We start from the raw sequence: 56,603 nt of genomic DNA, 5'->3' as shown, positions 1-56,603 counted from the left end.
GAACATAGTTATCGATAAAATGGAAAAAGTCGCGCACGTCTTCATAAGGCGCGGGCTCGGCAACAGATGGCGCGCGCCCAAGCTGGTTGTCGAGACTTGCAAGCTGCTCGCTATTGCGCCGATAAGCCTGATGACAGGCAATCAGCGCATGCGCTAAACCGGGCGCATTTTGCGTGATCAGCTTCAATTCCTGCAAATTCGGCTTGTAATTGTCAAACACCGGATCGGCCAACGCCTCGGATACAGCCGATAAAAGCCGATCATCATCGCCAAGCGAAATCGCACCAATATCGATCTGATAATTCTCAGCCAGCGCCAAAAGAACCGCGGCTGAAACCGGCCGCTGATTATTCTCGATCTGGTTGAGATAACTCGTTGAAATACCTAAGCGTTCAGCAAAGCCTGACTGTGTTGCCCGGTGCTGTTCACGTATTTCTCTGATCTTTCTGCCGACATAGAGTTTTCTGGGTGCCATGTTTGCAACTTTGCAATTCGCTATTTGCAAATTTATAAATTACACATCAGCACCTTTTCAAGCTTTCAGAATGCGGCATACTGGCGCTAAGCAGTCAATCAAACTCATAGCTTTCCAAGGTCATAGCGAATGCAGGAACTTCTCGAACAGCTTGAATCTCGTCGCGCAGAGGCTCGCCTTGGCGGCGGACAAAGGCGCATTGATGCGCAACACAGCAAAGGTAAGCTGACTGCCCGTGAAAGAATTGAAGTGCTTCTCGACGAAGGTTCGTTCGAAGAGTTCGACATGTATGTCACGCATCGCTGCACCGACTTCGGCATGGAAAAGCAGAAGATCGCAGGCGATGGCGTGGTGACCGGCTGGGGCACGATCAATGGCCGTCAGGTCTATGTGTTCAGTCAGGATTTTACCGTTCTTGGCGGTTCGCTCTCTGAGACCCATGCGCAGAAAATCTGCAAGATCATGGACATGGCCATGCAGAACGGTGCCCCGGTGATTGGATTGAACGATTCTGGCGGGGCGCGAATTCAGGAGGGCGTGGCCTCGCTTGCTGGTTATGCCGATGTTTTCAAGCGCAATGCCGATGCTTCGGGCGTCATTCCGCAGATTTCTGTCATCATGGGGCCGTGCGCGGGTGGTGCGGTTTACTCCCCGGCGATGACCGATTTTATCTTCATGGTCCGCGATAGTTCCTACATGTTTGTGACAGGCCCCGATGTGGTCAAGACAGTCACCAACGAAATCGTCACGGCGGAAGAACTCGGCGGCGCGTCAACGCACACCAGAAAGTCGTCGGTTGCCGATGGCGCATACGAAAACGACATTGAAACGCTGGAACAGGTCCGCATCCTGTTTGACTTCCTGCCGCTCAACAATCGTGAAAAGCCACCTGTTCGTCCTGTCTTCGATGATCCTGCCCGCCTCGAAATGCGGCTGGACACACTCATCCCTGATAACGCCAACAAGCCTTACGACATGAAGGAGCTGATTCTCGCTCTTGCGGACGAAGGCGATTTCTTTGAAATTCAGGAAGCTTTCGCCAAAAATATCATCACCGGCTTTATTCGCATGGACGGCCAGACTATTGGCGTAGTCGCAAATCAGCCCATGGTGCTGGCTGGCTGCCTTGATATTGATTCCTCACGCAAGGCTGCACGCTTCGTGCGCTTCTGCGATGCTTTTAGCATTCCAATCCTGACACTGGTCGATGTTCCGGGGTTCCTTCCCGGCACAGCGCAGGAATATGGTGGCGTGATCAAGCATGGCGCGAAACTGCTGTTTGCTTATAGCCAGGCAACCGTGCCGATGGTCACACTGATCACCCGCAAAGCCTATGGCGGCGCTTATGACGTGATGGCATCTAAGCACATCGGTGCCGACATTAATTATGCTTGGCCAACCGCCGAGATCGCCGTTATGGGCGCCAAGGGGGCTACCGAAATTCTCTACCGCTCAGAACTGGGCGACCCTGAAAAGATCGCCGCCCGCACGAAAGAGTATGAAGAACGCTTCGCCAATCCTTTCGTTGCTGCCGAACGCGGTTTCATTGATGAAGTGATCATGCCGCATTCATCCCGCCGCCGTATCGCCCGTGCGTTCTCTGCGCTTCGCAACAAGAGCCAGAACACGCCATGGAAGAAACACGACACCATTCCGCTGTAAGATTGCTACGGGTACGATACAGATGATCAAGAAAATCCTCATTGCCAATCGCGGCGAAATTGCCTGCCGGGTTATCAAAACCGCAAAGAAAATGGGCATTGCCACGGTTGCCGTCTATTCCGACGCTGACCGCAATGCGCTGCATGTCAAAATGGCCGACGAGGCCGTGCATATCGGACCAGCGCCCTCAAACCAGTCCTATATCGTGATCGATAAGATTCTGGCAGCAATCAAAGAAACGGGGGCCGACGCCGTCCATCCCGGCTATGGCTTCCTGTCGGAAAACCCGCGCTTTGCAGAGGCACTTAAAGCCGCCAATGTCACCTTCATCGGCCCTCCGGTAAACGCCATTGAGGCCATGGGCGACAAGATCACCTCAAAAAAGCTCGCATCCGAGGCTGGGGTCTCCACCGTTCCCGGCCATATGGGGCTCATCGAAGACGCAGAAGAAGCGGTTCGTATTTCAACATCCATCGGCTATCCGGTGATGATCAAGGCGTCCGCCGGTGGCGGCGGCAAGGGAATGCGCATCGCATGGAATGATGATGAAGCGCGCGAAGGTTTCCAGCTCTCACGCAACGAAGCAAAATCTTCTTTCGGTGATGATCGCATCTTCATTGAGAAATTCGTGACCCAGCCGCGCCATATCGAAATTCAGGTTCTTGGCGATCAACACGGCAATGTCATCTATCTGGGCGAACGCGAATGCTCCATTCAGCGCCGCAATCAGAAAGTGATCGAAGAAGCGCCCTCACCGTTTTTGGATGAAGCCACCCGCAAAGCTATGGGTGAACAGGCCGTAGCCCTCGCCAAGGCTGTTGGCTATTATTCCGCAGGCACGGTTGAATTCATCGTCGATGGCGAGCGCAATTTCTATTTCCTTGAGATGAACACCCGCTTGCAGGTCGAGCACCCGGTGACAGAACTCATCACCGGCATTGATCTGGTTGAGGAAATGATCCGCGTTGCATCCGGCGAGAAGCTTCGCATCACGCAGGCCGATGTCAAGCTCAACGGCTGGGCCATCGAAAGCCGCCTTTATGCAGAAGACCCCTATCGCAACTTCCTGCCTTCGATTGGCAGGCTGACGCGCTATCGTCCACCTGTCGAAGGCAAAACCGCAAGTGGCGCAATCATCCGCAACGATACGGGCGTCTTTGAGGGTGGCGAAATTTCGATGTATTATGACCCCATGATTGCAAAACTTTGCAGCTGGGGCGCTGATCGCACCAGTGCAATTGATGCCATGAGCAATGCGCTGGATGCTTTTGAAGTGGAAGGCATTGGCCACAACCTGCCCTTCTTGTCAGCGGTTATGGAGCATCCGCGGTTTCGCGCTGGCGCGCTGACCACGGCCTTTATTGCTGAGGAATATCCAGACGGCTTTGCTGGCGTTTCCGTATCGGAAGAAGATGCGCATGTACTGGCCGCTGTTGCTGCACAGATCAATATGGCGGTCGAACAACGCAACAGCCAGATTTCAGGCCGTTTATCGTCACAGGCACAATCTGTGGCAACCGAATGGGTCGTAACGCTTGGTGACTTCAGCTTGACCTTGAGGATCGCTGAGGGCGAAGGTGGGACAACAATCTACTTTGCTGACGCTCGCAGCTTACCGGTTGCCAGCGACTGGCATCCGGGCAATCAGCTTGGCTCTTTCACGGTTGACGGCAGATCCGTCGCCGTCAAGGTTCTGCGCTCCGGCACAGGCTGGCGTCTGCGCTGGCGGGGCATTGATGTGATCGCCCATGTGCGCAAGCCGCGGGTTGCAGAATTGGCAAAGCTGATGCCAGTCAAACTGCCGCCGGATACGTCCAAGATGCTGCTCTGCCCGATGCCCGGCGTTATCACCTCGGTTCTTGTCAAAGACGGTGATACCGTCGAGGCAGGCCAGCCATTGGCAACGGTTGAAGCCATGAAGATGGAAAACGTGCTGCGTGCTGAACGTCGCGCCACCGTCAAACGGATTGCGGCAGAAGAAGGCGCAAGCCTTGCCGTTGATGAACTCATTATGGAATTCGAGTGAGCACCAATATGAGCGAGCGCCCCACAAAACAGGATTGGTCGAAGCTGGCCGAAAAGGAACTGAAGCGGCCAGCCGATAGCCTCGTCTGGCATACGCCGGAAGGCATTGATGTGAAGCCGCTTTATACGGCTGACGATCTTAATGGAATCGGCCACCTTGATTCGTTTCCCGGTTTTGAGCCATTCCTGCGCGGTCCGCGTGCGACCATGTATGCGGGGCGTCCCTGGACCATCCGCCAATATGCCGGCTTCTCCACAGCCGAAGAGTCCAACAACTTCTACCGCAAGGCACTGGCCGCTGGCCAGCAAGGCGTATCGGTCGCCTTCGACCTTGCCACCCATCGCGGTTATGATAGCGATCACCCACGCGTAGAAGGCGATGTCGGCAAGGCGGGCGTGGCAATTGACTCCGTCGAGGACATGAAAATCCTTTTCGACGGCATACCACTCGAAAAAGTCTCCGTTTCCATGACCATGAATGGCGCTGTGATCCCGATCCTCGCCAATTTCATTGTGGCTGGCGAGGAGCAAGGCGTGTCGCGCGATCTGCTATCCGGCACCATTCAGAATGATATTCTGAAAGAATTTATGGTCCGCAATACCTATATCTATCCGCCAGAACCATCCATGCGGATTATTGCAGATATTATTGCTTATACCGCAGCGGAAATGCCGAAATTCAATTCGATTTCCATTTCCGGCTACCACATGCAGGAAGCGGGCGCCACGCTGGTGCAGGAACTGGCTTTCACATTGGCCGATGGGCGCGAATATGTCCGTGCGGCACTCAATAAAGGCCTGAATGTCGATGAATTTGCGGGGCGACTGTCATTCTTCTTCGCCATCGGCATGAACTTCTTCATGGAGATTGCCAAGCTCAGAGCAGCCCGGCTGCTCTGGACACGCATCATGAAGGAATTCGATCCGAAAAAGCCCGGCTCGCTGATGCTGCGCACCCATTGCCAGACATCGGGCGTCTCATTGCAGGAGCAAGACCCGTATAACAATATCGTCCGCACAGCTTTTGAAGCCATGTCGGCAGCCCTTGGCGGCACACAATCGCTGCACACCAATTCTTTTGACGAAGCCATCGCTTTGCCAACTGAATTCTCCGCCCGCATCGCGCGAAACACGCAGCTTATTCTGCAAAATGAAACAGGTGTTACTAAAGTCGTCGATCCGCTGGCAGGCTCTTATTACATCGAAAGCCTGACCAATGAACTTGCAGAAAAAGCATGGGCGCTGATCGAAGAAGTCGAAAGCCTTGGCGGCATGACCAAAGCCGTCGAAAGCGGTCTGCCAAAACGTCTGATCGAAGAAGCAGCCACCCGCAGACAGGCAGCGGTCGATAAGGGCGAAGAGGTAATCGTTGGTGTCAACAAGTTCCGTCTGGAGCAGGAAGACAGCATCGACATTCTCGAAATCGATAATACTGCGGTCAGAAAATCGCAGATCGACCGTTTGAACCGCATCAAACAAACGCGCGATAAAGCCAAAGTTGAGGCAGCGCTTGCCGAGTTGGAAAAGGTCGCAACAACCGGTGAAGGCAACATTCTGGCCGCCGCCGTTGAAGCATCGCGCGCGCGCGCAACGGTCGGCGAAATATCCGATGCAATGCGCCATGCCTTTGGCGACCACGCGGCAGTGCCGAAGGTCGTAAAACACGTCTACGGCAAGGCTTATGAGAACGAGCCTGAGTTCCAGACGCTTGTTGAACGCCTTGAAGAGTTCTCAAAGCATACCGGCGAAAAACCTCGCATCATGGTGGCAAAGCTCGGTCAGGATGGACATGACCGCGGCGCAAAAATCATCGCGTCTGCCTTTGGCGATATTGGCTTTGAAGTGCTTGCCGGACCGCTATTCCAGACGCCGGACGAAGCCGCCGATATGGCGATCAAGGCTAAAGTGCATGTGCTCGGCGTATCTTCCCTTGCGGCCGGACACAAAACCCTGCTGCCGCAGCTTGTCGATACACTTCGTAAAAAAGGTGCAGAAAACATTATCGTTGTCTGTGGCGGAGTCGTGCCGCGCCAGGACTACCAATATTTGTTTGACCATGGTGTCTCGGCGGTCTTCGGCCCCGGAACGAATGTTCTTGATTGCGCGCGCGCAGTGCTCGACCTGATGGAAGGAAAACGCAGAAACCTATAAAGATTTCATGCGCTTGAGATAATCATCGGACTCATTTTATGAGACACTTAAAGCACCGGGGCAATGTGCCCCGGACTTATACTATTGCGGCAACGTGCCCCGAGCTTATGATTTGGGGTCCGCCGATGCTGGTATCGCAGAGCTTGTGACTGAAACCGGATCGCTTGCCGGGAAGCTGTCTTCCAAGCCTTCATCCAACTGACGCTCCAGCTCTGCGCGATCACCGGATCTGCGCGCGCTGGGGCGCGTGAGCAGATTTTGCGGCTCAATTCCACATTCAACACATGCAATGTTAAAAGCCTCACCCAGTTTAAGCGCTGCGAGGCGCGTCACCTCATCGCGGCTGAGTTCCGCATCGGTCTCATTTTCAACTTTGACAGAAACGCGCTCCTCACCTTGTGTGACGAACTCAACCAAATAGACCTTGAAACCACCAAGCGAACTAATTCGTGTTTCAACGATATCCATCGCGTGAACCTCTTTACCATCTCCAAAGATAATAAACGACAGCGCAACGCGTTGGTTCCAACGCCATAGGCCGCACCCTTTTCTCATGCGATCACCGACCTATATGCAAACAGGATAAGCACACGGAAGGAGATTTTCATGGCTATCACACGCAAGGAAGAAGCCCGTGCGTTGAACGCGGAAGAACGAGAGCTGGTTGAAAAATCGCATCATCCACTTCTTCAGGATGTCCCCGACTCTGAGCTTACTCAACTGGCAAAACTGTTGCGTGATCGTCGCAGCAAGGCGCGCGATCAGGCACACCAGCGCCGCCGCGAAATGCGCGGAAAAGCAGCAGCACGTGGCGCTTCGACGTCGAAGGCAGATGAAGGCTCGCATCTGAAGGTTTCCGTTCTGGCTATGGCCATGCGCCGCATCAATGCGGAAATTGATCGCCGCCGCAGCATGTCAGCCAGCAACAATCTGGTTGAAAACGCTCAAAAAGCACTGGCAACCAAGAAAGCAAATGAGAAAAACGAGCCAGCCTTCAACACCCGCCACGCACGTCATGGCATGCGCAACATCCCCAATGAGAAAGCCGACAGTCTCGTCCGCCCTATGGAACGTGGGCGCCTGAAAAAGGCCGCCAGTGTGGCGCAAGCAAAGCGCGATTCCAAACAAAAAGCGGCTGGATAAGCCCAACATTATCTGCAATACCCGGAAAAATTTTTCCGGGTATTTTAATAAAATCAATAGGTTGAATTACATTCCTGGATCTTCGAATGAGAACATTCTTGTTGCTCAGGAAAACGGCAACCCGAAGCCCTGCATCAATCGGCGAATGGCATAATCAGGTTTCTGCGATGTAAAGACCGCCAGATCGTCGTGATGATGCAGTTCGTCATCAATATGTCTTGGCGGCAACAGCGATAAAGTACGACGCGCAATGGCTTCGGCAGGATCAAGCCAGTCGACTGGCCATGGCGCCAGCCTGCGAAACACATTGGCGAGAAATGGGTAATGCGTGCAGGCCAGCACAACAATATCCGTGCGGTTTCCATCCTTCTCGACAAAACACGGCGTGATCTGCTCAACCACCAGCGCTTCATCAATCTGCTCACCGCGAATATGCGCCTCGGCAATGCTTGCAAGGCGATCCGCACCAACTAGGCGCACATGGCATTGCGTTGCAAATGACTGGATCAGATCGCGCGTATAGGCACGCTTGACTGTACCCGGCGTTGCAAGAACTGACACAAGCCCCGACGAGGTGCGCTCAGCAGCAGGCTTGATAGCGGGAACGGTGCCAACAAACGGCACCGAAGGATAAGCGCGACGCAGATCGTCAAGCACCAGCGTCGAAGCCGTGTTACAGGCGATCACCGCGATTTCAGGGTCATGCTCAGTGATAAACTGACCGAAGAGTTCGACAATGCGCAAGCGCAACGCTTCTTCTTCCCAATCGCCGTAAGGAAAACCGGCATCGTCTGCGATATAAATAAATCGCCGATCCGGCATCATCACTCGCGCCTCGCGCAAAACTGTCAGCCCGCCGATACCACTGTCAAAGACCAAAATTGGTCTTTCTGTCGCGGTTGAAGACTTGCCGGAAAGCTCTGCTGCAGGCGGGTGTTTCATTCAGCCTTGTCCTCTTTTGCGGGTTTGCGTGCACGACCTTCCGGGGCACCAGAGCCGCGTGGCTTCTTGGGTGTGAAAGCATCAAGCGATGTGATGACGCCGCGCAAAAGCTTAAGTTCTGCCGATGCAAAACCTGCGCGAGTCAAAACAGAACGCAGATTATTGACCATTATTTCTTTCTTCGCCTCGGGACGGAAATAACCCCGAATATCAAGCGCCTCTTCCAGATGGTTGAAAAGACTCTGCAATTCCAGCTTCGGCGCAGCTTCCATTTCTGGCCCACGGAAAACCGTGTCCGTTTCGGTTGCAAGGCCAGATTTCATCCACTCGTAAGACATGAGCAGCACAGCCTGCGCAATATTAAGCGATGCAAAAGCCGGATTAACCGGAAATGTCACCAGCTCATCAGCAAGACCAACTTCCTCATTGCTGAGACCAAAGCGCTCACGCCCGAAAAGAATGCCGATCTTCTCACCACGCACAAAACGACGACGCAACTCATTGTTTGCTTCCACAGGGCTACGCACCTGCTTGAAACCATCACGTTCACGCGCGGTGGTCGCATAGACAAAGTTGAGATCGGCAATCGCCGAAGGCAGATCATCATAAACAACCGCATTGTCGATGATATGATCGGCCTTGCTTGCCGCAGCACGCGCTTTTTCACTTGGAAATTCCTCGCGCGGCTGCACCAATCGCAGTTCCGCGAGGCCAAAATTTGCCATGGCACGCGCCACCATGCCGATATTTTCCGGCAATTGCGGATTAACCAGAATGATGGCTGGTCCTTCCGTGATCATTGGGCGCTGCTTGTCTGTTCCTGCCATGATATTTTCCGCTTATTCCTTAAAATCGTGGCGCTTCCCTGACATAAATGACAGAAAATCGCAAAGATTCCCCTTACATTCGATATCGAAAAACACGTGTAGTAGCGGAATAACACCAGCTCTGCGCCCATCCATGTCAGACTGCCCTGACCGACATCGACGTTACAGGGAGGAAAATCATGTCCGGCAAAAAAATTCTCATGATCTGCGGCGACTTCTGTGAAGACTACGAAACAATGGTTCCGTTTCAGACGCTGCTCGCGGTTGGTCACAAGGTTCATGCCGTATGTCCCGGAAAGAAAGCGGGAGACGCCATAGCGACCGCTATTCACGATTTTGAAGGCCATCAGACATACACCGAAAAACCCGGCCACAATTTCAAGCTCAATGCAACATTTGCCGATGTTAAGGCTGAAAACTATGATGCGCTTGTTATTCCCGGCGGTCGCGGGCCGGAATATCTGCGCCTTGATGACAAGGTCATCGCAATCGTCAGAAAATTCTTTGAAGCAGACAAACCAGTCGCCGCCGTTTGCCATGGCGCGCAGCTTCTCGCCGCAGCGCGCGTTCTTGATGGGCGCACCTGCTCGGCCTATCCGGCCTGCCGCCCGGAAGTTGAGCTGGCCGGCGGCACTTATGCCGATATTCCTGTCGATGAGGCGGTCACGGACGGCAATCTGGTGACAGCACCTGCATGGCCTGCCCATCCGGCGTGGCTTTCGCAATTCCTTGCTGTGCTCGGCACCAAAATCACGCATGGTTAGACGCAAGCATTTGCTTTCATCCTGCACCGCATTTCGATAAAAATGCCAAATCAGAGCCTTTCCGCAAATTCTGTCGGAAAGGCTTTCTTGCAATGACATGGAAGACCAGATGAAAACTGCCAGATCCCTTGCTCTCTCGTTAGCCATCAGCATGAGCGCCATTTTTGCAGGCGCATCAAATATCGCCCATGCGCAGGATGCGGCTGAAGCAGAGGTGGCCGTTACATCAGAGCAATATCCGGCTCCCTCGCCGGAAACATTCGGCCAAACACAATTTGTCTTGTCGGGCAATCCGATTGTTCCTCCGCGCGATTACAGTAAAGGAACCATGCTTCCATCGAAAAACGACTATTCGTCCAATGAAAGCGGACGCATCTATGATATTGTTTTTGTTGGTTTAGAAGCCGATAAAATGCAGTTTGATATCAGAGCCTACTCGATTGACAGTCTGGAATTTCCAGCATCAGGCCAGACGGTAGAATTTCCCGCTGATCAGCAAAAAGTGGAAATCCGCGATCTCACATTGAACATTAATGAGGCAACCGCCGGAAGCATCACTTATAGCGTTCAACCCCTGAACTAAGTTGCAGGCGAAGGCAAACTGCGCGACACTATCCCGGGACATATTTTGGGAGGAAATCATGTGCAGATTGTTCATCGGGGCTGACGCGTTACTCTGGCAAAGTGTAACCCGCTCACTGCGTATTGACGGGGTGGTCACAAGTGTCAGACTGGAGAACTTCTTCTGGTCAGCGCTGGAAGAGATTGCCGGACGTGACGAGATGTCAGTCAGCCGTCTCCTGGGCAAACTCTATGGAGAATCGCGCCCGGAAGGTCACGATCTCGATAATTTCGCATCGTTTCTTCGGGTTTGCTGCGGACGCTATCTGGCACTTCAGGTCAATGGCCTTGTGCCGATAGACAAATCAGCTGCAATCTCGACATTGGACGCAGACGCTATTTTGTTGCGCGAACAGCAAACTTATCGCGATCAGCGCTCAGAATGGCGAAAGTCTGCCCATCACGCCGCCTGAAAATGTGCCTATAGGCCAAAGAATGAGTCTCTGACGCTTTGCCTTCGCGTTTACCGATGTTATACGAGCGCGACGCATTCAATGAGAGGCATTATCAATGGCAAAAATCAAGGTTGCAAACCCGGTCGTTGAACTCGACGGCGATGAGATGACACGCATCATCTGGCAGTTCATCAAGGACAAGCTGATCCATCCATACCTCGACATCGATCTGAAATATTACGATCTGTCGGTAGAGCACCGCGATGCGACCAACGATCAGGTTACCATTGATGCTGCAAACGCCATCAAGGAACACGGCGTTGGCGTAAAATGCGCAACCATCACGCCGGATGAAGCCCGCGTTGAAGAATTCAAGCTCAAGAAGATGTGGAAGTCGCCAAACGGCACCATCCGTAACATCCTCGGCGGCGTTATCTTCCGCGAACCAATCATCTGCAAAAACGTCCCTCGCCTGGTTCCAGGCTGGACACAGCCAATCATCGTTGGCCGTCACGCTTTTGGTGACCAGTACCGCGCGACCGACTTCAAGTTCCCGGGCAAGGGCACGCTGTCGATCAAGTTCGTCGGTGAAGATGGCGAAACCATCGAACACGAAGTCTATCAGGCACCGAGCGCTGGCGTGGCAATGGCCATGTACAACCTCGACCAATCGATTCGTGAATTTGCACGCGCTTCGCTGAACTATGGCCTGCAGCGCAATTATCCGGTCTATCTCTCGACCAAGAACACCATTCTCAAGGCCTATGACGGTCGCTTCAAGGACATCTTCGAAGAAGTCTATCAGACTGAATTCGCTGAAAAGTTCAAGGAAGCAAAGATCTGGTACGAACATCGCCTGATCGACGACATGGTTGCCTCGGCTCTCAAGTGGTCCGGCGGTTATGTCTGGGCTTGCAAGAACTATGACGGCGACGTGCAGTCCGACATCGTGGCACAGGGCTTTGGCTCGCTCGGCCTGATGACCTCGGTTCTGATGACGCCGGATGGCAAGACTGTTGAAGCAGAAGCTGCACACGGCACCGTGACCCGTCACTATCGTCAGCACCAGAAGGGCGAAGAAACTTCGACCAACTCGATCGCTTCGATCTTTGCATGGACCCGCGGCCTCGCACATCGTGCAAAGCTCGACAACAATGCAGAACTGAAGCGCTTTGCTGATACCCTGGAAAAGGTCTGCGTGGACACCGTTGAAAGCGGCTACATGACCAAGGATCTGGCGCTGCTCATCGGCCCAGATCAGCCTTGGCTCTCGACCACCGGCTTCCTCGACAAGATCGACGAAAATCTTCAGAAGGCAATGGCTGCTTAAGCCTAAGCCAATTCAAATTGAGACGGCGGGATTTTCCCGCCGTTTTTTGTTTACCGCTCACTATTCGGCATCGTCCATGGGATCGTTCACCGCTCTACGGCCTTCACAACACAACAAATTGAGTGATGAGAAAAATCAGAGCTGAAAAGCTTTGGTAAACGCTTGCGCGCCAGCGGGGGAAAAGGCAATCACACGCCCCGCTTCGCGGCGTGCCCAGCCTTTATCGATGAAGGTTTTCAGAAGTGCAGCACCCAGTGCGCCACCCAAATGATTGCGTCTTTCACTCCAGTCGAGACAATGACGACAAAGCGGTCGTTTGCCTTTTTGCAGCGCATCGACATCAATCCCCATGCATGAAAAGAATGATTTTCCCTCATCGGTCAGCAGAGGCTCACTGGCATGATCAATCAAACCGAGTTTATAAGACGCATCAAGCATTTCCACGCCGCGCTCACCCGCCAGATGATCATAGCAAATACGCGCTTTTCGCAGTGCGTGGTCTTTAGGACCAGTGCGAACACGCACGGCACCAGTGCGTTGGGCAAGCCCCATCAAACCTTCGAGCACCTGTGCTACGTCCGGGCCTGATAGCCTGAAATAACGGTGCCTGCCCTGCTTCTCAGCCACAAGCAAATTCGCGGCATCAAGCTTGGATAGATGCCCGCTGGCTGTCTGAAGCGTCACGCCCGCCGCAGCAGCAAGTTCGCTTACCGTCAAAGCACGGCCGTCCATCAGCGCGGTGAGCATGTTTGCGCGTGCCGGATCGCCCAACAGGGCTGCAACAGAAGCTATGATAGGCCCGTCTTTCATACTTCGATGCTAACCGAAGCATGGATGAAGTTCAATGCGCTAAAACGTCTCCAGCAAATCAGCCAATTTCAGGAGATAAGAATGATTACCTGCTTTATACGCTATCAAATTGATCCGTTCAAAGCCGAGGCTTTTGCGGAATATGCACGCAATTGGGGACAGGCAAGCCCACGTTGCGGTGCCAATCTGATTGGCTATTTCGGCCCGCATGAAGGCTCCACCACAACAGCTTATGGTGTTTATTCAATCGAAGACCTTGCTGCCTATGAAAAGTTTCGCGCACGTCTGGCTGCTGATCCAATCGGCCGAGCGAATTATGAATTTGCAAAACGCGAACAATTTATCCGGTGTGAAGAGCGCATATTTCTCAAACTGCAATCCGCTCCGCATGCGGAGTTCATCAAGCCATGATCGCTGTTATTTTTGAAGTCTGGCCAGCAAATGATGAGAGGCGTGAGCAGTATCTCGATATTGCCGCAAGCCTGCGCGCTGATCTTGCGCAAATCGACGGTTTTATATCGATTGAACGTTTTCAAAGTCTGGTTGAGCCAGAAAAGCTGCTGTCCCTCTCCTTCTGGCGGGATGAAGAGGCAGTCAAACAATGGCGCAATCTACCCACCCATCGCATCGCACAGGCAAAAGGGCGCGGCGGTGTTTTTGAAAACTATCGCCTGCGCGTTGCGGATGTGGCGCGGGATTATAGCCTTAGTGAGCGCGATGAAGCGCCCGTCGATAGTCGTAGAGCGCATGCAGCATAAAGAAAGGCCGGGAAATCCCGGCCTTTTCATTCTTATACGCAATTTATCAAATAATCAGCGCTTTCACTGCAACGATGGCATCGTTTGCCTTGGCGCCATCGGGGCCACCAGCCTGTGCCATATCCGGGCGACCGCCGCCGCCTGCGCCACCAAGAGCAGCCGATGCAGCACGAACAAGATCAACCGCGCTAAAACGACCAACTAAATCTTCAGTGACAGCAGCAACAGCGCTTGCCTTGCCATCTTCACCAACACCAATAAAAAGAACGACGCCGGAGCCAACCTGTTTCTTGCCTTCATCAGCCAGCGGCTTGAGATCGCGTGGCGAAACGCCGGTCACAACCTTACCAAGGAAGTTGACGCCATTGACGGTTTCAACAGCACTGCCACCATCCGAAGAGCCGCCGCTCAACGCAAGCTGTCGGCGCGCATCTGCAAGTTCACGTTCCAGCTTCTTGCGTTCGTCAACCAGTGCGTTGACACGCTCGAGTGCTTCAGACGGTGTCGTTTTCAGTGCACCAGCAATGGCTTTGACGCGCTCATCCTGTTCTTCAAGGTAAAGGCGAGCCGCCTCACCCGTCAGCGCTTCCATGCGGCGAACACCGGCAGCAACGCCGCTGTCAGAGAGAATGCGCACAAGGCCGATATCGCCGGTTTGGCGCACATGCGTGCCACCGCAAAGCTCAACAGAGTAAGCCTTGCCAGCCTTTTCGCCATGCTTGGCCGTGCCCATCGAAACAACACGCACTTCATCGCCATATTTTTCGCCAAACAGCGCCATCGCACCTTCTGCAATCGCATCGTCTACGGCCATCAAGCGCGTTGAAACCGGCGCATTTTGCAGGATGATCTCATTGGCGAGATTTTCAACAGCGGTCAGTTCTTCTGCCGAAATCGGCTTTGGATGCGAGAAGTCGAAACGCAGGCGATCAGGCGCAACAAGCGACCCCTTTTGCGCAACGTGGGTTCCAAGGGTTTCGCGCAGCGCTTCATGCAACAGATGTGTTGCCGAATGGTTGGAACGGATACGCGTGCGACGCTCGGAATCCACCTTCAGCTCAACGGCTTCACCGACCTTTGCCGAACCGCTGGTCACTTCGCCTGTATGTACGAAGACACCTTCGCCCTTTTTCTGCGTATCCTTGATGGTGATGACAAAGCCTTCACCCGAGATTGTTCCGGTATCACCCTGCTGGCCACCGGATTCGCCGTAGAAAGGCGTCTGGTTGACCACGACGGACACGGTTTCACCCTCAGATGCCGATGCCACTTCTCCACCATCGCGCACAAGTGCCGTGATGACACCTTCCGCACTTTCGGTTTCATAGCCGAGGAATTCGGTCGCGCCGACCTTATCCTTAATGCCGAACCAGATGGTTTCGGTTGCAGCTTCGCCCGAACCCGTCCAATTGGCGCGTGCTTCGGCCTTCTGGCGTTCCATGGCAACATTAAAGCCATCAGTGTCAACCGTCACACCGCGCTGCCGCAAAGCATCCTGCGTCAGATCAAGCGGGAAACCATAGGTGTCGTAAAGCTTGAATGCAGTTTCGCCATCAAGACGATCGCCCTCAACCAGATTTTCCGAAGCATCGGAAAGCAGGCCAAGCCCGCGCTCCAGGGTCTTGCGGAAACGGGTTTCTTCCAGCTTGAGCGTTTCTGAAATCAGCGCTTCTGCACGGATGAGTTCCGGATAAGCCTGCCCCATTTCGCGGATCAGGGCTGGCAGCAAACGCCACATCAATGGCTGGCTCGCCCCAAGAAGCTGCGCATGACGCATCGCGCGACGCATGATGCGACGCAGCACATAACCGCGACCTTCATTCGATGGCAGCACGCCATCGGCAATCAGGAAGCTCGATGCACGCAGATGATCGGCAATGACGCGGTGGCTGGCGCGGAAATCGCCTTCAGCCTTGACGCCTGTTGCTTCTTCCGAAGCGCGGATCAGCGCTTTAAAGAGATCAATATCGTAATTGTCATGCACACCCTGAAGGACAGCAGCAACACGTTCAAGCCCCATGCCAGTATCAATCGATGGGCGAGGCAGATCAATGCGTTGATCAGGCGTAACCTGTTCAAACTGCATGAAAACGAGATTCCAGATTTCGATGAAGCGGTCACCGTCTTCGTCAGCCGATCCGGGAGGTCCGCCCCAGATATGATCGCCGTGGTCGTAGAAAATTTCCGAACACGGACCGCATGGGCCAGTATCCCCCATCGCCCAGAAATTATCACTTGTGGCAATGCGAATAATACGATCGTCGGAAAGGCCTGCGATCTTCTTCCAGAAATTCGCAGCATCATCATCCGTGTGATAAACGGTGACGAGCAGCTTGTCCTTATTGAGGCCGAATTCCTTGGTGATCAGGTTCCAGGCATGGCTGATCGCTTCTTCCTTGAAGTAATCGCCAAAGGAAAAATTGCCGAGCATTTCAAAGAAAGTGTGGTGGCGAGCGGTGTAGCCTACATTATCAAGGTCATTGTGCTTTCCACCTGCGCGCACGCATTTCTGCGACGTTGTCGCGCGGCTGTAAGGACGGTGCTCAAGACCGGTGAAAACATTCTTGAACTGCACCATGCCCGCATTGGTAAACATGAGCGTTGGATCATTGCGCGGCACCAATGGACTTGATGAAACAACCTCGTGTCCGTTCTTACGGAAGTAATCGAGAAACGTAGATCTTATCTCGTTGACGCCAGCCATAATTCACCCTTGGGCTTCTTCCACCCTGCACGGACGCACCCCTCAAAGAAGCACATCGATTATCTTTTCTCCACCCGCAATGCGGCGACAGACTTCGGCACTTAAGCCGCTGCGTTCCGTACTGCCCGACAAGGAACATGGAGTTTCGGTTGACTGCTTTTAACGGCGCACTGCTTTTCTGTCCAGATAAGCAGTGTGCGCTATAAAAGCAATTTCGCGTGGAAGCGAAGAAAACGGCAACTATGCAACAGTATCGAATATAAAAAGCAAACGCCCCACACTCTCGTGCGGGGCGTTTTCTGTTTCATCTCTATAAGACGCCTAAGCTTCGGCTACATCCGGGCCATCGTCAGCTTCCGGACCGCCGTCTTCAAGGAACTTCTCGGCAATCAGACCGGCGTTCTGGCGGAGTGTCGTTTCAATCTCGCGTGCGGTATCGGGATTGTCTTTGAGATACTGCTTGGCGTTTTCACGGCCCTGCCCCAAACGCTGGGAATTATAAGAGAACCAAGCACCAGACTTCTCGACAACACCGGCTTTAACACCAAGATCAACCAATTCGCCCATCTTGGAAACGCCGGCACCATACATAATATCAAACTCAACCTGTTTGAACGGAGGTGCAAGCTTGTTCTTAACCACCTTCACGCGTGTCTGGTTACCAACAACCTCATCGCGTTCCTTGATCGAACCGATACGGCGAATATCAAGGCGAACAGAGGCGTAGAACTTGAGCGCATTACCGCCGGTCGTCGTTTCAGGCGAGCCAAACATAACGCCAATCTTCATGCGAATCTGGTTGATGAAGATGACCATGCAGTTCGACCGCGAGATTGATGCCGTCAGCTTGCGCAGCGCCTGGCTCATCAGACGAGCCTGAAGACCCGGCAGAGAATCACCCATTTCGCCTTCGATTTCAGCGCGCGGTGTCAAAGCTGCAACCGAGTCGACCACCAGAACATCAATCGCACCCGAACGCACCAACGTATCGGTAATTTCAAGCGCCTGTTCGCCGGTGTCGGGCTGTGAGATCAGAAGATTTTCAAGGTCAACGCCAAGCTTGCGGGCATAGACCGGATCAAGTGCATGTTCCGCATCCACGAATGCGCAAATGCCACCCTTCTTCTGCGCTTCCGCAATCGTATGCAGTGCAAGTGTCGTCTTACCAGAACTTTCTGGACCATAAATTTCAACAATACGCCCTTTGGGCAGACCGCCGACGCCCAGGGCTATATCGAGAGAAAGCGAACCGGTTGGCACCGTCTCAATATCGACGACATCGTTCTGACCAAGCCGCATAATGGAGCCCTTGCCGAACGCGCGTTCAATTTGCGACAGTGCCGCATCGAGTGCTTTTGTCTTGTCCACTGATTTTTCCTCAACGAGTCGCAATGATTTCTGAGACATCTTACACTATCCTCTTGCCTCGCTAGAAGCCCATCGGGCTCATCGCCAATATCTATTTGTATCTGTTTTGTTCTCATTATGCAATACCACCAACCTATTGTTTTAATATGATTTTAATTTTTTGTTCTATTCATGTTCTAATTTATTAGAAAACAATAATTTACGTTAGCATCCACGGCTTAATTCCAAAAAATGCGCCTTTCGTGCCGCCGATTCGCGCATCATCTGCAAAAAAGCGCAACTCTCCTCGCGGAGAGCTGCGCCAAAACGGATGAATATCCGATTTTTCGTTTTTACTGACTGACGCCACGCAGTGGCGAAATCTGAATTTCCACACGACGATTCTGTGCTCGTCCTTGCGGCGTTGCATTGGAAGCAACCGGCTGGCTTGCACCATATCCGATAACAGCAAAACGGCGCGGATCAATGCCTTGGGAACCAAGATAACTCGCAACCGAAGCCGCACGACGTTGCGACAGACCCTGATTATAGCTCGCGCTGCCGGTCGAGTCGGTAAAGCCGTAAACATCCACAAGAGTCTGATTGAACTTGCGCAACACGATCGCGACAGAGTTCAGTGTTGGGTAGAACTGGCTCTTCACCTGATCCTGATCGGTATCGAAAGTGATAGCGGACGGCATATTCAGAATGATCTGATCACCATTACGCGTCACGGAAACGCCGGTACCCTGCAACTGATTGCGCAATTCCGATTCCTGGCGATCCATGTAATTGCCGATAGCGCCGCCACCGAGCGCGCCAATACCCGCGCCGATGAGAACCGCATTACGCTGAGCACGGCTTGAGCCACCAACCATAAGACCACCGAGCGCTCCAACCGCCGCACCAATTGCAGCGCCGCCCGCGGTGTTCGACATCTTTTCCTGACCTGTATAGGGGTCGGTCGTGCAGCCTGCTAAAAATGTGGCGCAGATTAGGGCAATCCCAAGTTTCTTCAGCATAAAAAGGTCATCCTCAATGTTCGATTCGCCGCAAATGATAACTTCGATTACGGCTGGACGGTGACTTTAAAGAGTATTTCCAAGGATTCAAACAAAACAAGGAAGGCTCTGCAAAGGCGAGCCCGAAACTCGTATCAATTTGAAACGACGCTCGGAACGAATTTCAGGCACGAAGCCGAACTAACCCATGCGCCCGCAGGAGCGCAATTGCATCGTATAACGATTGGCCATGGTCTGCGCACGCTTTGCCCCATTCAACGCTGTTGAATTATTGCGCCACACACCGCGCGCATAGCCGCTATGACCCGAATGATAGGCCAGATAGAGGCTATAAGCATCATTCCGGCTTATACCGTTTCTTCGGCTGCTTTCATTATGATACCAGCCGACAAAATGAATGGCATCGCCAAAATTGCTGCGTGAAGCCGTCCAGCGGCCCGTTTCGCGCTTATATCGATCCCAGGTTCCATTCAGAGCCTGCGAATAGCCATAGGCACTTGATGCACGCTTCCATGGGATAAAACCAAGCAGCTTGGTGCGTGGTGGGCGCGCATAAGGGCGGAAACCCGATTCAGCATAGATCGTCGCCATGAGAACAGGAACGGGAACGCCATATTCACGCGAAGCACGCGTCGCATCCTTCTGCCAATTGTTTATCCAGCCGTCGCGTTGATCAAAGACTGCGCATACATTGCCGGTCTGCCGGGGAGCGGTCGCGCAGCCACCGAGAATAACGAGCGCAACGAGCAAAAAAACGCGCGTCATAATGAAGCCCCTTGGAAATTAGAAATTTTGATAAATTTTAAACAATAAAGAGCGGCGGAGCTAAGCCATTGATTTAATTATAGTTACCACATCGTTTAGGGCCACATCTCAAAGTTGCTCAGCCATTGAATTTATTATGGAATCAATGGCTCAACCCGCATGTGAATTAAAACTTCAGGTTGTATGTATGCCGGCTTTAGCGGCACCGATGAAGGCCGAATTGTGACACTGAAATTTTCGGGCAAATTCTTTGGCAAAGCCGATCAGTTTCGCCCCCGGCGCTCGCCCCTCAACCGTGACCAATAATCAAGACGCTTGCGAATTTCCCGCTCAAAACCGCGTTCCGGCGGATCATAGAACACCTGACGGCCCATAGCTTCCGGGAAATAATCCTGCCCGGAAAAAGCGTCTGGCTGATCATGGTCATAGGCATAGCCCTCGCCATAACCCTCATTCTTCATCAACTTGGTCGGCGCATTGAGAATATGTTTGGGCGGCAGTAAAGAGCCGTTTTCCTTGGCTGCACGCATCGACGCCTTATAGGCCATATAGACAGCATTGGATTTAGGCGCCGTGGCCAAATAAACGCACGCCTGCGCCAAAGCCAGTTCGCCTTCCGGTGAGCCAAGATAATCATAGGCATCTTTTGCGGCGTTGCAGATAGCCAGTGCTTGCGGGTCGGCAAGCCCAATATCCTCGACCGCCATGCGAACCAGCCGACGCCCCAGGTAAAGCGGGTCTTCGCCTGCATCAAACATGCGGCAAAGATAATAGAGTGCTGCGTCAGGATCAGATCCGCGTACCGACTTATGCAAAGCAGAAATCAGATTGTAATGCCCATCCTGCCCTTTATCATAGACAGGCGCGCGGCGCTGAACCACATCCTGCAGCTTCTCGGCATCAAAAACCTCTTCAGGTCGGGCCGCACGCCACACCTCCTCGGCCAGTGTCAACGCAGCACGACCATCACCATCCGCCATGCGGATAAGACTTGCGCGTGCCTCTTCATCAAGCGGCAGCGGACGCTCTTCCTGTTCTTCAGCGCGCGCCAGAAGTGTTGCAATGCTCAATGCATCATGGGGATGAAACGTCAGCACCCTCGCCCGCGACAGCAAAGCGGCATTCAGTTCAAAAGAAGGATTTTCCGTCGTCGCCCCTATGAGAATGACGGTGCCATCCTCCATCACGGGTAGAAAACTATCCTGCTGCGCACGATTGAACCGATGAATCTCGTCTACAAACAACAAGGTTTGTCGGCCTGACATACGTCGGGCACGCGCTGATTCAAAAACTTTTTTAAGATCAGAAACCCCGGAAAAAATCGCAGAAATCTGCTCAAAAGCCAGTTCCGTTTCCCCGGCAAGCAACCGCGCAACCGTCGTCTTCCCTGTCCCCGGAGGCCCCCAGAAAATCATGGAGCCAAGCGTACCGGACGCAATCATGCGCGTAAGAACGCCTTCAGGCCCGGTAAGATGCTCCTGCCCGGTGACCTCTGCGAGATGGCGCGGCCGCAAACGATCGGCAAGCGGCCTGTTACGGTCAGCATTCGGATCAACCGCAGTGGAAAAAAGGTCGCTCATTTCGCTTTGCTCAATACCAGAAAAACAAATGTCGTTTCAGGCATAGTCCCGCCCGAAACGACATGCAACTTTAAATACTATATCTATCGTTCAGCGAACGAACTGGCGGATAAGCGCGCCATTACGCTCAACTTCAAGCCGCCATGCCAGACCGCGTCCATTGTTGAGGGCTGTGACAAGATCATTGATCGTACGGATCGGATTGCCGTTGATGCCGCGAATAATATCACGTTGGCGCAAACCAAGACGCGCTGCTTGAGAATTGGCAATGACATTCGTCACAATGACGCCGCGCGATCCTTCACGCAGACGCATCTTGGACGCCATCGCTGGCGTCAGTTCTTCAACAACCGCACCTGCGAAGGGATTATCCCCTTTGATGGTCTGTTTCTGCTGCGGCTTTGCTTCCGGCTCTTTGGTGAGCTTCACCGGTATTTTGCGGTCCTGGCCATTGCGCGCAATGTCGAGTGTCACCGTATTTCCAATGCCAGCCGTCGAAAGACGATAACCGAGCACGTCAATATTGTCCGCGCGCACGCCCTGAACCGAGAGCACGACGTCACCCACGGCTAATCCCGCCTGCTCCGCCGGCCCGCCCTTATTAACCGCTGTCACCAACACACCGAACGACTTGTCCATGCCAAGACTTTCAGCAACATCCGGTGTGATATTTTGAAAGGTCGCGCCGATATATGGTCGTTCGAAGCTGGAGCTGCCACTGCGGGCTGCATCCACAACCGCACGCACCATATTCGAAGGGATTGCAAAGCCGATACCGACAGAACCGCCAGAGCGTGAATAAATCGCCGTGTTGATGCCAATCAAACGGCCGCGCATGTCAATCAATCCACCACCCGAATTGCCGGGGTTAATTGCGGCATCGGTCTGAATAAAGAAATCAAAATCCGAAACACCGACCTGCGTGCGGGACTGCGCCGAAACAATACCACTTGTCACCGTCTGTCCAACGCCAAACGGATTGCCGATCGCCAGAACCAGATCACCGACTTCGACGTCATCGGAATTTCCAAGAGCCACCACAGGGAATTTTTCGTTGGCCTCGATTTTCAATACAGCAAGGTCAGTTGTTTCGTCGCGAAGCAAGACTTTGCTTTCAAACTGACGGCCATCTGACAATGCAACCTTGATCTCGTCGGCATCCTTGATGACGTGGTTATTTGTAACGACCAGACCCGAGCCATCAACGATCACCCCGGATCCGAGAGACTGCTCTGTCCTTGATCGACTGCCACCGCCAAACTGCTTCCCAAAAAACTGCTCGAAAAACGGATCCCCTGCGAAGGGAGACTGCTGCTGTTGCACCTGACGGGCGGCATATACATTGACCACTGCGGGTGCTGTCTGTTTAACAAGCGGCGCAAAAGAAAGCTGCATATCGGCGCGGCTGAGTGGAATTTGCTTGCCCACAACCGCAGCGGAATTGTCCTGAGCAAATGACGGTAATGCCAACATGCTCATTGAAACAAGAACAACGCCCGTAATTCCATACCGCCGCAAACTCATTTGCACACTCCGTTTTCTTTTCCGACACCCGATTCCCAGGCTCGCAAGCAATATGGAGGCCACCAAGCCAAGTATAAAGGGCTGTATTGTGGCAACAGCATTACAGCTTTGTAATGCTCTGCCCAAAATATCTTTAAAAAACAAAAGGGCCGCTCGAGGCGGCCCTTTTTAAATGCTTCATCGCGTAGATTACGCTGCTTCTGCTTCTGCAGCAGCTTCGGCTTCAACGCGTGCGCGATCAGCCTTGCCCTTTGCATCGACATCGCGTTCAACGAATTCGACAACTGCCATCGGTGCATTGTCACCGGTGCGGAAGCCTGCCTTCATGATGCGGATGTAGCCGCCGTTACGGGTTGCGTAACGTGTAGCAAGTGTGTCGAACAGCTTAGCAACAAGCTGTACATCGCGAATGGCGGAAATCGCCTGACGACGTGCATGCAGGTCACCGCGCTTGCCGAGTGTGACAAGCTTTTCTACGATTGGACGAATTTCCTTAGCTTTAGGAAGCGTGGTCACAATCTGTTCATGCTCGATGAGCGAAGCCGCCATGTTGGCGAACATTGCCTTGCGATGCGAGGCAGTGCGGTTCAGCTTACGCTGTCCATTACCGTGGCGCATGGCCTTCTCCTTTAATTCGTAACGTACCGGGATATGCCGGTCTTAATATTGGTCTTCGTAGCGCTTGGCGAGATCTTCGATGTTTTCTGGTGGCCAGGCTGGGATTTCCATACCAAGATGGAGACCCATCGACGCCAGAACTTCCTTGATCTCGTTGAGCGACTTGCGGCCGAAATTCGGAGTCCGCAACATCTCGGCTTCCGTCTTCTGGATCAGATCGCCGATATAGACGATGTTGTCGTTCTTCAGGCAATTTGCCGAACGTACTGACAATTCGAGCTCGTCGACCTTCTTGAGCAGAGCCGGATTGAAAGCGAGTTCCGCAACCTGTTCCTGCGGGGCTTCCTTCTGAGGCTCTTCGAAGTTAACGAAGACTGCGAGCTGGTCCTGAAGAATGCGTGCTGCGTAAGCAACAGCATCTTCACCGCTCACCGAACCATTGGTTTCGATATTGAGCGTCAGCTTGTCATAATCGAGAACCTGACCTTCACGGGTGTTCTCAATCTTGTACGATACCTTGCGGATCGGCGAATAAAGGCTATCAACCGGAATAAGACCGATTGGAGCATCTTCCGCACGATTACGGTCGGCAGGCACATAGCCCTTACCGGTGTTGACAGTGAATTCCATGCGGATTTCAGCGCCTTCATCCAGCGTGCAGATGACGTGTTCCGGGTTAAGGATCTCGACATCGCCAACAGTCTGAATGTCACCAGCCGTAACAACGCCCGGGCCTTCCTTGCGGACAACCATGCGCTTCGGGCCTTCGCCTTCCATACGGATGGCGATTTCCTTGACGTTCAGAACGATATCCGTGGTGTCTTCGCGGACGCCAGGGATAGAAGAGAATTCATGCAGCACGCCGTCAATCTGAACGGCGGTGACAGCAGCGCCGCGCAGCGACGACAGAAGCACGCGACGCAGTGCGTTACCGAGCGTCAAACCGAAACCGCGTTCCAGCGGCTCAGCAACAACGGTTGCATGAGTGCGTGAGCCGTTGGTGATAAAATCCACCTTGTTCGGCTTAATCAGTTCCTGCCAGTTTTTCTGGATCATGTGGTTTTCCTCTATCAACCGTCGCTACCATCCAATCGTAGCGATCTTGTGAAGAACCGCAGAGGAACCCCGAACAATAAAGCCCGGGGTTCTTACAGCATATAAACGAAAATCAGACCCGGCGCTTCTTGCGCGGACGGCAACCATTGTGCGGGATCGGCGTAACATCGCGAATCGACGTAATAACGAAACCGGCAGCCTGAAGGGCGCGCAGTGCAGATTCACGGCCAGAACCCGGTCCGCAAACCTCGACTTCGAGGGAGCGCATGCCATGTTCCTGCGCCTTCTTGGCGCAATCTTCAGCAGCGATCTGTGCGGCAAACGGGGTCGACTTACGCGAACCCTTGAAACCCTGAGCACCTGCAGATGACCAGGCAATCGCATTACCCTGTGCATCCGTGATGGTGATCATGGTGTTGTTAAACGTCGAATTTACGTGGGCAACGCCCGACGAAATGTTTTTGCGTTCGCGACGGCGAATACGCTGGGCTTCCTTAGCCATGATAGTCCTCTCAAAACTCGATCTCGACACCGCCGTAGTTCCAGCGGCTACACCGGCCCTTTGAAAAGGACCAGCACCGAACCCACCCTTTTACAGGCAAGCCCGGCAGAACGATTGGTTCTGCCGAAAATTACTTCTTCTTACCTGCGATAGCCTTTGCAGGACCCTTACGGGTGCGTGCATTGGTATGCGTGCGCTGGCCACGAACTGGCAGCGAACGACGATGGCGCAGACCGCGATAGCAGCCAAGGTCCATCAGGCGCTTGATGTTCATCGAAACTTCACGACGCAGGTCACCTTCGACCCGGTAGTCAGCATCGATTGCTTCACGGATCTGAAGGACTTCAGCATCCGAAAGCTGATTTACGCGACGATCATCGGAAATGCCGACTTTCGTTACGATCTGACGAGCAAATTTTGGTCCAATCCCGTGAATGTACTGAAGCGCAATGATTACGCGCTTGTTCGTCGGGATGTTGACGCCAGCGATACGTGCCACGTCTGTTCTCCTTGAGTTACATAAAAATCCATCTGGATGATGCGATCAACCAGACAGCATTGTTTGACCGGTCCCGGCCTCTTACTATTTCCGCCAGAACCGACCATTCAAAACAAATTGAAGTGGCGCAGTCTTTGACGGAATCACCCGAAAAAGTCAACTCTTAACTGTCCGTAAAGCGGCCATAGCAGCATTACAGACATTAAAAGCAACTTTCAGAAGCAATAAACGGACAGAAAAACATCAAATGATCTTCTGTCCGCAATTCCTATTCGTTCAAACGAGCCTTAGCCCGCATGCTTCACGCCGGAACGAGAATTCTCTCGATTTCGGCAGTAACGTCCTCTACCGGCGCCATGCCATTGAGCACGCGCAACTCACCAGTACCGGCATAATAGGCCGAAAGCGGTGACGTTTTTTCACGGTATTCAACGAGACGCTTGCGAAATGCTTCCGGGTTGTCATCAGAACGAACCTGACCACCCTTTGCAATCGTATCGGCAACACGGCTCTCCATCCGGCTGACCAATGCGTTCTCGTCCACTTTCAGCTCAATAACAGCATCAAGCTTGAGACCTTTATCGGTCAGCATTTCGCCAAGAGCCTGCGCCTGTGGAACAGTCCGCGGATAACCGTCAAGAATGAAACCATTTGCGCAATCCGGCGCATCAATACGCTCTGACACGATCTGGTTTACAATCTCATCGGAGACCAGCTGACCGGCATCCATGACAGCCTTGGCGCGTTTCCCGATTTCGCTTTGCTGAGCGACTGCTGCACGCAGCATATCGCCAGTCGAAAGCTGAGGTATTCCATGCTTCTTGGTAAGAAGTCCAGCCTGCGTCCCCTTACCTGCTCCGGGCGGCCCAAGAAGTATTAGTCTCATTTACTGCGTTTCCCACCTCTGAGTTTGGACTTCTTGATCAGCCCTTCATACTGATGGGCGACAAGATGTCCCTGAATTTGCGCAACCGTATCGAGCGTTACGCTGACCACGATCAGCAGCGAAGTACCACCAAGATAGAACGGTACACCGGTCGCGGAAATCAGAAATTCCGGCAGAAGACAGACAAGCACGATATAGATGGCGCCGACAACCGTAATTCGTGTCAACACATAGTCTATATACTCAGCCGTCCGTTCACCCGGACGAATGCCCGGAATAAAGCCGGAGTGCTTCTTCAGCTGGTCCGCAGTGTCCTTGGGATTGAACACAATGGCCGTATAAAAGAAGCAGAAGAATGCCATCAAACCGGCATAGAACAGCATGTAGAGCGGCTGACCATGACCGAGAGCATTGAGAATGGTTGTACCCCATGCCGGCATTTCAGCTGTGTTCGCAAAGCCGGCAACCGTTGCAGGCAGCAGCAGAAGCGAAGACGCGAAAATCGGAGGAATAACACCCGCAGTATTGAGCTTGAGTGGCAGATGCGATGTATCGCCCTGGAACATGCGATTGCCAACCTGACGCTTCGGATACTGGATCAGAAGACGGCGCTGGGCGCGTTCAACAAAAACGATGATTGCAATCAGCGCAACAGCCAGAACGATAACACCGAGGATCAACCCCGTGGACAGCGCGCCGGTGCGGCCCAGTTCCAGCGTACCGGAAATAGCATGCGGCAGGTTTGCGACAATACCCGCGAAGATGATGAGCGAAATGCCGTTACCGATGCCGCGCGCGGTGATCTGTTCACCAAGCCACATCAGGAACATCGTACCGCCAACAAGCGTGATGACCGACGAAACCAGGAACATTGGGCCGGGATTCGTAACGATGCCATTACCGGACTGCAAGCCAACCGAAATCGCATAAGCCTGCACGATTGCCAGAAGCACCGTACCGTAACGCGTATATTGATTGATAATCTTGCGGCCTGACTCGCCTTCCTTCTTGAGCGCTTCAAGCGTCGGGACAACCGACGTCATAAGCTGCACGATAATGGAGGCAGAAATATAAGGCATGATGCCGAGTGCGAAGATCGCCATACGGCCAACCGCACCACCCGCAAACATATTGAAAAGTCCAAGCACACCCTGGCTATGCTGCTGGAATGCCTGCGCAAGCGCATCAGGATTGATGCCGGGTAGCGGAATATAAGTACCAAAACGGTACACCAACAAAGCGCCCAGTGTAAACCAGATGCGCTTCTTGAGTTCTTCAGCTTTCGAAAATGCCGAAAAATTAAGATTGGAAACTAGCTGTTCAGCAGCCGATGCCATAAAAATTTCTCCGGTGAAAAGTCTCCGGTCCCCTACTCCCATAGACACAAGTTTTACAACTCACGACCGCTCGGACAAGAAGACCCTACCCAGATATGCGCATTGGCATAAATGTGCAAGCGGCGGCACCAAGGCCGCCGCTTTTTATTTTTATGTCGATGCTTTATTCAGCAGCAGCTTCAGGAAGCTTTACGCTACCGCCAGCCTTTTCGATCTTTTCGATCGCTGCCTTGGAAGCACCAGCAACCTCGAAAGCTACCTTTGCCTTCAATTCGCCGTCCGCAAGAACGCGAACACCGTCGAGAGCGCGACGAATCACGCCAGCAGCCTTAAGCGAATCGATGTTCACAACTGCCTTTGCGTCCAGCTTGCCCGCATCGATCGCAGCCTGAACTCGGCCAAGCGATACAATGTTGAAGCTCTTCGCAAAGATGTTGGTGAAGCCACGCTTCGGCAGGCGACGGTAGATTGGCATCTGACCGCCTTCAAAGCCGTTGATCGCTACGCCTGAACGGGACTTCTGTCCCTTGACGCCGCGGCCAGCGGTCTTGCCGGTGCCCGAGCCGATACCACGGCCGACGCGCTTGCGCGCCTTAACTGAACCTGGCTTGTCACGCAGATCGTTGAGTTTCATGTCTCTATCCTCTGCGTTATCAGGCCTCGTCCACAACGCGGACGAGATGCTGAACCTTGGCAATCATGCCACGAACTGAAGGAGTATCCTCCAGTGTGCGGCGGCGGTGCATTTTGTTAAGTCCGAGTCCGATCAGCGTAGCACGCTGTTCGGCTGGACGACGGATAGGGCTTCCGATCTGTTCGACCGTAACCGTCTTACCCTTCTTCTCAGCCATCACTCAAATCCCTTGTCTATGGCGTATCCGGTGCGATGGCACCGGACTGGCACAAACTATCGGCTATTCTTCCGAACCGACCACATCATGGCGACGAGCCTGAAGGGTCGAGTACTTGATGCCGCGCTGTGCAGCAATGTCCTTTGGATGCATCTGATGCTTCAGAGCGTCAAAGGTTGCACGAACCATGTTGTAAGGGTTCGATGAGCCGAGCGACTTAGCAACAACGTCCTGAACGCCAAGCGTTTCGAACACAGCACGCATAGGACCACCAGCAATGATACCCTTACCAGCAGGGGCTGCGCGGAGCAGAACCTTGCCAGCGCCGTGACGACCCTGCACATCGTGATGCAGTGTACGACCCGAACGCAGTGGTACGAAAATCATATCGCGCTTGGCAGCTTCTGTTGCCTTACGGATAGCTTCAGGCACTTCACGAGCCTTGCCATGTCCGAAGCCGACGCGACCTTTCTGGTCACCAACGACGACGAGTGCAGCAAAACCGAAGCGACGGCCACCCTTAACAACCTTGGCTACGCGATTGATGTGAACGAGCTTGTCAACGAATTCGCTGTCACGCTCCTCACGACCGCGGTCCTCGCGGTTACGTTCTCTCTGTGCCATATCCTATTCCTTTATTTTTTTCCGGAAGCACAAAATTATTAGAAGCTAAGACCGCCTTCGCGGGCTGCTTCGGCGAGAGCCTTCACACGGCCGTGGTAAATAAATGCACCACGGTCGAACACTACTTCGTTGACGCCTGCTTTTACGGCACGCTCAGCAACCAGCTTGCCAACTGCAGCAGCTGCTGCGGAATCGGCGCCAGTCTTGAGCTTGCCCTTCAGATCGCCATCCAGGGTCGAAGCGGCAGCGATGGTTACACCGCGAACGTCGTCGATAACCTGAACGTAGATGTTCTTGGAAGAGCGGTGCACGCTGAGACGTGGACGGCCGTTTGCAACAGCCTTGACCTGACGGCGTACACGAGCAGCGCGACGCTGCAAAGTTTCTTTTGGCGATGCCATGACGCGCTTCCCTTACTTCTTCTTGCCTTCTTTGCGGACGATTTTTTCGCCAGCATACTTGACGCCCTTGCCCTTATAAGGCTCGGGGCCGCGATATTCACGGATCTCAGCCGCAACCTGACCGACCTGCTGCTTATCGATACCAGTGACGACGATTTCCGTCGGCTTAGGAACAGCAACAGTGATGCCAGCAGGCACGTCATAGATAACTTCGTGAGAAAAGCCGAGAGACAGCTGGACATTCTTGCCCTGCATAGCAGCACGATAACCAACGCCACTGATCTCAAGCTTCTTTTCAAAGCCCTTGTTGACGCCTTCGAAGATGTTTTCGATCATCGAACGCGACATGCCCCACTTGGAGCGGGCTTCTTTAGACTGGTCACGAGGATCAACGCTTACAGCGCCGTCTTCGAGCTTAACCAGAACTTCATCGTGCACCACGAAAGACAATTCGCCCTTCGCGCCCTTAGCCTTGACGATCTGCCCATCAACACTGGCGGTCACGCCTGCCGGGACCGGCACGGGTTTTTTACCGATACGAGACATTTTTATACCTGTCTTCTATCTGTTCACTGTCAGCCGCATCAGAAGATGCGGCAGAGCAGCTCACCACCAACGTTTTGTTCACGGGCTTCATGATCCGCCATTACACCCTTAGGTGTGGACAAGATCGAGATGCCAAGACCATTCGCAACCTGCGGGATCGACTTGACCGACACGTAAACGCGACGGCCTGGCTTCGAAACGCGGGTCAGTTCACGAATGACTGGAACGCCTTCATAGTACTTGAGTTCGATTTCGATCTCGGCCTTGCCGTTCACGAATTCACTCTGCGTGTATCCGCGGATGTAACCCTCAGACTGAAGAACATCCAGAACGCGAGCACGAAGCTTCGAAGCCGGGGTCGAAACCTTGGTCTTCTTGCGGCCTACTGCGTTACGAATACGGGTCAGCATATCGCCGATAGGATCTGACACAGACATATGCTACTCCTTACCAGCTCGACTTAACTATGCCCGGAACCTGTCCGAGCGAACCCAACTGGCGAAGCGCAATACGCGACATCTTCAGTTTACGGTAATAACCACGCGGACGACCCGAAACTTCGCAACGATTGCGAATACGAACCTTAGCGGAATTGCGCGGTAGTTCGGCGAGCTGAATAGTAGCGCGGAAACGCTCATCCAGCGGAAGGCTCTGATCCATAACGATCGCCTTCAGACGTGCACGCTTTTCAGCATGACGCTTAACCAACTTTTCGCGGCGCTTATTGTTTTCGACTGCGCTAGTCTTGGCCATATTATTATACCTCGCTACGCTTGCCGTTACTGCCGGAACGGGAAGTTGAAGGCGCGCAGAAGAGCGCGGGCTTCATCATCCGTTTTTGCGGTCGTGCAAACGATGATGTCCAGGCCCCAGATCTGATCAACTTTATCGTAGTTGATTTCTGGAAACACGATGTGTTCCTTAACACCCATGGCAAAGTTGCCACGACCGTCAAAGCTTTTCGGATTCAGACCGCGGAAGTCGCGAACGCGCGGAAGCGCAATCGTAACCAGACGATCAAGAAATTCGTACATGCGATCCGCACGAAGAGTGACCTTCGTACCGATTGGCATGTCTTCGCGCAACTTAAAAGTTGCAATCGAATTACGGGCGCGCGTAACGACAGCCTTCTGACCAGCAATCAGGCTGAGATCAGCAGCTGCAACCGTTGGCTTTTTCGAGTCAGCAGTTGCTTCGCCTACACCCATATTCAGGACAACTTTGGTGATGCGCGGAATCTGCATCTCGTTGTCATATTTGAATTCTTCAAGAAGAGCTTTACGGATCGTGTCCTGATAAATCTTCTTGAAGCGTGGAAGTGCCTTAGCTTCAGACATCAGATCACCGCTCCCGAACGCTTTGCAACGCGAACCTTCTTGCCGTCTTCAATACGGAAACCAACGCGGGTTGGCTTGCCATCTTTTGGATCAGCAACTGCCAGGTTAGACAAATGGATCGGCGCTTCTTTCGAAATGATGCCGGCTTCCTGAGTCTGTGTCTGACGCTGGTGACGCTTTACAACATTAATGCCGCGGACGACAGCTTTGTCATCCTTTGGCATAACCTGAAGAACTTCGCCCTTACGGCCCTTGTCCTTACCGGACAGCACGACAACGCTGTCGCCTTTGCGAATCTTTTGCATCGTCTTGCTTCCTTACAGAACTTCCGGAGCCAGCGAGATGATCTTCATGTGGCTCTTAGCGCGAAGTTCGCGTGGAACCGGTCCGAAGATACGTGTGCCGATAGGCTCTTTCTTGTTATCGATGAGAACGGCTGCGTTGTTATCAAAACGAATAACGCTGCCATCTGCGCGACGGATGTCCTTGGCAGTCCGTACGACTACCGCCTTCATCACATCACCTTTTTTGACGCGGCCGCGCGGAATAGCTTCCTTGATCGACACCACAATGATGTCGCCCACGGAAGCATAACGCCGCTTCGAGCCGCCCAGCACCTTGATGCACATGACACGACGTGCGCCGGAGTTATCCGCCACGTCGAGGTTTGTTTGCATCTGAATCATGACTGGCCGCCTTCTTTTCCTTCAGCTGGTTAAGGGCTCCTGCCCTACCTAAGCTGCGTGTTTGTAATTTAGCCCGCTGTTACGTTCGAAAGAACGACCCAGCGTTTGTCCTTCGAAATTGGCTTGGATTCTTCAATAGAAACCTGATCACCAATCTTGAACTGGTTGTTTTCGTCATGCGCCTTATACTTCTTAGACTGGCGAATGGTCTTCTGGAGGAGCGGGTGCGAATAGCGACGCTCTACCTTAACCACAACAGTCTTATCGTTTTTGTCGCTGACGACAACGCCCTGCAGAACGCGTTTAGGCATTATACTTGTTCCTTATGCCTTGCTTTCGGCCGCCTTCTGGCGGGCGATGGTCTTAATACGCGCAATGTCACGGCGAACCTGTTTCACGCGCGCGGTTTTTTCGAGCTGGCCGGTTGCCTTCTGGAAGCGCAGATTAAACTGCTCTTTCTTCAGGGCGCCCAACTCATCGTTGATCTGATCGAGGCTTTTCGCCCGAACGTCTGCGGCTTTCATGACTGCCTCTCTTACTCTGCGATGCGCTGAATGAAGCGCGTCTTGACCGACAACTTTGCAGCGCCGAGTCTTAAGGCTTCGCGTGCCACATCTTCGGGTACGCCGTCAAGCTCAAACATTACGCGGCCTGGTGCCACGCGGCATGCCCAGTAGTCAACTGAACCCTTACCTTTACCCATACGGACTTCGGTAGGCTTCGATGTAACTGGCAGATCCGGGAAGATTCGGATCCATACACGGCCCGCACGTTTCATGTGACGGGTGATCGCGCGGCGAGCCGCTTCGATCTGTCGTGCTGTGACGCGGTCAGGCTCAACGGCCTTCAAACCGAATGCACCGAAATTAAGATCCGTACCGCCCTTCGAGTTGCCGTGAATACGGCCCTTGAACTGCTTACGGAACTTGGTGCGCTTTGGCTGCATCATTGTTCTCTACTCCAATTTTCTCGCCCGCGGCCCGCTTTTTAAGCGTTTTCGCGGCGGCGGTTCTGCTGGGAACCCTGATTGTCACCCTCAACCGCACGACGTTCGGAAGCCATTGGGTCATGCTCAAGGATCTCGCCCTTGAATACCCAAACCTTCACGCCGCAGATGCCGTAAGCGGTCTGCGCTTCTGCTGTACCGTAGTCGATATCAGCACGCAGCGTGTGAAGCGGAACGCGACCTTCGCGATACCATTCCATACGTGCGATTTCAGCGCCGCCCAGACGACCGGAGCAGTTGATACGGATACCTTCAGCACCGAGACGCATTGCCGACTGAACGGCACGCTTCATGGCGCGACGGAATGCCACACGGCGTTCGAGCTGCTGAGCGATCGACTGAGCAATGAGCGTCGCGTCGACTTCCGGCTTACGCACTTCAACAATGTTGAGCGACGTATCGGAATTCGTCATCTCGGAAAGCTTCTTGCGAAGCTTTTCGATGTCTGCACCCTTCTTGCCGATGATGATACCCGGACGAGCCGAGTGAATCGTCACGCGGCACTTCTTGTGCGGACGCTCGATTACGATCTTGGAAATCGCAGCCTGCTTGAGTTCGCTCTTAAGATACTCACGGATCTTGACGTCTTCATGCAACAGCTTGCCGTATTCACCGGTATTTGCGTACCAACGCGAATCCCAGGTGCGGTTAATGCCGAGACGAAAACCGATCGGATTAATCTTCTGGCCCATTATGCGGCCTCCCCTTTTTCCGCAACTTCGCGGACAACAATGGTGAGATGCGAAAACGGCTTTTCGATGCGGCTTGCCTTACCACGTCCACGAACGTGGAAACGCTTCATGACAATTGATTTGCCAACATAAGCTTCAGCAACGATCAGCGCGTCAACATCGAGATCATGATTGTTCTCTGCGTTGGCGATAGCCGATTCGAGCGTCTTTTTCACTGTTTCCGCGATCCGCTTGCGCGAGAACGTCAGATCAGCAAGTGCCGCGTTAACTTTCTTGCCGCGAATAAGTGCCGCGACAAGATTAAGCTTCTGCGGGCTGACGCGAAGCGTACGGGCGACGGCTTTCGCCTCGTTATCCTTAAGCTGGCGGGGAGCCTTGGCCTTGCCCATCTGTTACTTCCTCTTTGACTTCTTGTCCGCGCCGTGACCGTAATAGGTACGCGTCGGCGCGAATTCACCGAACTTATGTCCAACCATTTCTTCGGAGATCGATACCGGCACATGCTTGTTGCCGTTATAAACACCGAAGGTCAGGCCAACGAACTGCGGCAAGATCGTGGAGCGACGGCTCCACATCTTGATAACTTCATTACGACCGCCCTCACGTACCTTCTCAGCTTTCTTGAGAAGATAGCCATCGACGAACGGACCTTTCCAAACTGAACGAGCCACTTCAGACTACCTCTCTTACTTCTTGCGCTGATGACGCGAACGCATGATGAACTTATCGGTCGCCTTGTTCGAACGGGTCTTTTTACCCTTCGTAGGCTTGCCCCAAGGCGTGACCGGATGACGACCACCAGAAGTGCGGCCTTCACCACCACCATGCGGGTGGTCAACTGGGTTCATGGCAACGCCGCGAACGTGTGGACGCTTACCGCGCCAAACCGAACGACCGGCCTTACCGTCATTGATGTTGCTGTGCTCTGGATTGGATACTGCACCAACCGTTGCAAAGCATGCACCCGAAACCAGACGCTGTTCGCCCGAGTTCAGACGCAGGATAGCCATGCCCTGATCGCGACCGACGAGCTGTGCATAAGCACCAGCCGAACGTGCAATCTGACCGCCCTTGCCCGGCTTCATTTCCACATTGTGGATAATGGTACCAACTGGCATCGACGACAGCGGCATTGCATTGCCTGGCTTGACGTCGACGGACTGGCCGGAAATGACCTTGTCACCAACTGCCAGACGCTGCGGAGCCAGAATGTAGCTCAGCTCGCCGTCTTCGTAGCGGATCAACGCGATAAACGCGGTGCGGTTTGGATCGTATTCCAGACGTTCTACAGTCGCTACGACATCATGCTTACGACGCTTGAAGTCGATGAAACGATAAGAACGCTTGTGACCGCCGCCCTGAAAGCGGACAGTGATACGACCGGTGTTGTTACGGCCACCCTTCTTGGACAAACCTTCGGTCAATGACTTGACCGGCTTGCCCTTGTAGAGTTCCGAACGGTCCACGATGACCAGCTGACGCTGGCCTGGTGTGATCGGATTAAAGTGCTTGAGTGCCATTGTCTTTACTCCATGGCCTCTCAGAGACCTGTCGAAACGTCGATGCTCTGGCCTTCAGCCAAAGTTACGATCGCTTTCTTGACATCGCTCTGGCGCCCGACAATGCCGCGGAACCGCTTCACTTTGCCTTTGCGCACAGTGGTGTTTACAGCCTTAACCTTGACGCCGAAGAGCGCTTCGATTGCAGCCTTGATTTCCGGCTTCGTCGCCTTGCGGGCTACGTTGAAGACGACCTGATTATGTTCGGAAACAAGGGTCGACTTCTCGGTGATGACTGGGCTGACGATCACGTCATAATGGCGAAGATCGGTCATTTAAAACGCTCCTCGAGTGCTTCGACAGCTGCCTTGGAAAGCACGAGCTTGCCACGACGCAGGATGTCGTAAACATTGATGCCCTGTACTGGCAGAACGTCGATGTTCGGGATGTTCGAAGCAGCGCGCTGGAAGTTCACGTCGAGCTCTGCACCACCGATAAGAAGTGCATTTTCGAGACCGAGCTTTGCGAACTGCGACACAAGCTGCTTTGTCTTGGCTTCAGACGCTGCCAGATCATCGATGATGATCAGGTCAGATGCCTTTGCCTTAGCCGACAGAGCGTGACGCAAGCCGAGAGCGCGAACCTTCTTTGGCAGATCATGATCATGCGTACGGACAACCGGTCCGTGAGCCTGACCACCGCCGCGGAACTGCGGTGCACGAGCCGAATGGTGACGAGCGCGACCCGTACCCTTCTGCTTATACATCTTCGAACCGGTGCGGCTGATGTCGCTGCGGCCCTTGGCATCGTGAGAGCCCTGCTGGCGGCGAGCCAGCTGCCAGCGCACGACGCGCTGGAGAATGTCGTCGCGTGGATCAAGACCGAAGATAGCTTCGTTCAACTTGACCTGGCCGGCATCCTTGCCTTCAAGGGTTGTAATTGTGAGATCCATTATTCGGCTCCCTCAGTCGCTGCAGTTTCAGAAACTACAGCAGCTTCTACCTTGGCCTGTGCTGCTTGGCGCAAACCAGCTGGCTTGGGAGCATTATCAGGCAGCGAAACCTTTACGGCGTCGCGAACGTAGATCCATGCACCCTTTGAGCCAGGAACTGCACCGCGGACAAGGATAAGGCCGCGATCGAGATCAGTCGAAACGACTTCGATATTCTGCGTGGTTACACGGGTCTGACCCATGTGACCGGCCATCTTCTTGCCTTTAAATACTTTACCTGGATCCTGACGCTGACCGGTCGAGCCGTGAGCGCGGTGGGTCACTGAGTTACCGTGCGATGCACGATGACCAGCAAAGTTATGACGCTTCATAACACCGGCAAAGCCTTTACCGATCGAAGTACCCGTCACGTCGACCTTCTGGCCGGCGACGAAATGTTCGGCAGTGATTTCCACGCCGACTTCGAGCAGGTTTTCAGGAGAAACGCGGAATTCCGCAACTTTCGCCTTAGGCTCAACTTCAGCCTTCGCGAAATGACCGCGCAGAGCCTTGGTTGTGTTCTTTACCTTGGCAAGTCCAACGCCAAGCTGAACAGCCGTGTAACCATTCTTTTCAACTGTACGCTGAGCGACCACGTGGCAGTCTTCCATGCGGAGAACTGTCACTGGTACATGTTCGCCGGCGTCGTTATAGACGCGGGTCATGCCCAGCTTTTGTGCGATAACACCTGAACGCATCGGGTTCGTTCCTTCCGTCCTCAAGCCGCTTAGAGCTTGATCTCGACATCAACACCGGCAGACAGATCGAGCTTCATGAGCGCGTCAACAGTCTGTGGGGTTGGGTCAACGATATCGAGAAGACGCTTGTGCGTGCGCATCTCGAACTGTTCGCGGCTCTTCTTATCGATGTGCGGCGACCGGTTTACTGTGAACTTTTCGATCCGTGTTGGCAGTGGGATCGGTCCGCGCACATTGGCACCGGTACGCTTGGCAGTCGACACGATTTCCCGCGTCGAAGCGTCAAGGATCCGATGATCAAACGCCTTGAGGCGAATGCGGATGTTTTGACCGTTCATTTGATCTGTTCCTTGTTACGCGGAGCGCCTCCGGAGAGACGCTCCTGCACAAATCTAATTACTCGATGATCGAAGCGACGATGCCTGCACCAACGGTACGGCCACCTTCACGGATAGCGAAGCGGAGCTTCTCTTCCATTGCGATCGGCACGATCAGCGTAACGTCAACGGTAACGTTGTCGCCAGGCATAACCATTTCCGTGCCTTCTGGCAGGGTAACAACACCGGTCACGTCCGTCGTACGGAAGTAGAACTGTGGACGGTAGTTGGTGAAGAATGGTGTGTGACGGCCACCTTCGTCCTTGGTCAGAATGTAAGCTTCTGCCTTGAACTTGGTGTGTGGCTTAACCGAACCTGGCTTGCAGAGAACCTGACCACGTTCAACGTCTTCACGGCCAATACCGCGAACCAGTGCACCGATGTTATCGCCAGCCTGGCCCTGATCGAGCAGCTTGCGGAACATTTCAACGCCGGTAACAGTCGTCTTGCCGGTGGCCTTGATGCCAACGATTTCAACTTCTTCACCAACCTTGATGATGCCGCGTTCAACACGACCGGTCACAACAGTACCACGACCCGAAATCGAGAACACGTCTTCGATTGGCATCAGGAATGGCTGATCAACTGGACGTTCTGGTGTTGGGATATAATCGTCAACAGCAGCCATCAGGTTGCGGATTGCGTCTTCGCCGAGTTCCTTCGAAGAATCTTCCAGAGCAGCAAGAGCCGAGCCCTTGATGATTGGCGTTTCATCGCCTGGGAAGTCGTACTTCGAGAGAAGTTCACGAACTTCGAGCTCTACGAGTTCGAGAAGTTCAGCATCGTCAACCTGATCGCACTTGTTCAGGAACACAACGATCGCAGGAACACCAACCTGACGAGCGAGCAGGATGTGCTCACGGGTCTGTGGCATCGGACCGTCAGCGGCCGAAACAACCAGGATCGCGCCGTCCATCTGTGCAGCACCGGTGATCATGTTCTTAACATAGTCAGCGTGGCCTGGGCAGTCGACGTGTGCGTAGTGACGAGCAGCAGTTTCATATTCAACATGCGATGTCGAAATGGTGATACCACGTGCCTTTTCTTCTGGCGCAGCGTCGATCTGGTCATACGCTTTGAAATCGCCGAAGTACTTGGTGATTGCTGCGGTCAGCGACGTTTTACCATGGTCAACGTGACCAATCGTGCCGATGTTTACGTGTGGCTTATTGCGTTCAAACTTGCTTTTTGCCATCTGAGCTCTCCTAATATCTAGCCTGCTCAGGCTCTTTTAATATTTGGCGTAATCAAAGATTACGCGAACTTTTTCTGAATTTCCTGTGCGACCGCAGTCGGAACCGGCTCGTAATGGTCGAACTGCATGGTGTACTGTGCACGACCCTGAGACATCGAACGCAGGTTGTTCACGTAACCAAACATGTTGGCCAGTGGAACATTTGCATTGACGACCGTCGCAATACCACGTGCTTCCGTACCCGAGATCTGACCACGACGTGAATTCAGATCGCCAATTACGTCACCGACGTAATCTTCAGGCGTTACCACTTCAACCTTCATGATTGGCTCAAGAAGCTGTGCGCCAGCCTTCTGTGCACCTTCACGGAACGCTGCACGGGCAGCGATTTCGAAGGCGAGAACCGAAGAGTCAACATCGTGGTATGCACCGTCGATCAGGGTTGCCTTCACGCCGAGCATTGGGAAGCCAGCAAGTGGACCCGCACCCATGACGCTTTCGATACCCTTCTGAACACCAGGGATGTATTCCTTAGGAACAGCACCGCCAACGATCTTGGATTCGAAGATGAAGTCATCGCCTTCATGTGGTTCGAAGATGATCTTGACGCGCGCAAACTGACCCGAACCACCCGACTGCTTTTTGTGGGTGTAATCGATTTCAGCCTGACGTGTGATCGATTCACGATAAGCAACCTGCGGCGCGCCGACATTTGCTTCTACCTTGAACTCACGCTTCATGCGGTCGACGAGAATGTCGAGATGAAGTTCGCCCATGCCAGCGATGATCGTCTGGCCGGATTCTTCATCAGACTTAACGCGGAACGAAGGATCTTCAGCAGCCAGACGGTTGAGCGCAATGCCCATCTTTTCCTGGTCGGCCTTGGTCTTAGGTTCAATCGCGATTTCGATAACCGGATCAGGGAATTCCATGCGTTCAAGAATAACCGGCTTCAGTGGATCGCAGAGCGTATCACCTGTTGTGGTTTCCTTGAGGCCAGCCAGAGCAACAATGTCGCCTGCGAAAGCTTCTTCGATGTCTTCACGTGAGTTGGAGTGCATCTGCAGCATACGGCCGATACGCTCACGCTTGCCCTTAACGGTGTTTTCGAGCGAAATGCCCTTGGTCAGCTTGCCCGAATAGATACGAGCGAATGTCAGCGAACCAACGAACGGATCGTTCATGATCTTGAATGCGAGCATCGAAAGTGGTGCTTCATCCGAAGATTCACGGGTCGTTTCGGTTTCCGTCTTAACGTCGATGCCCTTAATCGCAGGAACATCGGTCGGCGCAGGAAGGAACGAAACAACAGCGTCGAGAAGCGGCTGAATGCCACGGTTCTTAAACGCTGTACCGCAAAGAACAGGATGGAACTTAACGTCGATGGTGCCCTTGCGGATCAGTGCACGCAGCTCATCATTCGTAGGCATGTTGCCTTCGAGGTAAGCTTCCATTGCAGCTTCATCGATTTCCACTGCCAGCTCAATGAGCTTTTCGCGGTATTCTTCAGCCTTATCCTTAAGGTCTGCAGGAATTTCACCAACGGTCGCAGATGCGCCGATTGTGCCATCCCAAGTCAGGGCCTTCATTTCGATAAGGTCGATAACGCCTTCAAACTCGTTTTCAGCACCGATTGGCAGCTGAACTGGAAGAGCGACTGCACCAAGACGCGAGCCAACCATTTCTACGCAACGGTAGAAGTCAGCACCGATCTTGTCCATCTTGTTGACGAAAACCATACGTGGAACGTGGTACTTCTCAGCCTGACGCCATACAGTTTCAGTCTGCGGCTCAACACCAGCATTCGCATCGAGAAGAGCGATTGCGCCATCGAGAACGCGGAGCGAACGCTCAACTTCAATCGTGAAGTCAACGTGGCCCGGGGTGTCGATGATGTTGAAGCGGCGCTTCTTGCCATCCTGACCCTGCCAGAACGTGGTCGTAGCAGCGGACGTGATGGTGATACCGCGTTCCTGCTCCTGCTCCATCCAGTCCATGGTGGACGCGCCATCATGGGTTTCACCAATCTTGTGGTTCTTACCGGTATAGAACAGGATACGCTCGGTCATCGTCGTCTTACCGGCGTCGATGTGAGCCATAATACCGAAATTGCGGTAGTCTTCGATTTTATATTCGCGGGCCATGTTTTTGCTCTTTGAATAGGGTTCGACGATTACCAGCGGTAATGCGAGAACGCGCGGTTGGCTTCTGCCATGCGATGCGTGTCTTCACGCTTCTTGACAGCGGAACCACGGTTGTTTGCCGCATCCAGCAATTCGCCGGACAGACGGTCAACCATCGTTGTTTCGTTGCGACCACGAGCTGCATTGATCAGCCAGCGGATGGCAAGTGCCTGGCGGCGTTCTGAACGCACATCGACCGGAACCTGGTAGGTTGCACCACCAACGCGGCGCGACCGGACTTCAACATGCGGAGCAACATTGTCGAGCGCCTGATGGAACAGCGCGACCGGCTCTGACTTCGCCTTGGCTTCGATTGCTTCAAGCGCACCATATACGATGCTTTCAGCAACCGACTTCTTGCCATGAAGCATAACTGCATTCATGAACTTCGTGATAACGAGATCACCGAACTTTGGATCCGGATTAATCTCACGCTTTTCTGCTTTATGGCGTCTGGACATTTCGTCTCATTCTTTCAATTACATCGGGCTCAACTCGCCATTCTGGCGGCCGGTATCCCCGGAAAATTCTTACTTAGGACGCTTTGCACCGTACTTGGAACGACGCTGCTTGCGGTTCTTAACACCCTGGGTATCAAGTACGCCGCGGATGATGTGATAACGCACACCCGGCAAATCCTTGACGCGGCCGCCGCGGATCATAACCACGGAGTGCTCCTGAAGGTTGTGACCTTCACCCGGAATGTAACCGATGACTTCAAAGCCATTGGTCAGACGGATCTTGGCAACCTTACGAAGAGCCGAGTTCGGCTTCTTAGGGGTTGTCGTATAAACACGGGTGCAAACGCCGCGCTTCTGTGGGTTTGCCTGCAGAGCAGGAACCTTATTACGCTTTACCGGTGCAGTACGCGGCTTGCGGATCAACTGGTTTACGGTAGGCATTGAACCTTCCTCTATAAAAAATCTCGTATCGGCGCCCAATAAGGGCCGTTTCACCGGAGTGCTCATGCACAAATTCGGGACCAGCCACCCCATCAGCGGCCACCCCGAACAAAAGCAGAGGAAGCAAAAGCTTCATGCGAACGGCAAGTTGCATTTCGATCGTAAAACGAACCCTGTTTGAGGCGAACTCCAGAGCGCGTCGCTCCGAAAATGCCAGCCTCACATCGGCTCAGATGGGCTGCTGATACGTGTTTGTGGGCGTTTCGTCAAGGGCAGGACATTAAGTTTCTTTACCAAAAGGCCGCAAAGCCGCGTTTTGGTGCCTGCCGGACAGGTTATTGCGCCGCATTCAGCCGCCTATCGCGATTATTTCGCGGCAAAACTGTCATTTTCATGTGCCAGCATAGCATAAGGCCCCAACAGCCGCTATTGAAGCACATCCGAGTCGAAAAACAACACAATATTAAGGAATTCTCAATGTCATCCACCCCCACATCCACAGAGAACGATTCGCCGGTTGTCCATCTGGTGATCGCCGACGTCTGGAACGAAGGTGAAGAGGAATCGATCGAAGTCCATATTCTTCTGAAATCCGGCGACGATGAAGATCTCGTTCAGACGGTTCTCGCAATCCTCGCCGAAGAAGGCTATCACGAAGCCGAGCTGGTTGAGATGGGCACAATCACCGAAGAACCGGAAGAAGAGCCACACAAGAGTGCCTGGCAGACAGCACTGACCGGTGAAGTCGCGCTCATCGAATTCGATGGCGACGACGAAGAGGAATAAGTAGCGGATAGCCGAACTGCAAAGCGGTTAACGGCTTTCCCAATGACAAAGGGCGGTTTCAAACCGCCCTTTTCTTTTGATCCAAACGTAAAAAGGCCGCCCCGAAAGGCGGCCTTTTTTATTTGTTCAAACACTCAGCCTATTCGGCTGCGTTGTTGGTCATGTCGGTCAACATCGCGTTCGCTTCTGTTGAACCGGTCGACTTGCGGCGCTCGTCGATGATGAGATCGTCGCGAGCCGTTGCAATGCGGCGGATCTGGTTGGTCATGCCGCCAGTACCAGCCGGGATGAGACGGCCGACAATGACGTTTTCCTTGAGCCCCTGCAACGTGTCCATCTTGCCCGCAACCGCAGCTTCGGTAAGCACGCGGGTGGTTTCCTGGAACGACGCAGCAGAGATGAACGAAGGAGTCTGCAGCGAAGCCTTGGTAATACCAAGCAGAACCGGATTACCCGAACCTGGCTTCTTGCCTTCTTCGATCAGACGATCATTCACTTCGTCAAGCTCAATACGGTCAACGTGATCACCCGTGAGGTAACCAGTATCGCCCGGCTCCGTAATTTCGATCTTCTGAAGCATCTGACGAACAATCACTTCAATGTGCTTGTCGTTGATCAGAACGCCCTGAAGACGATAGACTTCCTGGATTTCGTTCACGAGGTAAGAAGCAAGTGCTTCCACGCCCTTGATGGCCAGAATGTCATGCGGTGCAGGATTACCGTCGAGGATGTATTCACCCTTTTCGATAACGTCACCATCCTGAAGATGGAACGGCTTACCCTTAGGGATCAGATACTCAACGGGCTCAACCGTATCGTCGTTTGGCTCGATGATGATGCGACGCTTGTTCTTGTAATCGCGACCGAAGCGGACAGTACCATCAATCTCTGCGATGACGGCATGGTCCTTCGGACGACGAGCTTCGAACAGTTCCGCAACGCGTGGCAGACCACCGGTAATATCCTTGGTCTTTGCGCTTTCCATCGGCAGACGCGCAATAACGTCACCGGCGTTAACATGAGCACCCGGCTCGAACGAAAGGATCGTTTCCACCGAGAGCAGGAAGCGCGCTTCGCCACCCTTCGACAGCTTTGCGATCTTGCCGCTCTTGTCCTTGATGACCATAGCCGGCTTGAGGTCCGCGCCACGTGGTGTCGAACGCCAGTCAATGACGACGCGCTTTGTGATACCCGTGGATTCGTCCGCCGTTTCCGAAACCGAAAGACCATCAACGAGATCTTCAAACTCGATATAGCCTTCGACTTCCGTCAGGATAGGACGGGTGTACGGATCCCACTCAGCAATACGCTGACCGCGCTTGACTGCATCACCTTCGTCAACGAACAGACGTGAACCATAGGTTACACGGTGAACCGCACGTTCCTTGCCCGAAGCATCAACAATCAGAACCGCCATGTTACGGCCCATGACAACGAGGTTGCCATCGGAGTTGCGAACCACATTGCGGTTACGCAGCTTAACGGTGCCTTCATACGAAGCTTCAAGATACGAACTATCGACAACCTGAGCCGTACCACCCAAGTGGAAGGTACGCATGGTAAGCTGCGTGCCCGGCTCACCGATCGACTGTGCAGCGATAACGCCAACAGCTTCACCCTGGTTAACCGGTGTGCCGCGTGCAAGGTCACGACCATAGCACTTGGCGCAAACGCCGTTACGCGTCTGACAGGTCAAAGCCGAGCGAATACGGATCGACTGAATGCCAGCCTTTTCGATGACTTCGACGTCCTTTTCCTCAATCATGCGGCCAGCTTCAACGATAACATCGCCGGTTGCAGGATGCAGGATCGGATCAAGGGCCGTACGACCCAGAACGCGCTGTCCGATTGGAGCAACGATCTGACCCGCATCGACGATTGGCTGCATGGTGAGACCGATTTCGGCACCGCAATCGACTTCCGAAATAATCGCATCCTGTGCAACGTCAACGAGACGACGTGTCAGGTAACCCGAGTTAGCCGTTTTCAAGGCCGTATCAGCAAGACCCTTACGGGCACCGTGTGTCGAGTTGAAGTACTCGTTCACGGTCAGACCTTCCTTGAAGTTCGAGATGATCGGGGTTTCGATGATTTCACCCGACGGCTTGGCCATAAGACCGCGCATACCGCCAAGCTGACGCATCTGGTTGACCGAACCACGGGCACCCGAATGCGACATCATGTAAACCGAGTTCATCTGCTTCTGACGACCGGTCACCGGATCAAATTCAACAGCCTTAATGCGGGCCATCATTTCTTCGGTGATCTTGTCAGTCGCTTTACCCCAGGCATCAACGACCTTGTTGTACTTTTCGCCCTGAGTGATCAGGCCGTCATTGTACTGCTGTTCGTATTCGGTCGTCAGAGCTTCGGTCTCTGCAACGATCTTGGCTTTCGAGTCAGGAATGACCATGTCATCCTTACCGAACGAAATACCGGCACGACATGCATGGGCAAAGCCAAGCTGCATGATGCGATCGCAGAAAATCACCGTCTCTTTCTGACCGCAATGGCGGTAAACGTGGTCGATCATCTTGGAGATGTTTTTCTTGGTCATCTCCTGATTACAGATGTCAAACGACACGTTCGGATGCTTCGGCAGAAGCTCACCAGTAATCAGACGGCCCGGCGTCGTATCATAAACCTTGGAAACGACATTGCCTTCTGCATCAACAGTCTTGAAACGACCTTTGATCTTGGTGTGCAGCGTGACAACCTTGTTTTCAAGAGCATGCTGAAGTTCGCCCATATCGGCAAACATCATGCCCTCGCCCGGCTCCTTGTCTGCCACGATTGACAGATAATAGAGACCAAGAACCATGTCCTGCGAAGGAACGATGATCGGCGCGCCGTTTGCCGGGTGCAGAATGTTGTTGGTGGACATCATCAGCACGCGGGCTTCAAGCTGCGCTTCCAGCGACAGCGGAACGTGGACAGCCATCTGGTCACCGTCAAAGTCAGCATTAAATGCTGTACAGACGAGCGGATGCAGCTGAATGGCCTTGCCTTCGATCAGCGTGGGTTCGAATGCCTGAATACCAAGACGGTGCAGCGTCGGCGCACGGTTCAGAAGAACCGGATGCTCACGGATGACTTCGTCAAGGATATCCCAAACTTCCGGACGTTCCTTTTCAACCAGCTTCTTCGCCTGCTTGACAGTCGAGGAATACCCCTTGGCATCAAGACGTGCGTAGATGAATGGCTTGAACAGCTCAAGCGCCATCTTCTTCGGCAGACCGCACTGGTGCAGCTTCAGTTCAGGACCGGTCACGATAACCGAACGACCCGAATAGTCGACGCGCTTACCAAGAAGGTTCTGACGGAAGCGACCCTGCTTGCCCTTGAGCATATCGGAGAGCGACTTCAGCGGACGCTTGTTAGCACCCGTGATCGTGCGTCCACGGCGACCGTTATCGAACAGCGCGTCAACAGCTTCCTGCAACATGCGCTTTTCGTTACGGATAATGATGCCTGGAGCGCGCAGCTCGATCAGACGCTTCAGACGGTTGTTACGGTTGATCACGCGACGGTAAAGGTCGTTGAGATCGGACGTCGCAAAACGACCGCCGTCCAGTGGAACCAGAGGACGCAGATCCGGTGGAATAACCGGAACGATCTTCATGATCATCCATTCAGGACGGTTGCCAGATTCCATGAAGTTCTCAACGATCTTGAGACGCTTCATCAGCTTCTTGGTCTTCAGTTCCGATGTAGTTTCTGCCAGATCAACGCGCAGATCTGCAGCGATGTTTGGAAGATCCATCGAAGCCAGAAGTTCAAAGATAGCTTCCGCACCAATCAGGGCTGTGAACTGATCTTCGCCGAATTCATCGACGGCAATCATATATTCTTCTTCCGAAAGAAGCTGATGCTCCTTCAGCGAAGTCAGGCCCGGTTCGGTAACAATGTAGTTTTCAAAATACAGAACGCGCTCAATATCCTTGAGCGTCATATCCAAAAGCGTACCGATGCGCGATGGCAGCGACTTCAAAAACCAGATATGCGCAACTGGCGCCGCCAGTTCGATATGGCCCATGCGCTCACGGCGAACGCGCGACAGCGTAACTTCCACGCCGCACTTTTCGCAGATAATGCCTTTGTATTTCATACGCTTGTACTTGCCGCACAAGCATTCATAATCCTTGATCGGGCCAAAGATACGCGCGCAGAAGAGACCATCGCGTTCTGGCTTGAACGTACGATAGTTGATCGTCTCCGGCTTCTTGATCTCGCCGTATGACCAGGACAGAATCTTCTCAGGGCTGGCAATCGAGATTCTGATGGAATCGAACGTCTGTGCCGGAGCCTGAGGATTGAAAAGATTCATGACCTCTTGGTTCATGCCGTTCTCCTTGAGGGCGATCCGCCGCCCTGTGTGTCGTCAATGACAGGCTGAAAATCCCTGCCATCTTGAAAAGAAATCGCGGTATTACGCAGTTTTCACTGCACATTCCGTTCGGCATTTCGTGAGCGCAAAACATTTTACACGTTTGCTGGAAACACCTTACGGGCGCGCCACGGCAGAACCATGGCGCGCCTTGATGTTTTTATTCCGCCGCGTCCGGAAGTGCCGGCTGCTCGTCGCGTGTATCGTCCAGCTCGACATTGAGACCGAGCGAACGCATTTCCTTGACAAGAACGTTGAAGCTTTCTGGAATACCGGCTTCAAACGTATCATCGCCACGAACAATCGCTTCGTAGACCTTGGTACGGCCTGCAACGTCATCGGACTTGACTGTAAGCATTTCCTGCAGCGTGTAAGCCGCACCGTATGCTTCCAGAGCCCAGACCTCCATTTCACCGAAGCGCTGACCACCGAACTGCGCCTTACCACCAAGCGGCTGCTGGGTGACGAGCGAGTAAGGTCCAATGGAACGTGCGTGGATCTTGTCGTCGACCAGGTGGTGGAGCTTCAACATATAGATGTAGCCCATAGTCACCTGACGATCGAACGGTTCACCCGTACGTCCATCATACAGCGTCGACTGACCAGAAGTCGCAAGACCTGCATCGGTCAACATCGCATTGATGTCGGCTTCCACCGCACCATCAAACACCGGCGTTGCAATCGACACGCCGCGCTTCACCTGATTGGCCAGCATGAGGACAGCATCGTCATCATAAGACCGGACCGGTTCATTGCGGTCGTTGTCTGGATAGATGTGCTCCAGTGTATCGCGCAGCGGCTGAATATCTGCCGTCTTGCGATAAACATCAAGAAGCTCACCGATCTTCTTGCCCATGCCAGCACAAGCCCAGCCCAGATGCGTTTCCAGAATCTGGCCCACATTCATGCGGCTTGGAACGCCAAGCGGGTTCAACACGATATCGGCATGCGTACCGTCTTCGAGGAACGGCATGTCTTCGACAGGCAGAATGCGGGATACCACACCCTTGTTGCCGTGACGGCCAGCCATCTTGTCGCCTGGCTGGATCTTGCGCTTCACAGCAACAAAGACCTTGACCATCTTCATGACGCCTGGAGGCATCTCGTCGCCGCGCTGTACCTTTTCGACCTTGTCCATGAAGCGTGCTTCGAGCAGCTTCTTGGATTCGTCGTACTGGCCACGCAGAGCTTCAAGTTCGCCCTGTTGCTTTTCGTCTTCGACAGCAAACTGCCACCACTGCGAACGCGGATACTCGGTGATGAGATCACGTGTAATGGTTGTGCCCTTCTTGAAGCCCTTAGGGCCAGCGGCTGCAACCTTACCGTCGATCATGTCAACGAGACGGCCGTAAACGTTACGGTCGAGAATCGCCTGTTCGTCGTCGCGGTCCTTGGCAAGACGTTCGATCTCTTCGCGTTCAATCGCCATTGCACGTTCGTCTTTTTCAACGCCGTGGCGATTGAATACACGAACTTCAACAATAGTACCGTATGTTCCCGGAGGCATACGCATCGAGGTGTCACGGACGTCCGAAGCCTTTTCACCAAAGATAGCGCGCAGAAGCTTTTCTTCCGGCGTCATCGGGCTTTCACCCTTCGGCGTGATCTTGCCGACAAGAATGTCGCCAGGATGCACTTCAGCGCCGATGTATACGATACCAGCTTCGTCGAGGTTCTTCAGCGCTTCTTCCGAAACATTCGGAATATCGCGGGTGATTTCCTCAGGTCCAAGCTTGGTGTCACGTGCCGCAACTTCGAATTCCTCAATGTGAATCGAGGTGAAGACGTCTTCCGAAACGATCTTCTCCGACAGGAGGATCGAGTCTTCATAGTTGTAGCCGTTCCAAGGCATGAACGCGACGAGCACGTTACGGCCAAGAGCCAGATCGCCGAGATCAGTTGACGGACCATCAGCAATGATGTCGCCCTTACCGATCGGATCACCAACGCGCACAAGCGGACGCTGGTTGATACAGGTCGACTGGTTCGAACGCTGGAACTTCTGCAGACGATAGATATCAACGCCCGACTTCGACGGATCGAGGTCTTCGGTAGCGCGGATAACGATACGCGTTGCGTCAACCTGATCGACCACACCACCGCGACGAGCGGCAATAGCGGCACCAGAGTCACGCGCAACAACCGCTTCCATGCCGGTTCCGACGAATGGTGCTTCCGCACGCACAAGCGGAACAGCCTGACGCTGCATGTTCGAACCCATAAGAGCGCGGTTCGCATCGTCGTTTTCGAGGAACGGAATAAGCGCTGCAGCAACCGAAACGAGCTGCTTTGGCGAAACGTCCATCAGATCCACGTTTTCACGTGGCGTCATCATCACTTCGCCGGCATGACGGCAGATGACGAATTCGTCTACGAAACTGCCATTCTCATCAAGCTCAACATTTGCCTGAGCAACCGAGTGCTTTGCTTCTTCCATGGCCGAAAGATAGACAACGTCGAACGTGACCTTACCATCGACAACCTTGCGGTACGGGCTTTCGATAAAGCCGTACTTGTTGACGCGGGCAAAAGTTGCGAGCGAGTTGATCAGACCGATATTCGGGCCTTCCGGCGTTTCAATCGGGCAGATACGGCCATAGTGGGTCGGATGCACGTCGCGGACTTCAAAGCCAGCACGCTCACGGGTCAAACCACCAGGTCCAAGAGCCGAAAGACGGCGCTTATGGGTGATCTCCGAAAGCGGATTGGTCTGATCCATGAACTGCGACAGCTGCGAGGAGCCGAAGAATTCACGAACAGCTGCAGCAGCAGGCTTCGCGTTGATCAGATCCTGCGGCATGACCGTGTCGATTTCGATCGAGGACATACGTTCCTTGATCGCACGTTCCATGCGCAGAAGACCGACACGATACTGATTTTCCATCAGTTCGCCGACCGAACGCACACGACGGTTGCCGAGGTTGTCGATGTCATCGATTTCACCGCGGCCATCGCGCAGTTCAACGAGCATCTTGACGACAGCAATAATGTCTTCCTTGCGCAGAACGCGCACGGTGTCTTCTGCATCCAGATCAAGACGCATGTTCATCTTCACGCGACCAACAGCGGAAAGGTCGTAGCGTTCAGCATCAAAGAACAGCGAATTGAACATGGCTTCAGCCGAGTCCATTGTCGGCGGTTCACCAGGACGCATAACGCGGTAGATGTCGAACAGTGCTTCCTGACGGCTTTCGTTCTTGTCGACGGCCAGCGTGTTACGGATATACGCACCGATATTGATGTGATCAATATCGAGAACCTTGATCTCTTCCACACCTGTGTCGAGAAGCGTCTTGAGAACCTTTTCGTCGATTTCGTCACCAGCTTCGAGATAAATCTCACCGGTTGCGTAATTGACGGTATCTTCAGCAAGGTACGAACCGAAAAGATCGTCTTCGGTTGCCTTGATGAATTTCAGGCCCTTTTCAGCAAGCTGCTTTGCGGAGCGCGCGGTCAGCTTCTTGCCAGCTTCGAGAACGACTTCACCTGTGTCCGCATCGACGAGATCGGAGATGATCTTCATACCCTTGAAGCGGTCAACCGAATAAGGGATACGCCAGTTTTCACCGTCACGCGAATAGGTGACAGTGTTATAGAACGTCGAAAGGATTTCCTCGCCGTCCATGCCGAGCGCCATTAGCAGTGTCGTAGCCGGAAGCTTGCGTCGACGATCGATACGCGCATAGACCACGTCCTTGGCATCGAATTCGATGTCAAGCCACGAGCCACGGTAAGGAATAACGCGCGCAGCAAACAGAAGCTTGCCCGAGGAGTGCGTCTTACCCTTGTCGTGATCGAAGAACACACCCGGTGAACGGTGCATCTGCGAAACGATAACACGTTCCGTACCATTGACGATGAAGGTGCCGTTGTCTGTCATGAGCGGCATATCGCCCATGTAAACGTCCTGCTCCTTGATGTCCTTGATGGACTTCGCGCCGGTATCTTCATCAATATCGAACACGATGAGACGCAGCGTCACCTTGAGAGGTGCCGAATACGTCAAATCGCGCTGACGGCATTCGTCAACGTCGAATTTTGGTGCATCGAATTCGTAACGAACGAATTCCAGCATTGAAGCGCCGGAGAAATCCTGGATTGGGAAAACAGACTTGAAAACCGCCTGCAAACCCTCGTCAGAACGCCCGCCAGCAGGTTCCTCAACCATGAGGAACTGGTCGTAAGATGCCTTTTGAACCTCAATGAGGTTAGGCATTTCCGCGACCTCGGGAATCTTGCCGAAAAATTTGCGTACGCGCTTGCGACCATTGAAAGAATGGGTCTGAGCCATCGTCGCTCCTCGTTCTATAGCCTTACGGCTTGCTCACGCCTTGCGGCCTTTATCGTGCGCCGCCTCTCGGCGGTCCTTCTAACGGGCTAAACCCGTTTTCTGAAAGCCTGATCAAGGCCATCAGAAAAAGGGTTTAAAAGGATCAGAACGTCGTAGATAAAATCGCCCTGACTATGATTTGCATAAAGAGAACCTATTTCCGCACTTTTCGTTTCTTTTCATGCATTTACTCCAGATGCAAGCCCAGAGTTGAACTGGCGGATGGAAACCATCCGCCAGAAAAGCGAACTTACTTAAGTTCAACCTTAGCGCCAGCTGCTTCGAGCTGTGCCTTGATCTTTTCAGCTTCGTCCTTGGAAGCGCCTTCCTTGACAGCCTTAGGAGCTGCTTCAACGAGGTCCTTAGCTTCCTTGAGGCCGAGACCAGTGATCGCGCGAACTTCCTTGATCACGTTGATCTTGTTTGCGCCACCGTCAGCGAGAACGACGTCAAACTCGGTCTTTTCTTCAGCAGCAGCAGCAGGAGCAGCGCCAGCAGCAGCAACTGCTACAGGAGCAGCAGCCGAAACGCCCCACTTTTCTTCCAGAAGCTTCGAAAGTTCTGCAGCTTCGAGAACGGTCAGAGCCGACAGGTCGTCAACGATCTTTGCGAGATCAGCCATTTTGATATTTCCTTAGTTTCAAGGTTTGAACAATTGACAGCGAAAAACGGCCTTACGCCGCCTCGTTCTTCCGGGCGTGCGCGCCAATAACGCGAGCGATCTGGCCCGCTGGTGCGCTGGTAAGTACTGCGAGACGCTGAGCCGGGGTTTGGATCATTCCAACCAGCTTTGCGCGCAGTTCGTCGAGCGATGGGAGCGAAGCAAGCGACTTGACGCCATCGGCGTTCAGTGTCGTTGCACCCATTGCACCACCGAGGATAACGAGCTTGTCGTTAACCTTGGCGAATTCGACGGCTACTTTCGGAGCAGCAATTGGGTCGTTTGCATAAGCAACAACCGTCTGACCTGTGAACAGATCAGCAATGCCTTCCGATTCCGTGCCCTGAAGAGCGATCTTGGCAAGGCGGTTTTTCGCGACTTTAACGGTACCACCAGCGTCACGCATCTTTGAACGAAGATCGCTCATCTGCGCAACAGTGAGACCGGTATAGTGGGCCACGACGACCGAACCGGACTCTTTAAAAGCACCGTTCAGCCACGAGACAAATTCGCGTTTTTCCGCTCTATCCACTGTCTCTCTCCAGTAGACAGGATCACATGATCCTGCCGGGTTGCCTTTGTCGGACGAGCTTCACAGCTGGCCCGACGCTCGAGGATCCTGTCCCCTTCAGCTATCCCGGAAACCGGGCTTCACTCAAAGGCAACTACGGTTCAAACCTTGCATGCACATTCGTGCGAAACAGGGTTATTCCACGTCTCATGCAGGCCATAGGTTTAAGGATCTGACCCGGAGGTTTCGATCCGCCTGCAATCTCGGACAGGATAACCGGACTTTCGTCCGGCTATCCGGATCTTGCGATCCGGAATTTCTGCACTTTCGACTGCTTATGCAGCACCGGCGTGCGACCACTGCCCTCCCCGAAAGGTCAGGCAAAGGCTCCGGCGAACCGGAGCCCTGAAATTAAGCGACGACCTTAACGGTTGCCGGATCGACCTTGACGCCAACGCCCATGGTCGAAGAAATCGATACGCGCTTAACGTATTCACCCTTAGCAGCCGAAGGCTTCGCCTTGATAACTGCATCAGCAAAGGCTTTGATGTTTTCTTCGAGCTTCTGATTGTCGAAGGAAACCTTGCCGATACCGGCGTGGATGATACCAGCCTTTTCAACGCGGAACTCAACAGCGCCGCCCTTAGAAGCGGTAACAGCTGCTGCAACATCGACAGTCACAGTACCAACCTTCGGGTTTGGCATCAGACCGCGTGGGCCGAGTACCTTACCAAGACGACCAACGAGTGGCATCATGTCAGGGGTGGCAATGCAGCGATCAAATTCGATCTTGCCGCTATTGACGGTTTCAAACAGCTCTTCTGCACCAACGATGTCAGCGCCAGCCTTCTTTGCTTCTTCAGCCTTGTCGCCACGTGCAAAAACAGCAACGCGAACAGTACGACCAGTGCCGTTAGGAAGGTTGACAACGCCACGAACCATCTGATCGGCATGACGAGGGTCAACGCCGAGGTTCATTGCGATTTCGATGGTTTCGTCGAACTTTGCAACAGCGCGTTCTTTAACCAGACCGATTGCATCGGACAGGTCATAAAGCTTGTTGACATCAACGCCTTCACGGATCTTGGCAATGCGCTTGGAAATTTTCGCCATCGTATTAGCCCACCACTTCCAGGCCCATCGAACGGGCAGAACCTTCGACCATGCGCATAGCTGCTTCGATGTCAGCTGCGTTCAGATCTTTCATCTTCGCTTCAGCGATTTCGCGGACCTTGTCACGCGCAATCGTGCCGGCCTTTTCCTTGCCTGGAGCCTTCGAACCGGACTTGAGGTTCGCAGCCTTCTTCAGGAAGTAGGTTACCGGAGGCGTCTTCATCACAAAAGTGAAAGACTTATCCTGATAGTACGTGATCACGACTGGAATAGGCGAACCCTTTTCCATTTCCTGCGTGGCAGCGTTAAATGCCTTACAGAATTCCATGATGTTGATGCCGCGCTGACCCAGAGCTGGACCAATCGGAGGCGATGGATTGGCCGCACCTGCTGCTACCTGGAGCTTCAGCTGGCCTGCAATTTTCTTAGCCATTGCATTCTGCCTTCATAAAAATACCGGAAACCGGCGTTCTCGATTAATGCCGGAAACCCGGCTCTCGACTGACATCAGATAAACTGACTGGCAGTTTGGTGGTGCGAAATCAGCGACCGGCTAAGCCGCCTATCCTTCCACCCTTATTCACCGCTGACGGTGAACGCCCCGAGGGGCAAAGCGATCAGAGCTTATCGACCTGACCGTATTCAAGATCAACAGGCGTAGCACGCCCGAAGATGGAAACTTCAACCTTGAGGCGCGCACGCTCCTCATCAACTTCCTGCACAATGCCGTTGAACGAAGCAAACGGACCATCGGAAACGCGGACATTTTCACCGATTTCAAAGGTCACAGACGTCTTCGGACGCTCAGCACCATCCTGAACCTGATTCAGAATCTGATCCACTTCCTTCTGCGAAACAGGAACCGGCTTTGAATCGCCAAGGAACCCGGTCACACGCGGCGTATTCTTGATCAGCGAGAATACAGCATCGGTGAGCGTCGCCTGAACAAGAACATAACCCGGAAAGAACTTGCGCTCAGCATCGACCTTGCGGCCGCGGCGAACTTCAACAACCTTCTCGGTCGGCACAACAATCTGCTCAATAAGGTTCGAAAGGCCTTTTTGAGCTGCCTTGCTTTGAATATCCTCGGCCACCTTCTTTTCGAAGTTGGAATAGGCGTGAACGATGTACCAGCGCGCTGTCATCCCGTAACTCCCCAATCCTGCTTAGCGGCCAAGGCCAAGTATAAATTCTACGCCATAGGCCATAAGCTGATCGGCAAGAAAAAAGAACGTAGCAGCCAAAAAGGCCATGATCACGACCATGATCGTCGAGATGATCGTTTCACGCCGTGTCGGCCAGGTCACTTTCGCCGTTTCGGCGCGAACCTGCTGAAAAAAGGTGATCGGATTCGTCTTGGATGCCATCTGCCACTCTATTTGCTTGGTGAACCACTATTTCCGACCCAAAACGAATCAAAAACAGGAACCCACGCGTATACGGTACGCAAAGCTGAAGATTCAGCCCCACGCACCGCGTGTCTGTTGACGTTACATAGAATCGATTCTCAAAAAAAACAAGCCCATTGGTTAAAAGAATACCATACAGGCCTATCGGAGATCACCGATCCTTACGAAATTCGCTCAATACACCGTTCAATCATGTATCAGCGACCCTGCTCACCCGGCCAACATGCCGGGAAATGTATCCAACCCTGAAAGCATTTTGATCTGATTGAAGGAGACCAACACACTAGGACCGACTACATAAAGCATAATCTTACCGCCCCTCGTTTTAATCCGATCAGGCTTATGCTCCAGAATATAGAAAACGGGCGCTCACAGTCAAGCCGTAAGCACCCGTTTTAAAAATGGCAGGGGCAGCAGGGTTCGAACCCGCGACCTACGGTTTTGGAGACCGTCGCTCTACCAACTGAGCTATACCCCTATTTGGCATTTAAAATGCCAGACTGGCGGCGTAACCGCCAGTCAAATCTCATTACTCGATGATCGAAGCGACGATGCCTGCACCAACGGTACGGCCACCTTCACGGATAGCGAAGCGGAGCTTCTCTTCCATTGCGATCGGCACGATCAGCGTAACGTCAACGGTAACGTTGTCGCCAGGCATAACCATTTCCGTGCCTTCTGGCAGGGTAACAACACCGGTCACGTCCGTCGTACGGAAGTAGAACTGTGGACGGTAGTTGGTGAAGAATGGTGTGTGACGGCCACCTTCGTCCTTGGTCAGAATGTAAGCTTCTGCCTTGAACTTGGTGTGTGGCTTAACCGAACCTGGCTTGCAGAGAACCTGACCACGTTCAACGTCTTCACGGCCAATACCGCGAACCAGTGCACCGATGTTATCGCCAGCCTGGCCCTGATCGAGCAGCTTGCGGAACATTTCAACGCCGGTAACAGTCGTCTTGCCGGTGGCCTTGATGCCAACGATTTCAACTTCTTCACCAACCTTGATGATGCCGCGTTCAACACGACCGGTCACAACAGTACCACGACCCGAAATCGAGAACACGTCTTCGATTGGCATCAGGAATGGCTGATCAACTGGACGTTCTGGTGTTGGGATATAATCGTCAACAGCAGCCATCAGGTTGCGGATTGCGTCTTCGCCGAGTTCCTTCGAAGAATCTTCCAGAGCAGCAAGAGCCGAGCCCTTGATGATTGGCGTTTCATCGCCTGGGAAGTCGTACTTCGAGAGAAGTTCACGAACTTCGAGCTCTACGAGTTCGAGAAGTTCAGCATCGTCAACCTGATCGCACTTGTTCAGGAACACAACGATCGCAGGAACACCAACCTGACGAGCGAGCAGGATGTGCTCACGGGTCTGTGGCATCGGACCGTCAGCGGCCGAAACAACCAGGATCGCGCCGTCCATCTGTGCAGCACCGGTGATCATGTTCTTAACATAGTCAGCGTGGCCTGGGCAGTCGACGTGTGCGTAGTGACGAGCAGCAGTTTCATATTCAACATGCGATGTCGAAATGGTGATACCACGTGCCTTTTCTTCTGGCGCAGCGTCGATCTGGTCATACGCTTTGAAATCGCCGAAGTACTTGGTGATTGCTGCGGTCAGCGACGTTTTACCATGGTCAACGTGACCAATCGTGCCGATGTTTACGTGTGG

62 protein-coding genes and 1 tRNA gene (1 of these 63 running past the window's edge) are annotated in these 56,603 nt (G+C 53.4%); 11 read left to right on the top strand and 52 right to left on the bottom strand.

Annotated features, from left to right (window positions below):
* Positions 1-475: the beginning of a helix-turn-helix domain-containing protein gene (locus OPR82_RS09460; protein ID WP_265984539.1), read on the bottom strand. It extends 938 nt beyond the left edge of the window; only the first 475 of its 1,413 coding nucleotides appear in the window; its start codon is at positions 473-475; its stop codon lies off the left edge, out of view.
* Positions 476-604: 129 nt separating this feature from the next.
* On the opposite strand from OPR82_RS09460, the gene OPR82_RS09455 reads away from it, so the two are divergent.
* The 3 genes from OPR82_RS09455 to scpA are packed head-to-tail and all read left to right on the top strand — an operon-like array spanning position 605 to position 6,313.
* Positions 605-2,137 (top strand): acyl-CoA carboxylase subunit beta, encoded by a 1,533-nt coding sequence (locus OPR82_RS09455; RefSeq protein ID WP_265984538.1) that lies wholly within the window; start codon positions 605-607, stop codon positions 2,135-2,137.
* A 22-nt stretch (positions 2,138-2,159) separates the two neighbouring features.
* Positions 2,160-4,163 carry an acetyl-CoA carboxylase biotin carboxylase subunit gene (locus OPR82_RS09450; RefSeq protein WP_265984537.1) on the top strand — a complete coding sequence of 668 codons (2,004 nt, stop codon included), beginning with the start codon at positions 2,160-2,162 and terminating at the stop codon, positions 4,161-4,163.
* 8 nt (positions 4,164-4,171) lie between these two features.
* Positions 4,172-6,313, top strand: coding sequence for a methylmalonyl-CoA mutase (scpA, locus tag OPR82_RS09445; RefSeq protein ID WP_265984536.1), 2,142 nt, complete (start codon positions 4,172-4,174; stop codon positions 6,311-6,313).
* A 105-nt stretch (positions 6,314-6,418) separates the two neighbouring features.
* Here the strand turns inward: scpA and OPR82_RS09440 are convergent, their stop codons facing one another.
* Positions 6,419-6,781: a hypothetical protein gene (locus OPR82_RS09440; protein ID WP_265984741.1), complete on the bottom strand. Its 363-nt coding sequence runs from the start codon at positions 6,779-6,781 to the stop codon at positions 6,419-6,421.
* A gap of 138 nt (positions 6,782-6,919) precedes the next feature.
* On the opposite strand from OPR82_RS09440, the gene OPR82_RS09435 reads away from it, so the two are divergent.
* Positions 6,920-7,456: a hypothetical protein gene (locus tag OPR82_RS09435; protein WP_265984535.1), complete on the top strand. Its 537-nt coding sequence runs from the start codon at positions 6,920-6,922 to the stop codon at positions 7,454-7,456.
* Positions 7,457-7,561: 105 nt separating this feature from the next.
* On the opposite strand, the gene murI is transcribed toward OPR82_RS09435, so the two are convergent.
* Positions 7,562-8,398, bottom strand: coding sequence for a glutamate racemase (murI, locus tag OPR82_RS09430; RefSeq protein ID WP_265984534.1), 837 nt, complete (start codon positions 8,396-8,398; stop codon positions 7,562-7,564).
* Positions 8,395-9,225, bottom strand: coding sequence for an RNA methyltransferase (locus tag OPR82_RS09425; RefSeq protein WP_265984533.1), 831 nt, complete (start codon positions 9,223-9,225; stop codon positions 8,395-8,397). Before OPR82_RS09425 ends, murI begins: the two co-directional genes overlap by 4 nt.
* 179 nt (positions 9,226-9,404) lie before the next feature.
* Between OPR82_RS09425 and OPR82_RS09420 the strand changes: the two genes are divergently transcribed.
* The 4 genes from OPR82_RS09420 (at position 9,405) to OPR82_RS09405 (ending at position 12,335) form a co-directional block, all read left to right on the top strand.
* Positions 9,405-9,989: a DJ-1/PfpI family protein gene (locus tag OPR82_RS09420; RefSeq protein ID WP_265984532.1), complete on the top strand. Its 585-nt coding sequence runs from the start codon at positions 9,405-9,407 to the stop codon at positions 9,987-9,989.
* A gap of 109 nt (positions 9,990-10,098) precedes the next feature.
* Positions 10,099-10,572, top strand: coding sequence for a hypothetical protein (locus tag OPR82_RS09415; RefSeq protein WP_265984531.1), 474 nt, complete (start codon positions 10,099-10,101; stop codon positions 10,570-10,572).
* A gap of 58 nt (positions 10,573-10,630) precedes the next feature.
* Entirely contained in the window at positions 10,631-11,023 is a 393-nt protein-coding gene (locus OPR82_RS09410; protein ID WP_265984530.1) for a ribbon-helix-helix domain-containing protein, read from the top strand.
* 97 nt (positions 11,024-11,120) lie between these two features.
* Complete coding sequence (locus OPR82_RS09405; protein ID WP_265984529.1) at positions 11,121-12,335, top strand: NADP-dependent isocitrate dehydrogenase; 1,215 nt, start codon at positions 11,121-11,123, stop codon at positions 12,333-12,335.
* Positions 12,336-12,470: 135 nt separating this feature from the next.
* Here OPR82_RS09405 and OPR82_RS09400 read toward each other — a convergent pair whose 3' ends face one another.
* Positions 12,471-13,145, bottom strand: coding sequence for an ArsR/SmtB family transcription factor (locus OPR82_RS09400; RefSeq protein WP_265984528.1), 675 nt, complete (start codon positions 13,143-13,145; stop codon positions 12,471-12,473).
* 81 nt (positions 13,146-13,226) lie between these two features.
* On the opposite strand from OPR82_RS09400, the gene OPR82_RS09395 reads away from it, so the two are divergent.
* Together OPR82_RS09395 and OPR82_RS09390 are read left to right on the top strand one after the other, a co-directional pair.
* The gene (locus tag OPR82_RS09395; RefSeq protein WP_265984527.1) at positions 13,227-13,556 is read left to right on the top strand and encodes an NIPSNAP family protein; all 330 of its coding nucleotides are present in this window, start codon (positions 13,227-13,229) and stop codon (positions 13,554-13,556) included.
* Positions 13,553-13,903: an antibiotic biosynthesis monooxygenase family protein gene (locus OPR82_RS09390; RefSeq protein ID WP_265984526.1), complete on the top strand. Its 351-nt coding sequence runs from the start codon at positions 13,553-13,555 to the stop codon at positions 13,901-13,903. The genes OPR82_RS09395 and OPR82_RS09390 overlap by 4 nt, the downstream gene beginning before the upstream one ends.
* A 46-nt stretch (positions 13,904-13,949) precedes the next feature.
* On the opposite strand, the gene alaS is transcribed toward OPR82_RS09390, so the two are convergent.
* The 37 genes from alaS to rpsL form a co-directional block, all read right to left on the bottom strand.
* Positions 13,950-16,607: an alanine--tRNA ligase gene (gene alaS / locus OPR82_RS09385; protein ID WP_265984525.1), complete on the bottom strand. Its 2,658-nt coding sequence runs from the start codon at positions 16,605-16,607 to the stop codon at positions 13,950-13,952.
* 321 nt (positions 16,608-16,928) lie between these two features.
* Positions 16,929-18,014, bottom strand: coding sequence for a recombinase RecA (gene recA, locus OPR82_RS09380; RefSeq protein ID WP_265984524.1), 1,086 nt, complete (start codon positions 18,012-18,014; stop codon positions 16,929-16,931).
* 293 nt (positions 18,015-18,307) lie between these two features.
* Positions 18,308-18,976, bottom strand: coding sequence for an OmpA family protein (locus OPR82_RS09375; RefSeq protein WP_265984523.1), 669 nt, complete (start codon positions 18,974-18,976; stop codon positions 18,308-18,310).
* Between the two features lie 180 nt (positions 18,977-19,156).
* Positions 19,157-19,741 carry a transglycosylase SLT domain-containing protein gene (locus tag OPR82_RS09370; protein ID WP_265984522.1) on the bottom strand — a complete coding sequence of 195 codons (585 nt, stop codon included), beginning with the start codon at positions 19,739-19,741 and terminating at the stop codon, positions 19,157-19,159.
* Between the two features lie 263 nt (positions 19,742-20,004).
* Positions 20,005-21,321: a replication-associated recombination protein A gene (locus OPR82_RS09365; protein ID WP_265984521.1), complete on the bottom strand. Its 1,317-nt coding sequence runs from the start codon at positions 21,319-21,321 to the stop codon at positions 20,005-20,007.
* Positions 21,322-21,411: 90 nt separating this feature from the next.
* Positions 21,412-22,845 (bottom strand): DegQ family serine endoprotease, encoded by a 1,434-nt coding sequence (locus OPR82_RS09360; protein WP_265984520.1) that lies wholly within the window; start codon positions 22,843-22,845, stop codon positions 21,412-21,414.
* A gap of 189 nt (positions 22,846-23,034) precedes the next feature.
* Positions 23,035-23,463 carry a 50S ribosomal protein L17 gene (rplQ, locus tag OPR82_RS09355; RefSeq protein WP_095446804.1) on the bottom strand — a complete coding sequence of 143 codons (429 nt, stop codon included), beginning with the start codon at positions 23,461-23,463 and terminating at the stop codon, positions 23,035-23,037.
* Positions 23,464-23,505: 42 nt separating this feature from the next.
* Entirely contained in the window at positions 23,506-24,519 is a 1,014-nt protein-coding gene (locus OPR82_RS09350) for a DNA-directed RNA polymerase subunit alpha (protein WP_265984519.1), read from the bottom strand.
* 112 nt (positions 24,520-24,631) lie between these two features.
* On the bottom strand, positions 24,632-25,021 hold the full coding sequence (rpsK, locus tag OPR82_RS09345) for a 30S ribosomal protein S11 (protein WP_024897028.1): 390 nt from the start codon (positions 25,019-25,021) through the stop codon (positions 24,632-24,634).
* Positions 25,022-25,151: 130 nt separating this feature from the next.
* Positions 25,152-25,520: a 30S ribosomal protein S13 gene (gene rpsM, locus OPR82_RS09340; RefSeq protein ID WP_187544612.1), complete on the bottom strand. Its 369-nt coding sequence runs from the start codon at positions 25,518-25,520 to the stop codon at positions 25,152-25,154.
* A gap of 301 nt (positions 25,521-25,821) precedes the next feature.
* Positions 25,822-26,406 carry an adenylate kinase gene (locus OPR82_RS09335; RefSeq protein ID WP_265984518.1) on the bottom strand — a complete coding sequence of 195 codons (585 nt, stop codon included), beginning with the start codon at positions 26,404-26,406 and terminating at the stop codon, positions 25,822-25,824.
* Positions 26,403-27,743 carry a preprotein translocase subunit SecY gene (gene secY, locus OPR82_RS09330; RefSeq protein WP_265984517.1) on the bottom strand — a complete coding sequence of 447 codons (1,341 nt, stop codon included), beginning with the start codon at positions 27,741-27,743 and terminating at the stop codon, positions 26,403-26,405. The genes OPR82_RS09335 and secY overlap by 4 nt, the downstream gene beginning before the upstream one ends.
* A 163-nt stretch (positions 27,744-27,906) precedes the next feature.
* Positions 27,907-28,377 carry a 50S ribosomal protein L15 gene (gene rplO / locus OPR82_RS09325; RefSeq protein WP_265984516.1) on the bottom strand — a complete coding sequence of 157 codons (471 nt, stop codon included), beginning with the start codon at positions 28,375-28,377 and terminating at the stop codon, positions 27,907-27,909.
* A 19-nt stretch (positions 28,378-28,396) separates the two neighbouring features.
* A complete protein-coding gene (gene rpmD, locus OPR82_RS09320) occupies positions 28,397-28,594 on the bottom strand; it encodes a 50S ribosomal protein L30 (RefSeq protein ID WP_007875314.1) in 198 nt (65 codons plus the stop codon).
* A gap of 63 nt (positions 28,595-28,657) precedes the next feature.
* Positions 28,658-29,218, bottom strand: coding sequence for a 30S ribosomal protein S5 (gene rpsE, locus OPR82_RS09315; protein ID WP_024897023.1), 561 nt, complete (start codon positions 29,216-29,218; stop codon positions 28,658-28,660).
* 38 nt (positions 29,219-29,256) lie between these two features.
* The gene (gene rplR, locus OPR82_RS09310) at positions 29,257-29,619 is read right to left on the bottom strand and encodes a 50S ribosomal protein L18 (RefSeq protein ID WP_265984515.1); all 363 of its coding nucleotides are present in this window, start codon (positions 29,617-29,619) and stop codon (positions 29,257-29,259) included.
* 12 nt (positions 29,620-29,631) lie between these two features.
* Complete coding sequence (rplF, locus tag OPR82_RS09305; RefSeq protein WP_265984514.1) at positions 29,632-30,165, bottom strand: 50S ribosomal protein L6; 534 nt, start codon at positions 30,163-30,165, stop codon at positions 29,632-29,634.
* A gap of 38 nt (positions 30,166-30,203) precedes the next feature.
* On the bottom strand, positions 30,204-30,602 hold the full coding sequence (gene rpsH, locus OPR82_RS09300; protein ID WP_007875325.1) for a 30S ribosomal protein S8: 399 nt from the start codon (positions 30,600-30,602) through the stop codon (positions 30,204-30,206).
* 10 nt (positions 30,603-30,612) lie between these two features.
* Positions 30,613-30,918 (bottom strand): 30S ribosomal protein S14, encoded by a 306-nt coding sequence (gene rpsN, locus OPR82_RS09295; protein ID WP_265984513.1) that lies wholly within the window; start codon positions 30,916-30,918, stop codon positions 30,613-30,615.
* Positions 30,919-30,944: 26 nt separating this feature from the next.
* Positions 30,945-31,502 (bottom strand): 50S ribosomal protein L5, encoded by a 558-nt coding sequence (gene rplE, locus OPR82_RS09290; RefSeq protein WP_265984512.1) that lies wholly within the window; start codon positions 31,500-31,502, stop codon positions 30,945-30,947.
* Positions 31,502-31,807, bottom strand: a complete 306-nt coding sequence (gene rplX / locus OPR82_RS09285; protein ID WP_094539757.1) for a 50S ribosomal protein L24 — start codon at positions 31,805-31,807, stop codon at positions 31,502-31,504. Before rplX ends, rplE begins: the two co-directional genes overlap by 1 nt.
* 12 nt (positions 31,808-31,819) lie before the next feature.
* Positions 31,820-32,188 carry a 50S ribosomal protein L14 gene (gene rplN, locus OPR82_RS09280; RefSeq protein ID WP_007875329.1) on the bottom strand — a complete coding sequence of 123 codons (369 nt, stop codon included), beginning with the start codon at positions 32,186-32,188 and terminating at the stop codon, positions 31,820-31,822.
* 68 nt (positions 32,189-32,256) lie between these two features.
* Entirely contained in the window at positions 32,257-32,499 is a 243-nt protein-coding gene (gene rpsQ, locus OPR82_RS09275; protein ID WP_024897017.1) for a 30S ribosomal protein S17, read from the bottom strand.
* A 12-nt stretch (positions 32,500-32,511) separates the two neighbouring features.
* Entirely contained in the window at positions 32,512-32,712 is a 201-nt protein-coding gene (gene rpmC, locus OPR82_RS09270) for a 50S ribosomal protein L29 (protein WP_024897016.1), read from the bottom strand.
* Positions 32,713-32,723: 11 nt separating this feature from the next.
* Positions 32,724-33,137, bottom strand: coding sequence for a 50S ribosomal protein L16 (gene rplP, locus OPR82_RS09265; RefSeq protein ID WP_094577441.1), 414 nt, complete (start codon positions 33,135-33,137; stop codon positions 32,724-32,726).
* Between the two features lie 38 nt (positions 33,138-33,175).
* The gene (rpsC, locus tag OPR82_RS09260; RefSeq protein ID WP_024897014.1) at positions 33,176-33,886 is read right to left on the bottom strand and encodes a 30S ribosomal protein S3; all 711 of its coding nucleotides are present in this window, start codon (positions 33,884-33,886) and stop codon (positions 33,176-33,178) included.
* Positions 33,886-34,275 (bottom strand): 50S ribosomal protein L22, encoded by a 390-nt coding sequence (gene rplV, locus OPR82_RS09255; protein WP_007875336.1) that lies wholly within the window; start codon positions 34,273-34,275, stop codon positions 33,886-33,888. Before rplV ends, rpsC begins: the two co-directional genes overlap by 1 nt.
* Positions 34,276-34,278: 3 nt before the next feature.
* Entirely contained in the window at positions 34,279-34,557 is a 279-nt protein-coding gene (gene rpsS / locus OPR82_RS09250) for a 30S ribosomal protein S19 (protein WP_140904458.1), read from the bottom strand.
* A 15-nt stretch (positions 34,558-34,572) separates the two neighbouring features.
* The gene (rplB, locus tag OPR82_RS09245; protein WP_265984511.1) at positions 34,573-35,406 is read right to left on the bottom strand and encodes a 50S ribosomal protein L2; all 834 of its coding nucleotides are present in this window, start codon (positions 35,404-35,406) and stop codon (positions 34,573-34,575) included.
* A gap of 20 nt (positions 35,407-35,426) precedes the next feature.
* Positions 35,427-35,720, bottom strand: coding sequence for a 50S ribosomal protein L23 (locus OPR82_RS09240; RefSeq protein WP_007875343.1), 294 nt, complete (start codon positions 35,718-35,720; stop codon positions 35,427-35,429).
* Positions 35,717-36,337, bottom strand: coding sequence for a 50S ribosomal protein L4 (gene rplD / locus OPR82_RS09235; RefSeq protein WP_265984510.1), 621 nt, complete (start codon positions 36,335-36,337; stop codon positions 35,717-35,719). The genes OPR82_RS09240 and rplD overlap by 4 nt, the downstream gene beginning before the upstream one ends.
* Positions 36,337-37,074, bottom strand: a complete 738-nt coding sequence (rplC, locus tag OPR82_RS09230; protein WP_265984509.1) for a 50S ribosomal protein L3 — start codon at positions 37,072-37,074, stop codon at positions 36,337-36,339. Before rplC ends, rplD begins: the two co-directional genes overlap by 1 nt.
* Positions 37,075-37,103: 29 nt before the next feature.
* Entirely contained in the window at positions 37,104-37,412 is a 309-nt protein-coding gene (gene rpsJ, locus OPR82_RS09225; protein ID WP_002964363.1) for a 30S ribosomal protein S10, read from the bottom strand.
* A 58-nt stretch (positions 37,413-37,470) separates the two neighbouring features.
* The gene (gene tuf / locus OPR82_RS09220) at positions 37,471-38,646 is read right to left on the bottom strand and encodes an elongation factor Tu (RefSeq protein WP_265984508.1); all 1,176 of its coding nucleotides are present in this window, start codon (positions 38,644-38,646) and stop codon (positions 37,471-37,473) included.
* A 59-nt stretch (positions 38,647-38,705) separates the two neighbouring features.
* Positions 38,706-40,790, bottom strand: coding sequence for an elongation factor G (gene fusA / locus OPR82_RS09215; RefSeq protein WP_265984507.1), 2,085 nt, complete (start codon positions 40,788-40,790; stop codon positions 38,706-38,708).
* Between the two features lie 29 nt (positions 40,791-40,819).
* Positions 40,820-41,290 carry a 30S ribosomal protein S7 gene (rpsG, locus tag OPR82_RS09210; RefSeq protein WP_140904453.1) on the bottom strand — a complete coding sequence of 157 codons (471 nt, stop codon included), beginning with the start codon at positions 41,288-41,290 and terminating at the stop codon, positions 40,820-40,822.
* 69 nt (positions 41,291-41,359) lie between these two features.
* On the bottom strand, positions 41,360-41,731 hold the full coding sequence (rpsL, locus tag OPR82_RS09205) for a 30S ribosomal protein S12 (protein WP_006168377.1): 372 nt from the start codon (positions 41,729-41,731) through the stop codon (positions 41,360-41,362).
* A gap of 477 nt (positions 41,732-42,208) precedes the next feature.
* Between rpsL and OPR82_RS09200 the strand changes: the two genes are divergently transcribed.
* Positions 42,209-42,517, top strand: coding sequence for a hypothetical protein (locus OPR82_RS09200; protein WP_265984506.1), 309 nt, complete (start codon positions 42,209-42,211; stop codon positions 42,515-42,517).
* Positions 42,518-42,656: 139 nt separating this feature from the next.
* On the opposite strand, the gene rpoC is transcribed toward OPR82_RS09200, so the two are convergent.
* The 10 genes from rpoC to tuf (OPR82_RS09150) all read right to left on the bottom strand — a co-directional run.
* Positions 42,657-46,859 carry a DNA-directed RNA polymerase subunit beta' gene (gene rpoC / locus OPR82_RS09195; protein ID WP_265984505.1) on the bottom strand — a complete coding sequence of 1,401 codons (4,203 nt, stop codon included), beginning with the start codon at positions 46,857-46,859 and terminating at the stop codon, positions 42,657-42,659.
* A 205-nt stretch (positions 46,860-47,064) separates the two neighbouring features.
* Positions 47,065-51,195 carry a DNA-directed RNA polymerase subunit beta gene (rpoB, locus tag OPR82_RS09190; RefSeq protein ID WP_265984504.1) on the bottom strand — a complete coding sequence of 1,377 codons (4,131 nt, stop codon included), beginning with the start codon at positions 51,193-51,195 and terminating at the stop codon, positions 47,065-47,067.
* Positions 51,196-51,484: 289 nt separating this feature from the next.
* Positions 51,485-51,856 (bottom strand): 50S ribosomal protein L7/L12, encoded by a 372-nt coding sequence (gene rplL, locus OPR82_RS09185; protein WP_024898616.1) that lies wholly within the window; start codon positions 51,854-51,856, stop codon positions 51,485-51,487.
* Between the two features lie 52 nt (positions 51,857-51,908).
* Entirely contained in the window at positions 51,909-52,427 is a 519-nt protein-coding gene (rplJ, locus tag OPR82_RS09180; RefSeq protein ID WP_265984503.1) for a 50S ribosomal protein L10, read from the bottom strand.
* Positions 52,428-52,817: 390 nt separating this feature from the next.
* The gene (gene rplA, locus OPR82_RS09175; RefSeq protein WP_265984502.1) at positions 52,818-53,519 is read right to left on the bottom strand and encodes a 50S ribosomal protein L1; all 702 of its coding nucleotides are present in this window, start codon (positions 53,517-53,519) and stop codon (positions 52,818-52,820) included.
* 4 nt (positions 53,520-53,523) lie between these two features.
* Positions 53,524-53,952 carry a 50S ribosomal protein L11 gene (gene rplK / locus OPR82_RS09170; RefSeq protein ID WP_265984501.1) on the bottom strand — a complete coding sequence of 143 codons (429 nt, stop codon included), beginning with the start codon at positions 53,950-53,952 and terminating at the stop codon, positions 53,524-53,526.
* Between the two features lie 184 nt (positions 53,953-54,136).
* Positions 54,137-54,664, bottom strand: a complete 528-nt coding sequence (nusG, locus tag OPR82_RS09165) for a transcription termination/antitermination protein NusG (protein ID WP_265984500.1) — start codon at positions 54,662-54,664, stop codon at positions 54,137-54,139.
* 21 nt (positions 54,665-54,685) lie between these two features.
* Positions 54,686-54,886: a preprotein translocase subunit SecE gene (secE, locus tag OPR82_RS09160; RefSeq protein WP_094504999.1), complete on the bottom strand. Its 201-nt coding sequence runs from the start codon at positions 54,884-54,886 to the stop codon at positions 54,686-54,688.
* Positions 54,887-55,330: 444 nt separating this feature from the next.
* Positions 55,331-55,406: transfer RNA gene (locus OPR82_RS09155), tRNA-Trp, on the bottom strand.
* A 51-nt stretch (positions 55,407-55,457) separates the two neighbouring features.
* Positions 55,458-56,603, bottom strand: a 1,146-nt coding sequence (gene tuf, locus OPR82_RS09150; RefSeq protein ID WP_265984499.1) for an elongation factor Tu, incomplete at its 5' end; no start/stop codon positions are given.

Origin of the sequence: Ochrobactrum chromiisoli, from assembly GCF_026241335.1 — a bacterium.
GTDB lineage: Bacteria > Pseudomonadota > Alphaproteobacteria > Rhizobiales > Rhizobiaceae > Brucella > Brucella chromiisoli.
The sequence above is the reverse complement of the archived record's forward strand: the minus strand, read 5'-3'. Positions and strand labels throughout refer to the sequence as shown.

Bases quoted from the DNA above. Each gene is read 5' to 3' on its own strand.
- OPR82_RS09200 (WP_265984506.1), top strand. From the start codon at position 42,209: ATGTCATCCACCCCCACATCCACAGAGAACGATTCGCCGGTTGTCCAT.
- OPR82_RS09450 (WP_265984537.1), top strand. From the start codon at position 2,160: ATGATCAAGAAAATCCTCATTGCCAATCGCGGCGAAATTGCCTGCCGG.
- rplL (WP_024898616.1), bottom strand. From the start codon at position 51,856: ATGGCTGATCTCGCAAAGATCGTTGACGACCTGTCGGCTCTGACCGTT.
- OPR82_RS09390 (WP_265984526.1), top strand. From the start codon at position 13,553: ATGATCGCTGTTATTTTTGAAGTCTGGCCAGCAAATGATGAGAGGCGT.
- OPR82_RS09370 (WP_265984522.1), bottom strand. From the start codon at position 19,741: ATGACGCGCGTTTTTTTGCTCGTTGCGCTCGTTATTCTCGGTGGCTGC.
- OPR82_RS09350 (WP_265984519.1), bottom strand. From the start codon at position 24,519: ATGATCCAGAAAAACTGGCAGGAACTGATTAAGCCGAACAAGGTGGAT.
- OPR82_RS09395 (WP_265984527.1), top strand. From the start codon at position 13,227: ATGATTACCTGCTTTATACGCTATCAAATTGATCCGTTCAAAGCCGAG.
- rpsQ (WP_024897017.1), bottom strand. From the start codon at position 32,499: ATGCCTAAACGCGTTCTGCAGGGCGTTGTCGTCAGCGACAAAAACGAT.
- OPR82_RS09415 (WP_265984531.1), top strand. From the start codon at position 10,099: ATGAAAACTGCCAGATCCCTTGCTCTCTCGTTAGCCATCAGCATGAGC.
- rplC (WP_265984509.1), bottom strand. From the start codon at position 37,074: ATGCGTTCAGGTGTTATCGCACAAAAGCTGGGCATGACCCGCGTCTAT.
- rplF (WP_265984514.1), bottom strand. From the start codon at position 30,165: ATGTCTCGTATCGGTAAAAAACCCGTGCCGGTCCCGGCAGGCGTGACC.
- rplR (WP_265984515.1), bottom strand. From the start codon at position 29,619: ATGGCATCGCCAAAAGAAACTTTGCAGCGTCGCGCTGCTCGTGTACGC.
- rpoC (WP_265984505.1), bottom strand. From the start codon at position 46,859: ATGAACCAAGAGGTCATGAATCTTTTCAATCCTCAGGCTCCGGCACAG.
- rplN (WP_007875329.1), bottom strand. From the start codon at position 32,188: ATGATTCAGATGCAAACAAACCTCGACGTGGCGGATAACTCCGGCGCA.
- alaS (WP_265984525.1), bottom strand. From the start codon at position 16,607: ATGGCTGGCGTCAACGAGATAAGATCTACGTTTCTCGATTACTTCCGT.
- recA (WP_265984524.1), bottom strand. From the start codon at position 18,014: ATGTCTCAGAAATCATTGCGACTCGTTGAGGAAAAATCAGTGGACAAG.
- rpsH (WP_007875325.1), bottom strand. From the start codon at position 30,602: ATGTCTGTGTCAGATCCTATCGGCGATATGCTGACCCGTATTCGTAAC.
- rplD (WP_265984510.1), bottom strand. From the start codon at position 36,337: ATGGATCTCACAATTACAACCCTTGAAGGCAAGGATGCCGGCCAGGTC.
- rpoB (WP_265984504.1), bottom strand. From the start codon at position 51,195: ATGGCTCAGACCCATTCTTTCAATGGTCGCAAGCGCGTACGCAAATTT.
- rpsL (WP_006168377.1), bottom strand. From the start codon at position 41,731: ATGCCTACCGTAAACCAGTTGATCCGCAAGCCGCGTACTGCACCGGTA.
- rpmD (WP_007875314.1), bottom strand. From the start codon at position 28,594: ATGGCTGAGAAGAAGGGTAAGACGGTTACGGTCGAACAGATCGGAAGC.
- OPR82_RS09360 (WP_265984520.1), bottom strand. From the start codon at position 22,845: ATGAGTTTGCGGCGGTATGGAATTACGGGCGTTGTTCTTGTTTCAATG.
- OPR82_RS09420 (WP_265984532.1), top strand. From the start codon at position 9,405: ATGTCCGGCAAAAAAATTCTCATGATCTGCGGCGACTTCTGTGAAGAC.
- rplK (WP_265984501.1), bottom strand. From the start codon at position 53,952: ATGGCTAAGAAAATTGCAGGCCAGCTGAAGCTCCAGGTAGCAGCAGGT.
- secY (WP_265984517.1), bottom strand. From the start codon at position 27,743: ATGGCATCGGCTGCTGAACAGCTAGTTTCCAATCTTAATTTTTCGGCA.
- OPR82_RS09440 (WP_265984741.1), bottom strand. From the start codon at position 6,781: ATGGATATCGTTGAAACACGAATTAGTTCGCTTGGTGGTTTCAAGGTC.
- murI (WP_265984534.1), bottom strand. From the start codon at position 8,398: ATGAAACACCCGCCTGCAGCAGAGCTTTCCGGCAAGTCTTCAACCGCG.
- rpsJ (WP_002964363.1), bottom strand. From the start codon at position 37,412: ATGAACGGTCAAAACATCCGCATTCGCCTCAAGGCGTTTGATCATCGG.
- rpsC (WP_024897014.1), bottom strand. From the start codon at position 33,886: ATGGGCCAGAAGATTAATCCGATCGGTTTTCGTCTCGGCATTAACCGC.
- rplB (WP_265984511.1), bottom strand. From the start codon at position 35,406: ATGGCACTCAAGCACTTTAATCCGATCACACCAGGCCAGCGTCAGCTG.
- tuf (WP_265984508.1), bottom strand. From the start codon at position 38,646: ATGGCAAAAAGCAAGTTTGAACGCAATAAGCCACACGTAAACATCGGC.
- OPR82_RS09400 (WP_265984528.1), bottom strand. From the start codon at position 13,145: ATGAAAGACGGGCCTATCATAGCTTCTGTTGCAGCCCTGTTGGGCGAT.
- rpsK (WP_024897028.1), bottom strand. From the start codon at position 25,021: ATGGCTAAGGAAGCCCAGCGTATTCGCCGTCGCGAACGCAAAAACATT.
- rplE (WP_265984512.1), bottom strand. From the start codon at position 31,502: ATGTCTGAAGCTAAGGCACTTCCACGCTTCAAGAAGATTTATCAGGAC.
- OPR82_RS09240 (WP_007875343.1), bottom strand. From the start codon at position 35,720: ATGACCGATCTTCGCCATTATGACGTGATCGTCAGCCCAGTCATCACC.
- OPR82_RS09410 (WP_265984530.1), top strand. From the start codon at position 10,631: ATGTGCAGATTGTTCATCGGGGCTGACGCGTTACTCTGGCAAAGTGTA.
- rplQ (WP_095446804.1), bottom strand. From the start codon at position 23,463: ATGCGCCACGGTAATGGACAGCGTAAGCTGAACCGCACTGCCTCGCAT.
- rplX (WP_094539757.1), bottom strand. From the start codon at position 31,807: ATGCAAAAGATTCGCAAAGGCGACAGCGTTGTCGTGCTGTCCGGTAAG.
- rplA (WP_265984502.1), bottom strand. From the start codon at position 53,519: ATGGCGAAAATTTCCAAGCGCATTGCCAAGATCCGTGAAGGCGTTGAT.
- rplV (WP_007875336.1), bottom strand. From the start codon at position 34,275: ATGGGCAAGGCCAAGGCTCCCCGCCAGCTTAAGGATAACGAGGCGAAA.
- scpA (WP_265984536.1), top strand. From the start codon at position 4,172: ATGAGCGAGCGCCCCACAAAACAGGATTGGTCGAAGCTGGCCGAAAAG.
- OPR82_RS09405 (WP_265984529.1), top strand. From the start codon at position 11,121: ATGGCAAAAATCAAGGTTGCAAACCCGGTCGTTGAACTCGACGGCGAT.
- rpsN (WP_265984513.1), bottom strand. From the start codon at position 30,918: ATGGCCAAGACTAGCGCAGTCGAAAACAATAAGCGCCGCGAAAAGTTG.
- rplP (WP_094577441.1), bottom strand. From the start codon at position 33,137: ATGATGCAGCCAAAGCGCACCAAGTTCCGTAAGCAGTTCAAGGGCCGT.
- rpsG (WP_140904453.1), bottom strand. From the start codon at position 41,290: ATGTCCAGACGCCATAAAGCAGAAAAGCGTGAGATTAATCCGGATCCA.
- rpsE (WP_024897023.1), bottom strand. From the start codon at position 29,218: ATGGCACAGAGAGAACGTAACCGCGAGGACCGCGGTCGTGAGGAGCGT.
- nusG (WP_265984500.1), bottom strand. From the start codon at position 54,664: ATGACAGCGCGCTGGTACATCGTTCACGCCTATTCCAACTTCGAAAAG.
- OPR82_RS09425 (WP_265984533.1), bottom strand. From the start codon at position 9,225: ATGGCAGGAACAGACAAGCAGCGCCCAATGATCACGGAAGGACCAGCC.
- fusA (WP_265984507.1), bottom strand. From the start codon at position 40,790: ATGGCCCGCGAATATAAAATCGAAGACTACCGCAATTTCGGTATTATG.
- OPR82_RS09375 (WP_265984523.1), bottom strand. From the start codon at position 18,976: ATGCTGAAGAAACTTGGGATTGCCCTAATCTGCGCCACATTTTTAGCA.
- OPR82_RS09435 (WP_265984535.1), top strand. From the start codon at position 6,920: ATGGCTATCACACGCAAGGAAGAAGCCCGTGCGTTGAACGCGGAAGAA.
- rplO (WP_265984516.1), bottom strand. From the start codon at position 28,377: ATGAAACTCAACGATCTGCGTGACAAGCCAGGTTCAGTTAAGGCGCGC.
- OPR82_RS09455 (WP_265984538.1), top strand. From the start codon at position 605: ATGCAGGAACTTCTCGAACAGCTTGAATCTCGTCGCGCAGAGGCTCGC.
- OPR82_RS09365 (WP_265984521.1), bottom strand. From the start codon at position 21,321: ATGAGCGACCTTTTTTCCACTGCGGTTGATCCGAATGCTGACCGTAAC.
- rpmC (WP_024897016.1), bottom strand. From the start codon at position 32,712: ATGAAAGCCGCAGACGTTCGGGCGAAAAGCCTCGATCAGATCAACGAT.
- secE (WP_094504999.1), bottom strand. From the start codon at position 54,886: ATGGCATCCAAGACGAATCCGATCACCTTTTTTCAGCAGGTTCGCGCC.
- OPR82_RS09335 (WP_265984518.1), bottom strand. From the start codon at position 26,406: ATGAGACTAATACTTCTTGGGCCGCCCGGAGCAGGTAAGGGGACGCAG.